Source organism: Bradyrhizobium sp. WBOS08 (genome assembly GCF_024585125.1).
In the GTDB taxonomy this organism is placed as follows: domain Bacteria; phylum Pseudomonadota; class Alphaproteobacteria; order Rhizobiales; family Xanthobacteraceae; genus Bradyrhizobium; species Bradyrhizobium japonicum_B.
On the sequence record NZ_CP028988.1, the window covers coordinates 2205739 to 2263108 of the forward strand.

50 protein-coding genes and 1 tRNA gene (2 of these 51 running past the window's edge) are annotated in these 57370 nt (G+C 65.2%); 21 read left to right on the forward strand and 30 right to left on the reverse strand.

The window, feature by feature from the left end; genetic code table 11:
• Positions 1 to 1099, forward strand: the 3' portion of a protein-coding gene (locus tag DCM80_RS10645; protein ID WP_257196913.1) for a branched-chain amino acid ABC transporter ATP-binding protein/permease. 749 nt of this gene lie to the left of the window's left edge; 1099 of the gene's 1848 nt are visible here — the last part of the coding sequence; its start codon lies beyond the left edge, outside the window; its stop codon occupies positions 1097 to 1099.
• Complete coding sequence (locus tag DCM80_RS10650) at positions 1096 to 1794, forward strand: ABC transporter ATP-binding protein (RefSeq protein WP_257178747.1); 699 nt, start codon at positions 1096 to 1098, stop codon at positions 1792 to 1794. The genes DCM80_RS10645 and DCM80_RS10650 overlap by 4 nt, the downstream gene beginning before the upstream one ends.
• A 29-nt stretch (positions 1795 to 1823) precedes the next feature.
• On the opposite strand, the gene DCM80_RS10655 is transcribed toward DCM80_RS10650, so the two are convergent.
• Positions 1824 to 2249, reverse strand: a complete 426-nt coding sequence (locus tag DCM80_RS10655; RefSeq protein ID WP_257178748.1) for an HIT family protein — start codon at positions 2247 to 2249, stop codon at positions 1824 to 1826.
• A gap of 91 nt (positions 2250 to 2340) precedes the next feature.
• Between DCM80_RS10655 and prmC the strand changes: the two genes are divergently transcribed.
• Both prmC and DCM80_RS10665 read left to right on the forward strand, forming a co-directional pair.
• On the forward strand, positions 2341 to 3237 hold the full coding sequence (gene prmC, locus DCM80_RS10660) for a peptide chain release factor N(5)-glutamine methyltransferase (RefSeq protein WP_257197923.1): 897 nt from the start codon (positions 2341 to 2343) through the stop codon (positions 3235 to 3237).
• A gap of 463 nt (positions 3238 to 3700) precedes the next feature.
• Entirely contained in the window at positions 3701 to 4483 is a 783-nt protein-coding gene (locus DCM80_RS10665; protein ID WP_028139059.1) for a DUF4167 domain-containing protein, read from the forward strand.
• 54 nt (positions 4484 to 4537) lie between these two features.
• Here DCM80_RS10665 and DCM80_RS10670 read toward each other — a convergent pair whose 3' ends face one another.
• Positions 4538 to 5281 carry a class I SAM-dependent methyltransferase gene (locus DCM80_RS10670; RefSeq protein WP_257178750.1) on the reverse strand — a complete coding sequence of 248 codons (744 nt, stop codon included), beginning with the start codon at positions 5279 to 5281 and terminating at the stop codon, positions 4538 to 4540.
• A gap of 108 nt (positions 5282 to 5389) precedes the next feature.
• On the opposite strand from DCM80_RS10670, the gene gloB reads away from it, so the two are divergent.
• Positions 5390 to 6157 (forward strand): hydroxyacylglutathione hydrolase, encoded by a 768-nt coding sequence (gloB, locus tag DCM80_RS10675; protein ID WP_257196914.1) that lies wholly within the window; start codon positions 5390 to 5392, stop codon positions 6155 to 6157.
• A gap of 37 nt (positions 6158 to 6194) precedes the next feature.
• Complete coding sequence (locus DCM80_RS10680) at positions 6195 to 6617, forward strand: cupin domain-containing protein (RefSeq protein WP_257196915.1); 423 nt, start codon at positions 6195 to 6197, stop codon at positions 6615 to 6617.
• Between the two features lie 52 nt (positions 6618 to 6669).
• On the opposite strand, the gene DCM80_RS10685 is transcribed toward DCM80_RS10680, so the two are convergent.
• The 3 genes from DCM80_RS10685 to DCM80_RS10695 form a co-directional block, all read right to left on the reverse strand.
• Positions 6670 to 7539 (reverse strand): DMT family transporter, encoded by an 870-nt coding sequence (locus DCM80_RS10685; RefSeq protein ID WP_257196916.1) that lies wholly within the window; start codon positions 7537 to 7539, stop codon positions 6670 to 6672.
• Between the two features lie 136 nt (positions 7540 to 7675).
• Positions 7676 to 8401 (reverse strand): acetoacetyl-CoA reductase, encoded by a 726-nt coding sequence (gene phbB, locus DCM80_RS10690; protein ID WP_028139064.1) that lies wholly within the window; start codon positions 8399 to 8401, stop codon positions 7676 to 7678.
• Between the two features lie 264 nt (positions 8402 to 8665).
• Positions 8666 to 9844 carry an acetyl-CoA C-acetyltransferase gene (locus tag DCM80_RS10695; RefSeq protein ID WP_257196917.1) on the reverse strand — a complete coding sequence of 393 codons (1179 nt, stop codon included), beginning with the start codon at positions 9842 to 9844 and terminating at the stop codon, positions 8666 to 8668.
• Between the two features lie 316 nt (positions 9845 to 10160).
• Here DCM80_RS10695 and phaR point away from each other — a divergent pair, with 316 nt between their 5' ends.
• Together phaR and DCM80_RS10705 are read left to right on the forward strand one after the other, a co-directional pair.
• On the forward strand, positions 10161 to 10751 hold the full coding sequence (gene phaR, locus DCM80_RS10700) for a polyhydroxyalkanoate synthesis repressor PhaR (RefSeq protein WP_028139066.1): 591 nt from the start codon (positions 10161 to 10163) through the stop codon (positions 10749 to 10751).
• Between the two features lie 43 nt (positions 10752 to 10794).
• A complete protein-coding gene (locus DCM80_RS10705) occupies positions 10795 to 11412 on the forward strand; it encodes a trans-aconitate 2-methyltransferase (RefSeq protein ID WP_257196918.1) in 618 nt (205 codons plus the stop codon).
• Between the two features lie 107 nt (positions 11413 to 11519).
• Here DCM80_RS10705 and DCM80_RS10710 read toward each other — a convergent pair whose 3' ends face one another.
• On the reverse strand, positions 11520 to 12407 hold the full coding sequence (locus DCM80_RS10710) for a branched-chain amino acid aminotransferase (protein WP_257196919.1): 888 nt from the start codon (positions 12405 to 12407) through the stop codon (positions 11520 to 11522).
• A 134-nt stretch (positions 12408 to 12541) separates the two neighbouring features.
• Here DCM80_RS10710 and DCM80_RS10715 point away from each other — a divergent pair, with 134 nt between their 5' ends.
• On the forward strand, positions 12542 to 13477 hold the full coding sequence (locus tag DCM80_RS10715) for an alpha/beta hydrolase (protein ID WP_257196920.1): 936 nt from the start codon (positions 12542 to 12544) through the stop codon (positions 13475 to 13477).
• 1 nt (position 13478) lies between these two features.
• Here DCM80_RS10715 and DCM80_RS10720 read toward each other — a convergent pair whose 3' ends face one another.
• Positions 13479 to 13724, reverse strand: coding sequence for a hypothetical protein (locus tag DCM80_RS10720; protein ID WP_257196921.1), 246 nt, complete (start codon positions 13722 to 13724; stop codon positions 13479 to 13481).
• 204 nt (positions 13725 to 13928) lie between these two features.
• Here DCM80_RS10720 and DCM80_RS10725 point away from each other — a divergent pair, with 204 nt between their 5' ends.
• Together DCM80_RS10725 and DCM80_RS10730 are read left to right on the forward strand one after the other, a co-directional pair.
• A complete protein-coding gene (locus DCM80_RS10725; protein ID WP_257196922.1) occupies positions 13929 to 14801 on the forward strand; it encodes a hypothetical protein in 873 nt (290 codons plus the stop codon).
• A 231-nt stretch (positions 14802 to 15032) separates the two neighbouring features.
• Positions 15033 to 16616, forward strand: a complete 1584-nt coding sequence (locus tag DCM80_RS10730) for a sensor domain-containing diguanylate cyclase (protein ID WP_257196923.1) — start codon at positions 15033 to 15035, stop codon at positions 16614 to 16616.
• Positions 16617 to 16629: 13 nt separating this feature from the next.
• Here the strand turns inward: DCM80_RS10730 and DCM80_RS10735 are convergent, their stop codons facing one another.
• Positions 16630 to 17790: a PLP-dependent cysteine synthase family protein gene (locus DCM80_RS10735; RefSeq protein ID WP_257197924.1), complete on the reverse strand. Its 1161-nt coding sequence runs from the start codon at positions 17788 to 17790 to the stop codon at positions 16630 to 16632.
• A gap of 68 nt (positions 17791 to 17858) precedes the next feature.
• The gene (locus tag DCM80_RS10740; protein WP_257178761.1) at positions 17859 to 18323 is read right to left on the reverse strand and encodes an Lrp/AsnC family transcriptional regulator; all 465 of its coding nucleotides are present in this window, start codon (positions 18321 to 18323) and stop codon (positions 17859 to 17861) included.
• A gap of 158 nt (positions 18324 to 18481) precedes the next feature.
• On the opposite strand from DCM80_RS10740, the gene DCM80_RS10745 reads away from it, so the two are divergent.
• The gene (locus tag DCM80_RS10745) at positions 18482 to 19498 is read left to right on the forward strand and encodes a 1-aminocyclopropane-1-carboxylate deaminase (RefSeq protein ID WP_257196924.1); all 1017 of its coding nucleotides are present in this window, start codon (positions 18482 to 18484) and stop codon (positions 19496 to 19498) included.
• A gap of 94 nt (positions 19499 to 19592) precedes the next feature.
• On the opposite strand, the gene recQ is transcribed toward DCM80_RS10745, so the two are convergent.
• From recQ to DCM80_RS10775, 6 genes are all read right to left on the reverse strand, one after another.
• Positions 19593 to 21458 (reverse strand): DNA helicase RecQ, encoded by a 1866-nt coding sequence (gene recQ / locus DCM80_RS10750; protein WP_257196925.1) that lies wholly within the window; start codon positions 21456 to 21458, stop codon positions 19593 to 19595.
• Positions 21459 to 22165: 707 nt separating this feature from the next.
• A complete protein-coding gene (locus DCM80_RS10755; RefSeq protein ID WP_306594645.1) occupies positions 22166 to 22912 on the reverse strand; it encodes a polysaccharide deacetylase family protein in 747 nt (248 codons plus the stop codon).
• Between the two features lie 106 nt (positions 22913 to 23018).
• Positions 23019 to 24017, reverse strand: a complete 999-nt coding sequence (locus DCM80_RS10760; protein WP_257196927.1) for a homoserine O-succinyltransferase — start codon at positions 24015 to 24017, stop codon at positions 23019 to 23021.
• Positions 24018 to 24029: 12 nt separating this feature from the next.
• A complete protein-coding gene (locus DCM80_RS10765) occupies positions 24030 to 25331 on the reverse strand; it encodes an O-acetylhomoserine aminocarboxypropyltransferase/cysteine synthase family protein (RefSeq protein ID WP_257196928.1) in 1302 nt (433 codons plus the stop codon).
• 707 nt (positions 25332 to 26038) lie between these two features.
• Positions 26039 to 27595: an amidase family protein gene (locus tag DCM80_RS10770; protein WP_257196929.1), complete on the reverse strand. Its 1557-nt coding sequence runs from the start codon at positions 27593 to 27595 to the stop codon at positions 26039 to 26041.
• Positions 27596 to 27767: 172 nt separating this feature from the next.
• A tRNA-Ser gene (locus DCM80_RS10775) sits at positions 27768 to 27857 on the reverse strand.
• A 194-nt stretch (positions 27858 to 28051) separates the two neighbouring features.
• Here DCM80_RS10775 and DCM80_RS10780 point away from each other — a divergent pair.
• Positions 28052 to 28393, forward strand: coding sequence for a hypothetical protein (locus DCM80_RS10780; protein ID WP_257196930.1), 342 nt, complete (start codon positions 28052 to 28054; stop codon positions 28391 to 28393).
• A 50-nt stretch (positions 28394 to 28443) separates the two neighbouring features.
• Here the strand turns inward: DCM80_RS10780 and DCM80_RS10785 are convergent, their stop codons facing one another.
• The 3 genes from DCM80_RS10785 to DCM80_RS10795 form a co-directional block, all read right to left on the reverse strand.
• Positions 28444 to 29907: a trehalose-6-phosphate synthase gene (locus DCM80_RS10785; RefSeq protein WP_257196931.1), complete on the reverse strand. Its 1464-nt coding sequence runs from the start codon at positions 29905 to 29907 to the stop codon at positions 28444 to 28446.
• A gap of 241 nt (positions 29908 to 30148) precedes the next feature.
• The gene (gene otsB / locus DCM80_RS10790; RefSeq protein WP_257196932.1) at positions 30149 to 30967 is read right to left on the reverse strand and encodes a trehalose-phosphatase; all 819 of its coding nucleotides are present in this window, start codon (positions 30965 to 30967) and stop codon (positions 30149 to 30151) included.
• A gap of 4 nt (positions 30968 to 30971) precedes the next feature.
• Entirely contained in the window at positions 30972 to 32456 is a 1485-nt protein-coding gene (locus DCM80_RS10795; protein WP_257197925.1) for an MFS transporter, read from the reverse strand.
• 178 nt (positions 32457 to 32634) lie between these two features.
• Here DCM80_RS10795 and DCM80_RS10800 point away from each other — a divergent pair, with 178 nt between their 5' ends.
• Positions 32635 to 33021, forward strand: coding sequence for a DUF3175 domain-containing protein (locus tag DCM80_RS10800; RefSeq protein ID WP_257196933.1), 387 nt, complete (start codon positions 32635 to 32637; stop codon positions 33019 to 33021).
• A 272-nt stretch (positions 33022 to 33293) separates the two neighbouring features.
• Here DCM80_RS10800 and DCM80_RS10805 read toward each other — a convergent pair whose 3' ends face one another.
• On the reverse strand, positions 33294 to 35327 hold the full coding sequence (locus DCM80_RS10805) for a methyl-accepting chemotaxis protein (RefSeq protein ID WP_257196934.1): 2034 nt from the start codon (positions 35325 to 35327) through the stop codon (positions 33294 to 33296).
• 383 nt (positions 35328 to 35710) lie between these two features.
• The gene (locus DCM80_RS10810; protein WP_257196935.1) at positions 35711 to 37750 is read right to left on the reverse strand and encodes a methyl-accepting chemotaxis protein; all 2040 of its coding nucleotides are present in this window, start codon (positions 37748 to 37750) and stop codon (positions 35711 to 35713) included.
• 244 nt (positions 37751 to 37994) lie between these two features.
• Between DCM80_RS10810 and DCM80_RS10815 the strand changes: the two genes are divergently transcribed.
• Positions 37995 to 39161 carry an FIST N-terminal domain-containing protein gene (locus DCM80_RS10815; protein WP_257196936.1) on the forward strand — a complete coding sequence of 389 codons (1167 nt, stop codon included), beginning with the start codon at positions 37995 to 37997 and terminating at the stop codon, positions 39159 to 39161.
• Complete coding sequence (locus tag DCM80_RS10820; RefSeq protein WP_257196937.1) at positions 39158 to 40516, forward strand: hybrid sensor histidine kinase/response regulator; 1359 nt, start codon at positions 39158 to 39160, stop codon at positions 40514 to 40516. The genes DCM80_RS10815 and DCM80_RS10820 overlap by 4 nt, the downstream gene beginning before the upstream one ends.
• A gap of 148 nt (positions 40517 to 40664) precedes the next feature.
• On the opposite strand, the gene DCM80_RS10825 is transcribed toward DCM80_RS10820, so the two are convergent.
• The 5 genes from DCM80_RS10825 to DCM80_RS10845 all read right to left on the reverse strand — a co-directional run bounded on the left by DCM80_RS10825 (position 40665) and on the right by DCM80_RS10845 (position 46052).
• A complete protein-coding gene (locus DCM80_RS10825; protein WP_257196938.1) occupies positions 40665 to 41360 on the reverse strand; it encodes a response regulator transcription factor in 696 nt (231 codons plus the stop codon).
• A gap of 112 nt (positions 41361 to 41472) precedes the next feature.
• A complete protein-coding gene (locus tag DCM80_RS10830; RefSeq protein WP_135167195.1) occupies positions 41473 to 42159 on the reverse strand; it encodes a response regulator transcription factor in 687 nt (228 codons plus the stop codon).
• A gap of 113 nt (positions 42160 to 42272) precedes the next feature.
• A complete protein-coding gene (locus DCM80_RS10835) occupies positions 42273 to 43463 on the reverse strand; it encodes a c-type cytochrome (protein ID WP_257196939.1) in 1191 nt (396 codons plus the stop codon).
• 140 nt (positions 43464 to 43603) lie between these two features.
• Entirely contained in the window at positions 43604 to 45319 is a 1716-nt protein-coding gene (locus tag DCM80_RS10840) for a PQQ-dependent methanol/ethanol family dehydrogenase (RefSeq protein WP_257196940.1), read from the reverse strand.
• Between the two features lie 283 nt (positions 45320 to 45602).
• Positions 45603 to 46052 carry a carbon monoxide dehydrogenase subunit G gene (locus DCM80_RS10845; protein WP_257196941.1) on the reverse strand — a complete coding sequence of 150 codons (450 nt, stop codon included), beginning with the start codon at positions 46050 to 46052 and terminating at the stop codon, positions 45603 to 45605.
• A 509-nt stretch (positions 46053 to 46561) separates the two neighbouring features.
• On the opposite strand from DCM80_RS10845, the gene DCM80_RS10850 reads away from it, so the two are divergent.
• The 5 genes from DCM80_RS10850 to DCM80_RS10870 all read left to right on the forward strand — a co-directional run bounded on the left by DCM80_RS10850 (position 46562) and on the right by DCM80_RS10870 (position 52002).
• Positions 46562 to 47047, forward strand: coding sequence for a (2Fe-2S)-binding protein (locus DCM80_RS10850; protein ID WP_257196942.1), 486 nt, complete (start codon positions 46562 to 46564; stop codon positions 47045 to 47047).
• Between the two features lie 85 nt (positions 47048 to 47132).
• Positions 47133 to 49475, forward strand: coding sequence for a xanthine dehydrogenase family protein molybdopterin-binding subunit (locus DCM80_RS10855; protein ID WP_257196943.1), 2343 nt, complete (start codon positions 47133 to 47135; stop codon positions 49473 to 49475).
• Between the two features lie 15 nt (positions 49476 to 49490).
• On the forward strand, positions 49491 to 50291 hold the full coding sequence (locus DCM80_RS10860) for a xanthine dehydrogenase family protein subunit M (protein WP_257196944.1): 801 nt from the start codon (positions 49491 to 49493) through the stop codon (positions 50289 to 50291).
• Between the two features lie 199 nt (positions 50292 to 50490).
• On the forward strand, positions 50491 to 51606 hold the full coding sequence (locus DCM80_RS10865; protein ID WP_257196945.1) for a CaiB/BaiF CoA-transferase family protein: 1116 nt from the start codon (positions 50491 to 50493) through the stop codon (positions 51604 to 51606).
• Between the two features lie 84 nt (positions 51607 to 51690).
• The gene (locus DCM80_RS10870) at positions 51691 to 52002 is read left to right on the forward strand and encodes a DUF1272 domain-containing protein (RefSeq protein ID WP_257196946.1); all 312 of its coding nucleotides are present in this window, start codon (positions 51691 to 51693) and stop codon (positions 52000 to 52002) included.
• Positions 52003 to 52110: 108 nt separating this feature from the next.
• On the opposite strand, the gene fahA is transcribed toward DCM80_RS10870, so the two are convergent.
• The 5 genes from fahA to DCM80_RS10895 form a co-directional block, all read right to left on the reverse strand.
• Complete coding sequence (gene fahA, locus DCM80_RS10875; protein WP_257196947.1) at positions 52111 to 53385, reverse strand: fumarylacetoacetase; 1275 nt, start codon at positions 53383 to 53385, stop codon at positions 52111 to 52113.
• A gap of 179 nt (positions 53386 to 53564) precedes the next feature.
• A complete protein-coding gene (gene hmgA, locus DCM80_RS10880) occupies positions 53565 to 54911 on the reverse strand; it encodes a homogentisate 1,2-dioxygenase (protein ID WP_257196948.1) in 1347 nt (448 codons plus the stop codon).
• Between the two features lie 2 nt (positions 54912 to 54913).
• On the reverse strand, positions 54914 to 55870 hold the full coding sequence (locus tag DCM80_RS10885) for an MBL fold metallo-hydrolase (RefSeq protein WP_257196949.1): 957 nt from the start codon (positions 55868 to 55870) through the stop codon (positions 54914 to 54916).
• 24 nt (positions 55871 to 55894) lie between these two features.
• Entirely contained in the window at positions 55895 to 56119 is a 225-nt protein-coding gene (locus tag DCM80_RS10890; RefSeq protein WP_257196950.1) for a DUF2783 domain-containing protein, read from the reverse strand.
• A 21-nt stretch (positions 56120 to 56140) separates the two neighbouring features.
• A protein-coding gene (locus DCM80_RS10895) for an FAD-dependent oxidoreductase (RefSeq protein WP_257196951.1) crosses the window boundary here: on the reverse strand, positions 56141 to 57370 show its 3' portion. 387 nt of this gene lie beyond the right edge of the window; the window shows 1230 of its 1617 coding nt (coding positions 388-1617); its start codon lies off the right edge, out of view — the gene reads right to left on this strand; it ends in the stop codon at positions 56141 to 56143.

A 57370-nucleotide genomic window follows, 5' to 3' on the forward strand; every position in this document is an offset into this window, starting at 1 on the left:
CCAGCTGGTGATGCAGACTGCCATTGGCGGCAGAGGCACGCTGTTCGGGCCGCTGGTCGGCGCAACAGTCTGGCTGTTCCTTCAGGACTTCCTTCAATCCGCGCTCGGCTTAGGCGCCGCCTGGAAGCTGGTGCTCGGTGTCGTGTTCGTGCTGCTAGTCTGCTTCCTGCGCGGCGGCATCATCGGTGGGATTGCCGATCTCTACCGCCTCGCATCCGGCAGGCGCAAGCGAGCGGAAGCTGAGGGTGAAGCAGTCGCGGCAGAGGCCGAGGCGAGACAGCAACCTCCGCCATCGCCGATGCTGGCCAAGGAGGTCGAGCACCCCGCCTATTCCGGACCGATACTAAAAGCTACCGGCCTCACCAAGCGCTATGGCGGCCTCGTCGCCAACAGCGACATCGATTTCAGCGTCAATCAGGGCGAGCTGCGCGGCATCATCGGCCCCAACGGCGCCGGCAAGTCGACCTTCTTCAAGATGCTGACCTGCGAGATCGCGCCGACGTCGGGCCAGATCGTGTTCGAAGGCCGCGACATCACCGGGCTGAAGGTCACCGAGGTATGCCAACTCGGGCTCACCAAGAGCTATCAGGTCAACCAGCTCTTCACCGGGCTCACCGTCCGCCAGAACCTGACGATCGCCGCGCTCGCCGATCTGCGCGGAAAATTCCGCCTCGATCTGTTCCGCAAGCTCTCGAGCGTCAAAGGCCTGGACGAGCAGGTGGAGCACACGCTGGCGCTGGTCAATCTGACCCGCCGCGCCGACACGCCCGTGTCCGAGCTCGCCTATGGCGAGAAGCGCAGGCTGGAGATCGGGCTTGCGCTCGCGACCTCGCCGCGCCTGCTGCTGCTCGACGAACCGCTCGCCGGCATGAGCCCGCGCGAGCGGGTCGAAACCGTCAAGCTGCTCAAGTCGATCGCTCGCGGCCGCACCATGATCATCATCGACCACGACATGGATTCCCTGTTCGAGCTGGTGGAGCGCGTCACCGTGCTCCAGGAAGGCCGCGTGCTGGTCTCCGGGAGCCCTGAGGAAATCAAGACCAACGCCGCGGTGCAGGAAGCCTATCTCGGCGGCGTTCACGGAGAGATCGCCGCATGAGCCTGATCGAGGTCAACGGCCTGAACAGCTATTACGGGGATTCCCATATCCTGTTCGACGTCGCCATGCGGGTCGAGCGTCACGAGGTGGTGGCGCTGCTCGGCCGCAACGGCGCCGGCAAGAGCACCACGCTGAAAAGCCTGATGGGCGTCGTGACGCCGCGCCGCGGCAGCGTCAAGTTCGACGGCATCGACATCGCCGGACGCAGGAGCCACAAAATCGCGCGGGCGGGCATGCAGCTCGTGCACGAAGAGCGCCGCATCTTTGGCAGCCTGTCGGTGGAGGAGAACATCGCCCTTGCGGGGATCACGGCGCCGAAGCGATGGCCGCTCGGGCGCATTTACGAGATGTTTCCCCGGCTGAAGGAGCGTCGCAACAACCGCGGCACCGAGCTGTCCGGCGGTGAGCAGCAGATGCTGGCGATCGCGCGGGCGCTGGTGCGCGATCCCAAGATCGTATTGCTGGACGAGCCGTTCGAGGGCCTCGCGCCCGTCATCGTCCACGATCTCGTCAAGGCCTGCCGCGAGCTGGCGGCCGCCGGCCAGACCATAGTGCTGGTGGAGCAGAACCTGGCGGCGACGCTGGCGCTGGCGAACCGGATCTACATCATCAACAACGGCCACATCGTGCACGAGGGGCCGGCGCTGGAGCTGAAGGCCCAGCCGGAACTGCTGCAGCGCTATCTCGGCGTTTAGGACTGCCGCGCGCTTTGCCGGATCACGCCCTAGCCGGCAAGCGCCGCAATCATCCGTCTGGCATGATCGGCGAGCACGGCCATGTCCTCTTTCCGCGTCTGCGCCGGCAACAGCTCGACACCGGACCGGACCGGCATGACGTGGATGTGCAGGTGAAGGACCACCTGCCCGCTGGCGGGTTCGCTGAACTGCTGCAGGATGATGCCCTCAGCGTCGAAGGCCTTCATCGCCGCAATCGAGATCCGCTTGGCAGTTCTCGCGACCGCGGCGAGGTCGTCATCGGCGATGTCGAGGATGCCGCGCGCCGGCGCGCGGGGAATGACCAGCGTATGCCCCGGCGAGCGCGGCATAATGTCGAGGAACGCGAAGCTGCGATCGTCCCTGAAAACCTCGAAGCAGGGAATCTCGCCGCGCAGGATTTTCGCGAAGACATTCTGATCGTCATAGGCCGTCATGGGTCTCCTCCACGCTTGCGAGGCGCGATCAAACGCGCTCCTTTCAATTGACGCAAGCAAGCCCGCCGATCTATCCACGATGCCGGGCAGGATGGTTCCATTGGCGACAGGCTTCGATCCCGTACACAGCATAGAGAGTGCGCGTCGCGCCCTCACCGCGCGGCTGCGATCGGCCGGCATCGAGGAGCCTGCCCTCGATGCGCGCCTGCTGGTCGGGGCGGCTCTGCAGCTTGATCTGACCGGCCTGGTGACGCAGGCAGCGCGAAGGCTGACGTCCGAGGAGACCCTGCGACTGGAGCAATATGCGTTGCGCCGGCTGGCGCATGAGCCGGTTGCCCGCATTGTCGGCACGCGGGAGTTCTGGGGTATGCCGTTCCGGCTGTCCGAGGCAACGCTGGTGCCCCGGCCGGACACCGAGACTGTGGTCGAGCTGGCGCTCGAGATTTTTCGGGAGCTTACAGTATCGGGACGACCGCCGCGCATCGCCGACATCGGCACCGGATCGGGCGCGATCCTGCTCGCGCTGTTGCACGAAATTCCCGATGCGTTGGGCATCGGCACCGATATCAGCCTGACCGCGCTCAGCACGGCGCGCGACAATGCCGTCGCTCTCGGCCTCGGCGGCCGCGCCGCTTTCGTCGCCTGCTCCTATGCGGCAGCGCTCCGCGGCCCGTTCGACCTCATCGTGTCGAACCCGCCCTATATCCCCTCGGCCGAAATTCCGACCTTGAGCGTCGAGGTGCGCGAGCACGATCCGCATCTGGCGCTCGACGGCGGCAACGACGGATACGACGCCTACCGCGCCCTGATCCCGCAGGCGAGCGAGCGCCTCGCCCCCGGCGGGGTGCTGATCGTCGAGGCCGGCCGGGGCCAAGCGGGAAATATTGAAACCCTGATGGCGGCAGCGGGGTTAACAATGGACAGGTCACCCAAGGCCGACCTGGCGGGCATTCCGCGGGCCGTTTCGGCCCGAAAAATGCCCCCATAAAAGCCGGATTGGCTTGCAAAAAGCTCTTGGAATATCCCTTGGGAACGACTACGTTCCGATCAACACATCGGTGCCGGCCCCGTAGACTTGCGGGTGAAAGCCGGGCTCTCGGGCGAGAGCTTTACTGATTATAGGTTCCAAGCCGCAGGTCCTGTGAAGCGCGATAGCCAGTGGAGCTGCGCTGCTCTCCGACCGCAACGTGAACGAAAGCCTGATATTGCGCTTGAAGACTTACGCAACACCGCTGGGCTTGTTTCGGCAGGCAAAATGAATGGATTCGCTGGCGATCAATGCTGGCGGGTGGGGAACGCGTCCTTGTTGAACGCGACGGTCGACGAACATCGGCAGGGTTGGATCCGCTCTTGCGCGCGGTGCGCGCGTGCGACGTGAAACCGCTGTCATCAGGTCACTCCTAGCAATCAGTAATGCGTGCAACCTTTAGGGCTGGAATTAAAGGCAGGACATGAGAAACGGTCAGAACAAGCAGCGGATGCGCAACCGCAACAACAATAACAACAACAATCGGCGCAGCCAGAACCCGATGACCCGGGTCTACGAGTCCAACGGACCCGACATCAAGATCCGCGGCACGGCCTCGCACATCGCCGAAAAGTATCTCCAGCTTGCGCGCGACGCCCGCTCCTCTGGCGACCCCGTTGCGGCGGAGAACTACTACCAGCATGCCGAGCATTATTTTCGCCTGATCGCGGCGGCGCAGGAGCAATTCCGCCAGAACCAGCAGCCGCGCGGTGACGAGCCCATCAGCAGCCCCAGCGGCGACGACGAAGACGACGGCGAGAATTTCTCGAATTTCGGCCAGGAGCCGGGCTTCGTTCCGCAGCCGCCGCAGCAGCCTTTCGCACGCGACCGCGACGGTCAGCGCGAACATCACCAGCGTGATCATCAGCCACGCGACAACCAGCAGCAGCCCTATCAGCGCGACCACCAGCCGCGCGAGCACCGCGAGCGCGATCATCGCCCGCAGCCGCAATATCAGCCGCAGCCGCTGCCGGCGAACCAGCCGCAGCCCGTCATCGCCGATGCCGGCGGTGTCGATCGCCTGCCGTCCTTCATCACTGGCCCCCAGCCGCAGGTGAATGTCGGCGCAAACGGTGGCCAGCCCGGCTTCGAGGGTGGCGGCGGTGGCGAACGGTTTCCACGCCGACGGCGCCGGCCCCATGGCCCGCGCCCCGAGCGCGAGGCAGCGCCAGCCGCCTCGAGCGATGATCTCGCGCCCGGCGAGTAAGCTCTTCTGCTGTTCTGATCCGAACTCGTCCCGGCCTTGCCGGGACGATTTTTTTCAGCTGCGCGTCACGGTCGAGGACGGCACCAGCACCGGCTTGGCGAGCGAGGGAATCAGCCGCGCCCGCTCGCGCTTGGCGGGGATCGCACGGTAGACCTGCTTGGTGGCCTCGACGATGTGCACGCCGGCAAAAGGCAGCGACAGCGCCGCACCGGCGCGCTCCCACATCTGTGCCGATCTCAGCACCCAGCCGCCGGCATAGGGCGGCATGAACAGCGCCTCGCCCCACGCGGTCGGCGTGAACCAGGTCTGGCGCAACAGATCGGTGATCTGCGAGCGCGAATAGGGCCGGCCGTGACCGAACGGCGTGCTGTCGGTGCGGGTCCACACCCCGCGCCGGTTCGGGATCACCGCGATCACGCGGCCCGAGGGCGACAGCACGCGCCACACCTCGCGCAGCAGCGCGGCCGGATCGTCCGACATCTCCAGCGCGTGAACCAGCAGGATGCGGTCGACCGCGGCGTCGGCAAGCGGCAGCGAGAATTCGTCGACCAGCGAGGCCAGCGCCGGCCGTCCCGTCGGCCATTTCAGGACGCCCTGGGCCGCCGGCATGAAGGCGATGCAGCGCTCGGCGTCCTCACGGAACAGCCCCAGGTAGGGCGTGGGATAGCCGAGGCCGAGCACGCGCTGGCCCTCGGCGCCCGGCCAGCGCTCCCTGATGCCGCGATTGATCATTTGTCGCGCCACGATCCCGAGGCGGCGCGAATAGAACTCGCGGAGGTCGACGACGTCGATGGTCATGACCGCAATGTAACATGCGCAGGGCTGCGCCTGCGCGCGGAATATTGCATTGCCTGCGCAACGTTAACGCCATATTTGTCTGGCGGGGCTGAGCCCGATGGAGATGACATGGCTGCCGAAATTCGTATTTTCACCTGCTTAAACGACAATTTCGGTTATCTGATCCACGATGTGGAGACCAAGGCGACGGCGTCGATCGACGCGCCCGAGGCCGGCCCCATCCTGAAGGCACTGGACCGCGAGGGTTGGCAGCTCACCGACATCCTGATCACCCATCATCACGGCGATCATGTCGGCGGCGTCGCCGAGCTCAAGGCCAAATACAATTGCCGCGTCGTCGCGCCGCACGACAAGGGGACTGAGATCGCGAACGTCGACCTGCGTGTCGCCAACGCCGACGTGATCAAGATCGGCAATCTGCTGGCACGCGTCCTGGAGACGCCCGGCCACACGCTCGACCACGTCTCCTACGTGTTCGACACCGAGAAGACGGTGTTCGCCGCCGACACGCTGTTCTCGATCGGTTGCGGCCGCGTGTTCGAGGGCACCTATCCGATGATGTGGGATTCGCTTCTGAAGCTGCGCGCCCTGCCCGACGACTTCAAGCTCTATTGCGGCCACGAATATACGGCTTCCAACGTCAGGTTCGCGCTGACCGTCGAGCCCGACAATGCGGCGCTGCAGGCTCGCGCGGCGGAGGTGGCGAAGCTGCGGGCCGAGAACAAGCCGACCATTCCGACGCTGCTGGGCGAGGAGAAACGCGCCAACGTCTTCCTGCGTGCCGACGAGCCACAGGTCGCCGCCAAGCTGCACATGAAGGGCGCGGATGCCGCCGCGGTGTTCGGCGAGCTGCGCGAGCGCAAGAATAAATCCTGACGCACAAGTCCTGACCAACAAAGCCTGACGGGATTCGATGCCGACCGCAGCCGAGATCATCGCGCGCCTTGAACTGCGGCCGCATCCCGAGGGCGGCCATTATCGCGAGACGTTTCGCGACAAGGCCACCGACGCCAACGGCCGTTCGCGCTCGACCCTGATCTATTTCCTGCTCGCCCGCGGCGAGCGCTCGCACTGGCACCGCGTCGATGCGGTCGAGACCTGGCATTATTACGCCGGCAGCCCCTTGATGCTGCGCATCGCCCATGACGGCTGCTCGCAGCACGAGGTGCGGCTCGGCACCGACCTCGCCGGCGGCGAGCGGCCGCAGGCGATCGCGCCGGCGCACGCCTGGCAGATGGCGGAAACATCGGGCGAATGGACCCTGGTCGGCTGCACCGTCGCGCCCGCGTTCGAGTTCGCAGGCTTCGAGCTCGCACCAAGGGGCTGGGAGCCGTAGCTGCATCCCGTCATCCCGGGGCGCCGCGCATGCGGCGAGTCCGGAATGACAGTCAACGTTTTCGCAGCACCATGTCCTTGGCCGCGATCAGGCCGCCGCCGGCAATCAGGATCGCGGCAATGGCGATGTTGGCGCTGGCCTTGGCGAAGCCGGCGGCGATGAGGAAGCCGGTCGAGAGCAGCGGCGTGGCATAGGAGGCGGCGCCGAGCACGCGGATGTCGCCGCGTTTCATGCCGATGTCCCAGGCATAGAACGCCGCGCCGACGGGGCCGATGCCGAGCGCGATCACCGAGAGCCATTGCAAGCCCGTCTCCGGCCACACCGTGGTCTCAAGCAGGCCGTGCATCAGCGCGGCCAGCAAGGCTGTGGCCAGGCAGAAGCCCGCGACCGCATCGGTCGGCACGGCTTTCAATCGGCGCGACAGCACCGAATAGGCTGCCCAGACGAACGCAGCAATGAAGGCCGCGATCAATCCCGGCACCGCTCCCGGCGCAAGCCCGCTCGTGTTGCCGGCGAACAGCAGCACAGTGCCGACGAGGCCGAGCACGGCGCCGACGATGTGATGCAAAGCGAGCCGCTCACCCGGCAGAAGCGACGAGAACAGCACGATCAGAAGCGGCCACATGTAGTTCAGGAGGCCGGCCTCGGCCGGCGGCGCGAAGCGCAGCGCGAGGAAATACAGCGCGTGATAGCCGAACAGGCCGCCGACGCCGACGACCCAGACCACCAGCGGCTGACGCAGGCTCTTCGCCGCATCGCCGCGCCCGATCCAGGTGAGCAGACCGACCAGGCCGCCGATCGCGAAGGTCATCGCGGCGAGCTGGAACGCTGGGATCTTTCCGGTCGCCACGGTCATCACCGAGAGCAGCGACCACATCAGGATCGCGGTCAATCCAATCAGCGTGGCGGTGCGGGGAGTCATCGGCCCAATGTTTCCGTCATGGCCGGGCTTGTCCCGGCCATCCACGTTCTTCGACGGCTGTTGTAAGGCCGTGGATGCCCGGGACAAGCCCGGGCATGACGGAGTTACCGATATGATCGCATGTGATGCCGACGCATCACACCATGTACTGGCCGCCGTTGACCGTCAGCGTCGATCCCGTGATGAAACCGGACTCGTCGGCGGCGAGGAACACGACCGCGCGCGCGATCTCCTCGGGCTCGCCGAGCCTGTTGGTCGGGATCTGCGGGATCACGTTCTTCTCCAGAACGTCCTTCGGCACCGCCTGCACCATTTCGGTGTTGATGTAGCCGGGGCAGATCGCATTCACGGTGATGCCGCCCTTGGCGTTCTCCAGCGCCAAGGCCTTGGTGAAGCCGATGTCGCCGGCCTTGGCCGCGGAATAGTTGACCTGGCCGAACTGCCCCTTCTGGCCGTTGATCGACGAGATCGAGATGATGCGGCCGAACTTGCGCGCGCGCATGCCCTCGATGACCTGGCGCGTCATGTTGAACAGCGAGCCGAGATTGGTGTTGATGACGGCGTTCCACTGCTCGAGCGTCATCTTGTGGAAGGCGGTGTCGCGGGTGATGCCGGCATTGTTGACGAGCACCTCGACCGGGCCGAGATCGGCCTCGACTTTCTTCACGCCTTCGGCGCAGGCCTCGAAGCTGCTGACGTCCCATTTGTAGACGGCAATGCCGGTCTCGGCCTTGAACTTCTCCGCCGCCGCGTCGTTGCCGGCATAGCTCGCCGCGACCTTGTAGCCGGCCGCCTTCAGCGCCTTGCTGATCGCAGCACCGATGCCCCGCGTACCCCCCGTGACCAATGCAACACGTGCCATGTCGTATTCCTTCCCTTGGACTCTTCCTTGGACTCTCGGACGTTTCTGACGTGATCGTTTTTTAACGTTGGATTATGCGGTTGGTTTGACGGACATCAAGAACAAAACGCCCGGCGTCGAGCCGGGCGTTTGTATTTAGTCGAGGCCTGCGCGATTGCGAAGAATATTTGATTTGCAGCCGCTGCCTTTTTAGTCGCGTGCAACGCACTCACTGAGGTGTGCAGCGCACCCGCAAACTGCGCGCAAGCTGCACGTCAGCCAGCGTCAGTCGCGCGCGATGCACATCGCGATACCCATGCCGCCGCCGATGCACAGCGTGGCGAGACCCTTCTTCGAATCGCGCTTCTGCATTTCATGCAGCAGCGTCACCAGCACGCGCGCACCGGACGCGCCGACCGGATGGCCGATCGCGATCGCGCCGCCATTGACGTTGACCTTGGAGGTGTCCCAGCCGAGGTCCTTGTTGACGGCACAGGCCTGAGCCGCGAAGGCCTCGTTGGCCTCGATCAGATCGAGATCGCCGACATTCCAGCCCGCCTTCTTCAGCGCGGCGCGCGAAGCCGGGATCGGGCCCGAGCCCATGATCTTGGGATCGACGCCGGCCTGCGCCCAGGAGACGATTCGCGCCAGCGGCTTCTTGCCTTCCTTGGCCGCCTGCTTGGCGGTCATCAGCACCACGGCGGCCGCGCCGTCATTGATGCCGGATGCAGAGCCCGCGGTGACCGTGCCGTCCTTCTCGAAGGCGGGACGGAGCTTGGCCATGGCGTCGAGCGTTGCGCCATGACGCGGATATTCGTCGGCGCTGACGACGACGTCGCCCTTGCGGGTCTTGATGGTGACGGGGACGATCTCGTCGTTGAACTTGCCGGCCTTCTGCGCCGCCTCGGCCTTCTGTTGCGAGGCCACCGCGAACTCGTCCTGCTGGGCGCGGGTGATCTGCCATTGCCGCGCGACGTTCTCGGCGGTGTTGCCCATGTGGTAGCCATTGAAGGCATCCCACAGACCGTCCTTGATCATGGTGTCGACGAACTCGACAGGGCCCATCTTGACGCCGCCGCGCAGATACTGGGCGTGCGGGGCCATGCTCATGGATTCCTGGCCGCCGGCAACCACGATCTCTGAATCGCCGTTGAGCAGCGCCTGGTAGCCGAGCGCAACCGTGCGCAGGCCCGAGCCGCAAAGCTGGTTGACGCCCCAGGCCGGGCTCTCCACCGGGATGCCAGCGCCGATCGAGGCCTGACGGGCCGGGTTCTGGCCCTGGGCTGCGGTCAGGATCTGCCCCATGATGACCTCCGAGACCCGGCCAGGCTCGATGCCACCGCGCTCCAATGCCGCCTTGATGGCGATGGCGCCGAGATCGTGGGCGGGGAGGGTCGCGAACGCTCCGTTGAAGCTACCGACCGGGGTGCGGGCGGCGCTGACGATGACGACATCGTCTGACATGGGCATCTCCTGAGGCTTGTGGTTCTTTGAATGGGGGCAGGCGGGGCTCTACGAAACCGCTCGCCAGTGTCGTGAGCCATCCTGTTAACGTCGTTGAGGCATGTCAATCGGCCGGCGACCGAATTCATGCCGCAGCGCATTCAAAATAGCGTTCTTGGCGCTTTCGCAAGCAAGATTTTGCTCTGCGATTAACCGTGCCGCACAAAACGGTAGCGTGACCCCTTTGAAAATGCTTATTTTGTTGCGTTGCGTACTCTTCCCGCCCTGCGGCATCGCCCGCCGGGTTCCCGTTCTCCGCGCTTGCAAGTGAGAGCCCATGGCGAAATCAGACCAACCCACCACCATCAAGAAATACGCGAACCGCCGGCTCTACAACACCGGAACGAGCACCTATGTGACGCTGGAAGATCTCGCCGCGATGGTCAAGGAAGGCGAGGATTTCCTGGTCTATGACGCCAAGACCGGCGACGACATCACCCGCTCGGTGCTCGCCCAGATCATCTTCGAGCAGGAGAACAAGGCCGGCCAGAACCTGCTCCCGACCACCTTCCTGCGCCAGCTCATCCGCTTCTACGGCGACAGCATGCAGATGGTGGTGCCGAAATATCTGGAGCAGTCGATCGCGACCCTGACCCAGGAGCAAGAGAAGTTCCGCAAGCAGATCGCCAACACGCTGTCCGGCACTCCTTTTGCTCCCTTGGAAGAACAAGTCCGTCGCAACATGGAGCTGTTCCAGCAGACCTTCTCGATGTTCAAGCCCTTCGTCCCGCCGCGCCCGGCGACCGCCGCCGAGGCGGAGTCCGAAGCGAATGCCGAAGCGCCGAAGGACAGCAACATCGACGATTTGCGCCAGCAGATGAAGGAAATGCAGGAGCGCCTGGAGCGGATGTCGAAGAAGGAGGAGTAGCCCTTCCTTCGTCCCGGCACCCGCTTGAGCCGGAGAATACAGGATGTCCGACCGAAGCTCCCATTGGGACAGCGTCTACGCCACCAAGGGCGAGGACGAGGTCAGCTGGTTTCAGGATAGCCCGTCGACCTCGCTCGCGATGATCCGGGCGAGCAATCCCGATCGCGGATCAGCCATCATCGATATCGGCGGCGGCGCTTCGCGTCTGGTCGATGCGCTGTTGGCTGACGGATATCGCGACGTTGCTGTGCTGGATCTGTCCGCCCATGCGCTTGACGCGGCGAAGAAGCGCATCGGCGCTGCCGCTTCGATGGTCGACTGGATCGTTGCCGATGCCACCAACTGGCAGCCGGCGAAGACCTACGACGTCTGGCACGACCGCGCCGCGTTCCACTTCCTGACCGACCCCGGCGACAGGGCGGCGTATGTCCAGCGCCTGCGGGCTGCGGTTGCGCCGGGCGGCCACGTCATCATCGCGACCTTTGCGCACGATGGTCCGGAGAAATGCAGCGGCCTGCCGGTGCAGCGCCATGACAGCGCCAGCCTCGCAGCCGAGCTCGGGCCGGGGTTCGAGCTGATCGAGACCCGCAGCGAGATGCACCAGACGCCGTGGGATTCGACGCAGGCGTTTCAGTTCAGCCGGTTTCGGAAGCGCAGATAGCTCCCGTCATGGCCGGGCTTGTCCCGGCCATCCACGCACCACGACGTCCTCAGAAGAACGTGGATGCCCGGGACAAGCCCCGGGCATGACGAGGGGAAATTGCGGGTTCAAGCCGCCAGCTTCATCGCATGCGCAAAGTCCCAATAGAGCTTTCGCGCCCTGGTGTAGAGCGGGCCCGGCTTCAGCTCGCGCTCGTCGATGCGGATCACCGGGGCGACCTTGGCGAAATTGCCGGTGGAGAAGATTTCGTCGGCAGCAAGGAAATCGGCATAGCGCAACGTCTTCTCGACCACATTGACGCCGTCGCCGCGAAGCAGGGCGATGACGCGCTGGCGCGTGATGCCGTTGAGGAACGTGCCGTTGGGAGCCGGCGTATAGACCACGCCGTCCTTGGCCATGAACACGTTGGAATTGCCGAACTCGGCGACGTTGCCGAGCATGTCCAGCATCAGCGCGTTCTGAAAGCCGCGCGAGGCGGCCTCCGCCAGCGCCCGCGAATTGTTCGGATAGAGGCAGGCCGCCTTCGCCTCGACCGGCGCGCATTCAGCGGTCGGGCGGCGGAACGGCGACAGGGTGATGGCGTTGCCGACCGGCTTTGGCATCGGCGCCTCGTAGATGCACAGGCACCAATTGGTGGTCTCGGGGTCGAACAGCACGCCGCCGCCCGAGCCGTTCTGCGCCCAATACATCGGACGGACGTAGAGCTCGGCATTGGCCGCAAAGCGCGCAATGCCCTCGCGCGCGAGCCCGAGCCAGGTGGCGGTATCGACCACCGGCTTCAGGCCGAAATTGATCGCGGATTGATTGGCGCGCGCGAGGTGACGGTCGAGATCGGGCGCGACGCCCTCGAACGCGCGCGCACCGTCGAATACCACAGAGCCGAGCCAGGCCGCGTGCGTGCGCGGGCCCATGATCGGCACGTTGCCGTCGTGCCATTTGCCCTCGAAGAAGGTCCAGCTCGGCGAATATTCGATCGGCTTCTTGATCTCGGCCATGACGGCCTCCCCTTGGAAATATAAGAGCACTATTGTCCCAATTCCTAAATGATTTGCTTTCGGACCAGCACCCTCTCCCGGCGGATAAAACGCGCCAAACAGGCTATAATGCGGGCAATGATACGGAGATTGCCATGCCGCTCGATCCGCTCGCAAAGCGCTTGTTGACCATGATGACCGCGGCCGCACCGCAGGCAAAGAGCCGGCCGAGCGTGGAGGCGCGGCGGCAATCGCTGGCCAAGCTGATGCAGTTCGCGCGTGCGGATGCGCCCGATGTGACGACGCGCGACGGCGTGCTGCCCGGCCGTGACGGCGACCTGCTCTATCGCCTCTACACGCCCGCAAATGCCGACGAGGTTGCACCGGGCTTCGTGTTCTTTCACGGCGGTGGCCTCGTCGCCGGCGGTATCGCCACGCATGACCGCATCGCGGCGGCGCTGGCGCATGCCACCGGCTGCCGCCTCATTTCCGTCGATTACCGGCTCGCGCCGGAGCACAGGTTTCCTGCCGCCATCGACGATGCCATCGCCGCCACCGAATGGGTCGCGCGCGAGGCCGCATCGCTCGGCATCGATGCGGACCGCCTGGTGGTCGGCGGCGATTCCGCCGGTGCAACGCTTGCCGCGATCGTGTGCCAGGAGGCGGCGCAGACCGCGGGCCTTGCCATCGCCGCGCAATGCCTGATCTGCCCGGTGCTGGATTTCGAGGAAACCTCGCCGTCGCGCGAGGCCTTTGCCGAGGGCCATCTGATCGACCGCGTCACGATCGAGGCCGATCTTTCCGACTATCTGCCTGAGGGCATCGACCCGGCCGATCCCCGCGTGTCTCCGCTGCGCGCCACGCGGCTCACAGGCCTGCCGACCGCGATCATCCACACCGCCGAGTACGACCCGATGCGCGATGAGGGCAATGCCTATGCCCGCAAGCTGCTCGCCGCGGGCGTCGCCGTCGAGCATGTCTGCCACGACGGCATGGTTCACAATTTCCACGCCATGGGCGCGATCCTGCCGCAGGCGCAGCTCGTGCTGTCACAGATCGGCGAGCAGGTGCGGCGAGCGGTGGAGAGGTAGATCACACCCGCGCGCCGAGCACGGCCCTCGCCGCCATGACATAGTCAGGCCAATGCGCGTCCGCATAGCGCTCCGCCTGGCGGGCGCAATTGACGTCGGGCGCATGCGCTGCGGCAATCATGCGCGCAAAGCGTTCTTCGGCAACCGTCGTGTCATCGCGCGCCGGCGCGGGTACCGCGGCCACGGCGGCCGGAGCGACGGCGAGTCCTGCCATTCCGGCGAGCAAGATGCGGCGTGTCGTGGTCATGGCTGGCGTCCTCCATTGTTCCGGCCTGCTCCGGCGGGCGAGCGGGCCGGTGCAGTCACGACAAGGTAGCCGCGCCCATCGATGCAGTCCATGGCTTGCGGATGGCGCTTGACCACGGCAGCGATCACGTTCCATCTAGCACGCGATTTCGCCCGCGCGTCGGATTGTCTCGTGTCTCCTCACCGCCCATCGCATCGTCCGAGCTTGCGCGCTGTCGCGATGGGACTGGCCGGCCTGACGATTTCGGCAGGCGCCGCCTTCTCGGCGGACGATGAGGAGGATGCAGCAGCGCAACCCGCGGTCCCGAACCTCTATCTCGATCTGCGCACGAGCTATGCGTCGGTTCCCGCGGGGACGTTCGGGCTCGGTTTCGGCACAACGTCGCTATCGGCCGCGCTGCAAGCCCTGGCGGTGCGTAGAGGCGCAACGTTGCCAAACGGCCTGCCGGCCGCGAAATCGATTGCCCTCGACCTGCCGCTCACCGTCGACGTCAACGACCGCGTCTCGCTGTATGGCGGCGTGTCGGGCTCGACGACCGACATTGGCGACGGCTGGTCGAGGTTCGACATCACGAGCTGGAACATCGGCGTGCAGGCCGACCTCTACCGGCAGGATGGCGGCGCGATCCCGACCATCACGTTGCAATCGACCTTGACGCAATCGGTGCCGAACGATCACGGCATGACGAATTCGCTCAACAACATCCTGGAATTCGACTACGCGCTCGACGAGGACGAGACGCGGGGCTGGCTGACCGGCGTGCAGCATACCTACACCACCATCGCCAGCCCGTTCGCCAGCATCCGGCCGAACACGATCCTCTATGCCGGCGGCTATTACCAATGGCCGAGCAACTGGAAATTCACCGGCCGCCTCGGCATGCAATCGTTCGGCGGCGCGCAGCTGGCGGGCCGGACGCTTGCGGAATCCTTCACGCAGCCGATCCTGCGGCTCGACCTCGATCGCATGGACGACAACGACAACCGCCTGTTCGGCATCACCGCACAGTTCGCCTGGACGCCGAAGCCGTCTTACCAGCTGACCCTGCGAACGCCGCTCTACGCGATCCGCAACTGACTTGGAGCATGGTGGACAGCTGGTAAAGCGGATCTCCCGCTTTCCGGACATCGCAAGGCGGTCGCAACAGCTGGGCATTGAAGATGAAGGACTTTCGCATCCGCTGCGGGCCCCCAGCGGCTCCTTCTGAGCGTTGGCGTGTCGGCTAGTTCCCTCGCCTAGAGCCCCATCCAGTTACCTCTCGGCAATATGCTTGCGACAGACTGTGCCGAAGCACACGGGAGGCTGCGAATGTCCCATCTGGTTCCGGAACGGACGCTACTTGCTGGGAAGATCTTCTTCAATTTCGGCCAGTCGTCGATCGATTGCGTCGTGCGCCGGCTGACCGAAGAGGCGGCGACGCTCGAGATGGAGAGCGGCCTCGGCGTGCCCGAGCGCTTCCAGCTCAGGCTGGCAGGGCGCGAGGTCCTGACCTGCCGGGTGGTCTGGCGATCGGACCGCCAGGTCGGCGTCGCCTTCGAACGGCCGGACAGCGTTGAGCGCCTGGCTGGCGAGGAGCGGGAGCGCTCGTCCGACGCGCTGATGCGCGGCCAGATGCTCGCGCTTCGCGCAGCGCTTGATTTCGTCCCGCTCGGCATCGTGCTGCTGGATGCAAAGCTCCGCGCAAAGCTGATCAATCGCGCGTTCCGCCAGATGTGGCGGTTGCCGGATGAAGTCGCCGAGAGCTGTCCGTCGTTCGTGACGCTGATGCATCACGGCCGCGATACTCTCGCTTACGAGGTTCCACAGACCGAACTCGATGCCTACGTCGCCGAGCGGGTCCGTCACGTTCAGGCGGGCGACGCCTCGCCGCTTGATCTGCGCCGCTCCAGTGGAGACGTCGTTCGGATGCAATGCACGCCGCTGCCCGACGGCGGGCGAATGCTGACCTATACGCCCGTCACCGACATCGTGCGCTATTCCGACGAGCTGAAGTTGCTGCGCGACGCGCTGGAAAATGTCGAGGACGGCGTGCTGCTGCTCGATCGCGATCTCAACGCCAGCTTCATGAACCGACGGATGCGACGGTTCTGGGACGTGAGCGAACAGGAGGCGGAGCGCCGACCGACCTATGCATCACTGGTGAGCCGGGTCCATCGCGCCAGCGCACCGGATCTTCCGGCAAATGAGCTGACGAAATTTCCAGCCAGGCGGGTCGCAGAGGTCAAGGCCGGCGACCATGTGCGCGACCTGCAGACGCCGGACGGAAGGCGCATCAGGGCTCATTGCACCACGATGTGGAACGGCGGCCGCATGCTGACCTATGTCGACATCACCGACCTGATGCAAAAGGCCGCGATGCTGGAGACGCTCGCCACCACCGATCCGCTCACCGGCCTCTACAACCGCCGCCACTTTCTCGACAGCCTCGAGGCCGAATGGAGCCGGTTCCAGCGCTATTATCGCTCCGTCTCGGTGCTGATGCTGGACATCGACCACTTCAAATCAGTCAACGACCGCTACGGCCATGCGGTGGGCGACGCCGCGATCAGGGCGGTTGGGGCCGCGTGCCTCGACGGCAAGCGCAAATCGGACATCGTCGGCCGCCTCGGCGGCGAGGAGTTCGCCGTGCTGCTGCCTGAGACCAGCCTGTCACGTGCGAGGACTGTCGCCGATCGCATCCGCAAGCGCGTGATGGGCGCGCAGATCGTCGCCGGCGAGATCCGGTTCGGCGTCACCGTGAGCATCGGCATCGCAGAGGCCACCGTCAGCATGTCCGGCATCGACGCGCTGATGGGCGCGGCCGATCATGCGCTCTATCAGGCCAAGGCGGAGGGCCGCAATCGCTGCGTTGCCTTCGTGGCCCCGGCGCCGGCAAGCAAGGCGGCGGAGTGATCGAACGACGCCGCTATCGTGGCGGCGGAACGTCGAACACGCTTTGGGGATTTGCAACGTCGTCGACGACAAGCGTCAACGGCTCGCCCGTCGCGAGAAACGACGACAGCGCCGCCTCGAACGGAGCCGGATCGAGCCCGCGCGCCTTCAGCCATTCGGGCTCGTAATAGGTTTGCCGGTAGCGCTCGCCGGAATCGCAGATCAACGTCACCAGCGACCCCACGATGTTCGCCTGGCGCATCTCCGAGGCCAGCCGGCACAGCGCCAGGAAATTGGTGCCGGTGGAGCCGCCCACCGGACGGCGCAGCCGGCGCGACAACACGTTCATCGCCGCGATCGTTGCCGCGTCCGGAATCTTCATCATGCGGTCGACCACTTCGGGCACGAAGGAGGGCTCGCAACGGGGACGGCCGACGCCCTCGATCAGCGACGGACGATCGCAGACGTGAGAGCGGTCCTGCGAGCGGAAGCAGTCGAAGAAAGCGGAATGCTCGACGTCGGCGACGCACAGACGTGTCGGATATTGCCGATAGCGCAAATAGCGTCCGATCGTGGCCGAGGTGCCACCGGTGCCCGCGCCCATCACGATCCAGTCGGGCAGCGGGCGCGGCTCGCCCTGCAATTGCGTGAAGATCGATTCGGCGATGTTGTTGTTGCCGCGCCAATCGGTGGCACGCTCGGCGAAGGTGAACTGGTCCATGTAGTGACCGCTCAGACGCGAGGCGAGCGCGGCGGCTTCCGCATACAGCGCCCGGCCGTCGTCGATTAGATGGCAATTGCCGCCATAATGCTCGATGGCGGCGATCTTCTCCGCCGAGGTCGTGCGCGGCATCACGGCGTAGAAGGGCACGCCGATCATCTCTGCGAAATAGGCCTCCGACACCGCAGTCGATCCCGACGAGGCCTCGACCACGGGCGTGCCTTCGCGGATGTGGCCGTTGCAGAGCGCGTAGAGGAACAGCGAGCGCGCCAGGCGATGCTTCAGGCTGCCGGTCGGATGGGTGGACTCGTCCTTCAGATAGATGTCGATGCCTGACAGCGCCGGCACGATCAGCCGGATCAGGTGCGTATCGGCGGTGCGGCACTGGTCGGCCTCGATCGCGGCCACGGCCTCATCGACCCAGCCGCGCCGATAGGCAGGCCCGGCCGGGTGGCGGAAGGGAGGCGGCTCCATCGGCATGACCAGGCGATTCCTCGAAAAACTGATGTCCATCTAGCACGCGGGCGGCTTGCGTACCGCGCTCAAAATTCCAGCGGCGCGTTGTCGACGACTTCCTTCATCACGAAGAAGGTGCGGGTCTGGCGCACGCCGGGCAGCGCGATCAACTGCTCGCCGTGGATGCGGTTGAAATCCTCCATGTCGCCGACGCGGATCTTCAGGAAATAGTCGAAGTCGCCGGCGACGAGGTGGCAGTCGAGCACGAATTTCAGCCTGGCGATCGCCTGCTCGAAGCTGGCAAAGCTTTCCGGCGTGGAGCGGTCGAGTACGACCCCGACCATCACCAGCGTGCCCTTGGCCACCTTCTTGGGGGCAACCATGGCGCGGACGGCCGCGATGAACCCGTCCTCGAACAGGCGCTGGGTCCGGCGATGGCATGTGGCGGGGCTGATCGCGACCGTCTCGGCCAGCTCGGCGTTACTGAGCCGCCCATTATTTTGCAATAATCTCAGGATCTTGAGGTCGATACGATCCAGACGAGCCGACATGAAAGAAGCTTCCATTACTTGGCGGTATATCGGAAGAACTATTAGCCAGTAGCGCCATTAGCGTAAGACATACCGCAACATCAGCGCAACATTCGGGAGCACATTTCGCTCGTGCGATGCTAGGCAGCTGCCGCCATCAACGCCATTCGGGATGATCCATGAAGCTCGACAAATTTCCGCGCTATCCCCTGACCTTCGGCCCGACCCCCATCGAGAAGCTGGAGCGGCTGTCCAAACATCTCGGCGGCAATGTCGAGATCTATGCCAAGCGCGAGGACTGCAATTCCGGGCTCGCCTATGGCGGCAACAAGCTGCGCAAGCTCGAATACATCATCCCCGATGCGATCGCCTCCAACGCCGACACCCTGGTCTCGATCGGCGGCGTGCAATCGAACCACACCCGCATGATCGCGGCGGTCGCGGCCAAGATCGGCATGAAGTGCCGCCTGGTGCAGGAAGCCTGGGTGCCGCACGAGGACGCCGTCTATGACCGCGTCGGCAACATCATGCTGTCGCGCATCATGGGCGCCGACGTGCGCCTGGTCGACGACGGCTTCGACATCGGCATCCGCAAGAGCTGGGAGCAGGCGATCGAGGAGGTGAAGGCCGCGGGCGGCAAGCCTTACGCCATTCCCGCCGGCGCCTCCGTGCACAAATTCGGCGGGCTCGGCTATGTCGGCTTCGCCGAGGAAGTGCGCAAGCAGGAAGCCGAGCTCGGCTTCAAGTTCGATTACATCATCGTCTGCACGGTGACCGGCTCCACCCATGCCGGCATGCTGGTCGGCTTCGCCGCCGATGGCCGCGCTCGCAAGGTGATCGGTATCGACGCCTCGTTCACGCCTGATCAGACCAAGGCGCAGGTGCTCGAGATCGCGCAGAACACCGCTGGGCTCGTCGAGCTCGGCCAGGAGCTCGTCGCTGAGGACGTCGTGCTGATCGAAGACTACGCCTATCCCGCCTATGGCGTGCCCTCGGAAGAGACCAAGGAGGCCATCCGCCTGACCGCGCGTCTCGAAGGCATGATCACCGACCCTGTCTACGAGGGCAAGTCGATGCAGGGCCTGATCGATCTGGCGAAGAAGGGCTATTTCGAGAAGGGCGCGAAGATCCTCTACGCCCATCTCGGCGGCGCCCCCGCGCTGAACGGCTACGCGTATGCGTTCAGGAACGGGTGAGTGAGGGCGCAGCTTTCTCCTCACACATCGCTGTCGTCCCGGACAAGCGCGCTTGTCCGGGATGACGTGTTGAGGGAGTTGAGCGCACCAACACCTACCGCGTCCTGACGATCTGCAGCAGCTCGTCGCCGTAATGCTCGAGCTTCTTGTCGCCGATGCCGGGGATATTGCGGAGCTCGTCGAGAGTTGTCGGCCAGGCCCGGACGATGCCGTCGATGGTGGCATCGTGCAGCACCACATAGGCCGGCACGCCGCGCTCGCGCGCGACCTCCGAACGCCACGAGCGCAGCCGCGCGCGCAGCTCGGGATCGACATCGCCTGGCGCGGCGTCGGCGGCGGGCGCGAGGTCGCCGCGGCGTGACTTGCCGCGGCTCGCGCGAATGCGCGTGCCGGGCGCCTCCTCGCGCAGCCACACTTCGGTCTCGCCGCGCAGCACGCCGCGCGCGGTCTCGGTCAGCTTCAGCGCACCGAACGCCTCGCTGTCACTGCGCAAATGGCCCATCGCCACCAGCTGCCGCAGCACGGTGCGCCACTGCTTCTCGTTGAGCTCGCGCCCGATGCCGAACACCGACAATTTGTCGTGGCCGAACTGCGTCACCTTCTCGGTCAGGCGCCCGACCAGCACGTCGATCAGGTGCATCGCGCCAAAACGCTGGCCGGTGCGATAGACGCAGGACAGCAGCTTCTGCGCCAGCACCTTGCCGTCGCGCATCTTCGGCGGCGTCAGGCAATTGTCGCAATTGCCGCAATGCTCGCTCATCACGATCTCGCCGAAATAGGCGAGCAGCCGCCGGCGCCGGCAGTGCGGCGTTTCGGCCAGGCCGACCAGCGCATCGAGCTTGCCGATCGAGACACGCTTGAATTCGTCGGAGGCGCTGGACTCGTCGATCATGCGGCGCTGCTGCACGATGTCCGACAGCCCATAGGCCATCCAGGCCGCCGACGGCTTGCCGTCGCGGCCGGCGCGGCCCGTCTCCTGATAATAGGCCTCGATGCTCTTGGGCAGGTCGAGATGGGCGACGAAGCGGACGTCCGGCTTGTCGATGCCCATGCCGAAGGCGACGGTCGCAACGATGACGATGCCGTCCTCATTGAGAAAGCGGTCCTGGTTGCGCGAGCGCAACGCCCCGTCGAGCCCGGCATGATAGGGCAGCGCCGCGATGCCGGCGTCCTGAAGCGCGGCGGCGACCTCCTCGACGCGGTTGCGCGACAGGCAATAGACCACGCCGGCGTCGCCCGCATGCCGCTCCCGGATGAACTCCTTCAGCTGCGACACCGCGTTGCGCTTGTCGACGATCTCGTAGCGGATGTTCGGCCGGTCGAAGCTCGAGACGAATTGCGGCGCATCCGCGAGCTGAAGCCGCGCGACGATCTCCTTGCGCGTCAGCTCGTCGGCGGTCGCCGTCAGCGCGATGCGCGGCACGTCCGGAAAGCGCTCGGCGATGATCGAGAGGCCGACATATTCGGGGCGGAAGTCATGGCCCCATTGCGAGACGCAATGCGCCTCGTCGATCGCAAACAGCGCCACCTTCGCTTGCGCCAGCAGCGACAGGCAGCGCGGCGTGACCAGGCGTTCCGGGGCGACATAGAGCAGATCGAGATCGCCCGCGAGCAGGCGGCGCTCGATATCGGAGGCTTCCTGCGGCGTCAGCGACGAGTTCAGCGCGGCAGCGTTGACGCCGGCCTCGATCAGCCCGGCGACCTGATCGCGCATCAACGCGATCAACGGCGACACCACGATGCCGCAGCCTTCGCGCAGCAGCGAGGGAAGCTGATAGCACAGCGACTTGCCGCCGCCGGTCGGCATCAGCACAAGGCAATTGCCGCCTTCAGTGACATGCCGGATGATCTCGCCCTGGGCGCCGCGAAACCCCGGCAGACCGAACACCGAATGCAGCACCGACAGCGCGTCGCGGCCGTTGGCCGGCGCAGGGAGCGGAGCGGTGGAGGGAGCGGACATGCGGAACAGATCAGGCCGTGAGATTCGTCACAACGCCAGTCGCATGCTGGCGCGGACGTGGCAAGAGCGTTTGCGGAACTTGCACCGCTGCGTCCTCTGCCTCTCCCCGTTCTTACGGGGAGAGGGTTGGGGTGAGGGGCATCTATCCGCGCATGAGATCGCCGATGATCCTGTACCCCCTCACCCGGATCGCATCTAACGATGCGATCCGACCTCTCCCCGCAAGCGGCAGGGCAGTCGCATATGGGAGCGATCTCGCCTGTGGCCATCCTTCGAGACGCCCGCCGTTGGCGGGCCCTCAGGATGAGGACCAGGTGCGCGGCACCAGTTTCAACGTGCACCAATGCTGCTTAGCCTCATCCTGAGCCGCCAGCGCCAAAACCGGCACTGCACACGGACCATGAACACGGTATCGTTGGCTGCGGAGCGCCGCCGGGAGACAGTGTGGCTGCTTGATCCTCTGGTGCGCCTGGTTGCCCGGCGTGGCTCAATACGAGGAGAAAGTATTGGAAACCAAACACCGCATTCTGCGCCGGCTGGCTCGTCAGCTCGGTCAGCAAATCATTCCCTATCCAGCCACCGGCGCCTAATCGGTGTTCATGGAGAGGAGACCGCGAAAGCGGTCGTCTCGAAGGACGAGGCGCGCGCTCAGGTCTCGCAAAGCGCCATATGCGATCACCCTGACGCAAGCGAGGAGAGATGAAGAGCTACGCCCCGATTCGCCGCAGCGCCTCTGCGACCGTCACGATCGGCATGTTGCGCCTTCCGGCGGCCTCAAGCGCGTGACGCAGCAGGTCCGGCGTGCAGCCATAGGGGCTCGGCGCGCTCGCAACGTCGTGACCATAGAAGATCAGCCATCCGCCGCGCGCGACCGCTTCGTCGAAATAGCGATCGATGCCCGCTCGATCGGTCTCGCAATCGACCAGGGGCGAGGCGCGCAGGAACTGCAGGTCGATGACGCCGCTGTTGACGCCGGGAAGGATGCCACGGGCCGAGCGGAAGGTCCTGGCGAGCTGCGGCTTGCGCCAGACCGAGGCAAGTCCGTAGGGATAGGCGAAATTCTCCAGCGTGATCGAGGAATCGATCGCGCGAAAATACGCCCGGTTCCGCTCGATCTCGCGCGCCATGGCGGCCTCGTCGAGATCGGCCGAGCTCTTGTGCGAGAAGGTATGGCAGGCAATCTCGTGACCGGCGCGATGAAGCCGGACGATCGCGTCGTTCGACATGCCGTGCCAGTGGTCCGACGGCTGACCGATCAGGCTGCCGGCAAGATAAAACGTGCCCCGGCCGCCGTGCTTCTCGAGAAGCGCGGCGCCCTCGCCAGCGGCGCTGTCGGGAGCATCGTCGAAGGTGAAGCTCACGATCGGCGTATGGGACGCAGGCAGCCGGTGCGGCGCGGCACGGAAATGCCGGGCCAGCCGATTGCTCACGCGTCCCTGGAGTGCCGACCACACGACTGCGTTTCCCGTGATGTGTTTATTTCCGCACTGAAACATTCGCGCGCCGGCTGAGGCAAGCCTAACGCTCGGGTAATCCTAACGCAGGACCAATATCCATTGGCTAGCGCGCGGCGACCGGCCCGCCGGCTTCCACGCTGAGATACCGCAACCAATTGCGGAAAAGCACTGCCGCCGCGCTGCCGGCCCCGATATCGGCGCGCAAATGCAGTCCCGGCAGCTCGTTGGTGAGCGCCGGATGGCGCTGGTGCGCCGCCTTCTTCTGGAAGCGGGCCAGCTTCTCCTCCGTCGCTGCGTCAAAATAGCTCACGGGCAGGCGCGGATAGGTCTCGCGCTCCCGCGCCAGGTAGCGGCCGATGTCGCGCAGATATTCGCGCTGGAGCGATAGCGCGTCGTATTCCGGATGTCCCTGGAAGAACACGAAGCGGCTGGCATATTGGCGCGTGAAGACGTCGACGCCGGCCTGGGCCGAACGTGTCAGCACCTGATAACCGGCCTGCACCAGGTCGCTTTCCACGATCTCGTTCAGCCGCGAATGCGAGACCTTCAGCGGCGCCGGCGCGGTGCGCGTCAACGGATCGCGCCTCACCAATTCGCAATCGAAGATGCCGTGGCATTTCGCCGGCAGCCGCCGCCGCGCGATGCCGTCGAGGTGCAGCACCGCCGCGTGCGCGGCGAGGCACGACCATATCGTCGAGCGCGTGTTGGCCTTGGCCCAGTCGATCAGCTCGGTGAGGTCGCGCCAGTACGGCTCCTGGTCGAGCTCGGGCGCGACGGGCTCCGCGCCGGTCACGATCAAGCCGTCGAATTTCTGGCGCTTGAGGTCCGAAAGGTCGGAATACTCGCTCTCGACGTGCCACCTCGCTTCCGGCGACCGCTTCACGCTCGGAAGCGAGAAGCAGTGGAAGCGGATGCGGTGCGGGCCGGCGGCGGCCTGGAGCAGCTTCATGAACTGCCGCTCGGTCGCCTTCAGCGCCGGATCCGGCATGTTGTTGACGAGCCCGATCGTGAGCTCGGCGCCGCGATCGTGCGCGAGATCGGACTCGGTCGGCACCAATGCCGGCCCCAAGATGACTTGATCCCTGTCGATCAGGATCGTCATGGGCGCGTCCGCCTACTCCGCGGCCTCGAGGCGCGCCGACCGGCAGGCCTTGTCCAGCGCCTGGTCGATGTCCTCGATGATATCAGAGACGTGCTCGATGCCGATCGAGAGCCGGATGGTCTCCGGCAGCACGCCGGCAAGGCGCTGCTGCTCCGCCGACATCTGGCGGTGGGTGGTCGAGGCCGGATGGCAGGCCAGCGACTTGGCATCGCCGATATTGACGAGCCGCGTGATCAGCTTCAGCGCATCATAGAAGGTCTTGCCGGCCTCCATGCCGCCCTTGATGCCGAAGGTGAACAGCGAGGAGGCGTTGCCGTCGAGATATTTCTGCACCAGCGGATAATAGGGGCTGTCGGGAAAGCCGCTGTAGTTGACCCAGGCGACGCGCGAATCCTTGCGGAGGAATTCGGCGACCTTGCGGGCGTTCTCGACATGACGCTCCATGCGCAGCGCCACGGTCTCGATGCCCTGGAGCAGCAGGAAGGCGTTGAACGGCGACAGCACCGAGCCCATGGTGCGCTGATAGACGCTGCGCGCCCGCTCGATGTAGGCGGTGCGTCCGAAACGCTCGGCATAGACCAGGCCGTGATAGGAGGCATCGGGCTTGTTGTAGGCCGGGAAACGTTCGGCATGCTTCGCCCACGGGAAGTTGCCGGAATCGACGATGGCGCCGCCGAGCGTGGTGCCGTGACCGCCCAGGAACTTGGTCAGCGAGTGCACGGCGATGTCGGCGCCGTAGTCGAACGGCTTGAGCAGGATCGGCGTGGCCACGGTGTTGTCGACGATCAGCGGCACGCCATGCGCGTGCGCGACCTTGGCCAGCGCCTCGATATCGCAGACATTGCCGGCGGGATTGCCGATGGTCTCGGCGAACACGGCACGGGTGTTCTCGTCGATCAGCTTCTCGATCGCCTCCGGCCTGTCGCTCTCGGCGAAGCGGCCGGTGATGCCCTGCCTTGGCAGAATGTGCGAGAGCAAAGTATGCGTCGTGCCGTAAAGCTGCGGCACGGAAACGATGTTGCCGCCGTGGTCGGCGACGTTGACGAAGGCGAAATGCAGCGCCGCCTGGCCGGTGGCGACCGCGAGCGCGCCGACGCCACCTTCGAGCTGAGCGATGCGCTTCTCCAGCACCGCGCTGGTCGGATTGGCGATGCGGCTGTAGCGAAAGCCCTCGGTCTCGAGGTTGAAGAGCGCCGCGCCGTGGTCGGCGCTGTCGAAAGCATAGGCCGCGGTCTGGTAGATCGGCACGGCGACCGCATGCGTGGTCGCTTCGGGCTCGTAACCGGCGTGAATAGCGATCGTCTCGTTGCGCATCGTGCCACCTCCGCGTGGAGCGGTCCGCACTTATTGGCCTAGAATGAGGCATGTGCGTTGTCCGCCGTTCCTCTGTTAGAGGCGGGTGGTAAAGCGGACAATAATTCGCATAGAGATCGAGGAAGTAACCCTAATGCTTGTCGGCGAATTGGCTGGAATTCGGGTTAAAGCGGATTAACGAATGCGCGCCCCTCGCTCAAAAGGGTAAGGAAATCGCATACGACATTTGCGCGACCGGAGCGCGCGCCTCGTCCTTCGAGACGACCGCTTCGCGGTCTCCTCTCCATGAACACCGATTAGGCGCCGGTGGCTGGATAGGGAATGATTTGCTGACCGAGCTGACGAGCCAGCCGGCGCAGAATGCGGTGTTTGGTTTCCAATACTTTCTCCTCGTATTGAGCCACGCCGGGCAACCAGGCGCACCAGAGGATCAAGCAGCCACACTGTCTCCCGGCGGCGCTCCGCAGCCAACGATACCGTGTTCATGGTCCGTGTGCAGTGCCGGTTTTGGCGCTGGCGGCTCAGGATGAGGCGAAGCAACGTCCGTCCTCGTTGAACCTGCAGCCACGCACTCAACCCTCATCCTGAGGGCCCGCCGTCGGCGGGCGTCTCGAAGGATGGCCACAGGCGAAATCGCTTCCATTCGCGATTGCCTTTCCCACAAGGGGCAAAGGTGCACCGCGACCGCTGCGATCACTCGCGGGCCCCTACCCCATCCGCTCCCACAACCGATGAGCGAGCACGCCGGCGCGCTTCTCGATCGCGGCCGCGGCATCGAGCGCAAGATCCTCGCGATAGCGACCGGCAATGAGCTGCACGCCGATCGGCTTGCCGTCGTGGAGGGCCACCGGCACCACGGCGCCGGGCAGGCCCAGCACGTTGATCGCGGAGATGAAGCGGATCTCGCCCCAGAAGATCTCGCGCACGCGCTCGGCACTGACCGCGTCCTCGCGCGGGCCCGGTGTCGGCTTCACCGTGGTCGGCGCCAGCACGACCGGATAGTCCTCGAAGAACAATTGCCAGGCGCGGATGTGGCCGTTGCGCGCGGCGGTCGCCTGCATCCAGCCCTTGAGATCGAGCACATTGGCCTTGGCCTTCATGCCGCCCCAGGCCTTGTGAAAGTCCTCCGAGGTCACCTTCAGCATGCCGGCTTCCTGCATCACCACGGTCTCGTTGGTGATGATGTCGCACCAGGTCTGCCAGACGCCGTCGATGTCGGGCACCTCGACCTCGCTGACGCGGTAGCCGGACCGTTCGAGATGGTCCGCGGCCTGGCGCAGCGCCGCGGCGACGGACGGATCGACATCCATGTCGTCAGGTATCTTGGCCAGCGCGACCTTGATCGGCCGCTTCGGCGTCTCGCCGACCAGCGGCGCCGGCACCCACCAGGGATCGCGCGGATCGCGCTGGCTCATCGCCTCCAGCGCGAGACGGACGTCGGCGACGTGGCGGGCGAGCGGCCCCTGCGCCGACATCAGATGCGCCAGCATCGGCCGCTCGGCCGTGGCGCTCGCATTGAACGCGGGGATGCGCCCTTGCGTCGGCTTGATGGTGGCAACGCCGTTGCAATGGGCAGGCCAGCGCAGCGAGCCGCCGATGTCGTTGCCATGGGCGATGGTGCCGATGCCGGCGGCGACCGCCGAACCCGCGCCGCCCGAGGAGCCTCCGCAGGTGATATCAGGATCCCAGGGATTGAGCGTCAGCCCGTGCAGGGGATTGTCGGTGAAGCCGCGAAAGGAGAATTCCGGCGTGTTGGTGAGCCCGATGACGATCGCGCCCGCCTTCTTCAAGTTGCGCACCACGGGCGCATCCGACGGCGCGATCAGGCCCTTGTTGGCGGGCACGCCGTTGAAGTTCGGTCGTCCCTCGTAATCGACGTTTTCCTTGATCGTGATGGGCACCCCGTGCAGCAGGCCGAGCGCAGCACCCTTGGCGCGCTGCTTGTCGGCAGCATGCGCAGCCTTCAGCGCCTCCTCGGAGAGATCGACGACGACGGCATTCAGCTTCGGATTGACCGCGCGCATCCGTTCGAGATGCGCCTCGACGGTCTCGACCGCCGAGATCGCGCCGGAGCGGATCGCGGCGGCAGTCGCCACCGCCGACCATTGCCAGATCGGCCCCGACGGGCGCCGCGGCCTGGCCGATTTGCCGGCGGCGGCCTTTCCGGCCGGCTTCGCGGCAGCTCCCTTGCGGGCCCCGGTCTTCGTCGCGGTTCGCGCCTTCTTCCCCGCAGTCTTGCTCTTGCTCGCCGTCTTCTTCGCCACGCCGCATCTCCCAAAAATTGCGCGGCGGAGGTTAGGGACGGCTTCGATCCCTGTACAGGTGCGATTCTGCATCGCTCACCTCGGGATCAACATCGACATGGGATACGGCGGGCTCGCGCTCGTGCTGCAAGCCGGACGGGACTGGCAAGGGGACGCGGTGGCGTATAGCCAATGGCGGAGAGAGTGGGATTCGAACCCACGGTACGGTTTCCCGCACACACGCTTTCCAAGCGTGCGCCTTAAGCCACTCGGCCATCTCTCCGGAGCGCCCTCTCTTGAAGGGGCGCCGACGATTTTGCAAGGGATCGCGAGGAAAACCGACGAATTTTCCGCAAACCGTTGTATTCACATGGTAAAATTCGGCGCCGCGGATGCTCTGATCGGCCTGCAGGCTGAACCCGTGACGGGTTTGCCGCGACGATTCAGGTGAGGATGCCGAGCACGACTGGGGGAGCCATGACCATCCGCAAGACCATTGTCGCTCTTGGCCTGATTTCGGCCCTCGGCTCCGCCCTCGCGGCGTCCGCCGCGGCCCAGGTCTGCACACGTCAGGGCGTCGACGTCAGCTGCGACGACGGCCGGCGCGGGATGCTGTCGGGCAATGCCATCCTCTGGCCGGACGGGACGCGCTCGAGCTCGGCGCCGCACCCGACGGTGATCATCGGCAACAAGAGCTCGGTGCATGTCGGCACCGGCGTGTTCGTCGGCCAGGGCAAGGGCATGGTGCCGATGGACGATCCCAACGCGCCGAACAAGCGCCAGTGCGCGATCCTGGAGGGGGTCTCGTATTGCCATTGAGGCATCCTACAATCCTGCCCGGGCGCGTCTCCGGGCACGACGCCGGATCCCTAAATCAGCCTTACGCCTGAGATCGCCGATTTCAGCCAGCGCAGCGCTTGCGGCGGTTGCGTGGCGAGCGGGGCGACGGCGGCCTTTTCGGTCCGGCACTTCTCGAGCTCGGCGACGAAGTCCGCCGACCATTGCTGGATGGTGTGGCCGCGCAGCTTCTTCATCATGGCGTCCCAGCGCATCTTGCGCTCGGTCAGCGGCATTGCGGCCGCAACCGCGATCGCGCGTGCCATGCCGTCGATGTCGTGCGGATTGACCAGCAAGGCGGTCTCGAGCTCGTTGGCGGCGCCGGCGAACTTCGACAGCACCAGCACGCCGGGATCGGCCGGGTTCTGCGCCGCGACATATTCCTTGGCGACGAGGTTCATGCCGTCATGCAGCGGCGTCACCACGCCGACCTGCGCTGTCCGGTAGAGACCCGCGAGCACGGCCTGGCTGAAGCCCTTGTTCAGATAGCGGATCGGCGTCCAGTCGACCTCGCCGTGGCGGCCGTTGACGTCGGTGACGAGGCGCGCGACCTCGTTCTGGAGATTGCCATAGGCCTCGATCGCACCGCGCGAGGGATTGGCGATCTGCAGCAGCGAGATGCTGCGCGCGAATTGCGGCTGCTCGGTCCAGAGCCGGTCGAACGCGCTGATGCGGTTGACGAGGCCCTTCGAATAGTCGAGGCGGTCGACGCCGATCGCGAGCCGCTCGCCGTTGAGGCTGCGCCGCAGCCGCGACACGTCCGGATGCGAGGCCGACTTGGCGGCATAGGCCGCGAACTTCTCCGCGTCGATGCCGATCGGAAACACCTCACAGCGCGTGCGGCCATGCTGCGAGATCGCAACGCCGTCCTCGATGGCAAGGCCGAGCTCGCCGCCGACATAGCCAAGGAAATTCTGGCGATCCTCCTCGGTCTGGAAGCCGAGCAGATCGTAGGCCAGCATCGCCGTGATCAGTTCGCGATGGTTGGGCACGCCTTGCATCACCGCGGCGACAGGCCAGGGCGTATGCAGGAAGAAGCCGATCGGATCGTCGATGCCGAGGTCGCGCAGCTCGGCGCCGAGCGCGAGGAAATGATAGTCCTGCACCCAGAACGCGGTTCTAGTCTTTCGGAAGCGCATCAGCGCGCGCGCCATGAAGGCGTTGACCTCGCGATAGCTGACATAATCTTCGCGCGAGACGCGAATGAGGTCGCTGCGCGAATGCAGCGCCGGCCACAGCGCCGAATTGGCAAATCCCTCGTAATAGCCGCCGTAATGCGCTGCCGGCAGATCCAGTGTCGCGATGGCCCCTGCGCCGAGCGCCTCGATCTCAGCGAACGGTTCCTTCTGATGGCCGTCCCGTACCCGGCCCGACGACCCCACCCAGATCGCACCCGAATGTTCCACAACCGGCAGCAGCGCCGCCGCGAGGCCGCCCGTCATGGGCTCATTAGGCTTGCCGCGGGCGACGCGATTTGAAACGACGACTAAGTTCACAGGTCGTCCCCTCCTGTTTCATTCCACCCCGTTTAACTGCCGTTCATCAATATGGTTCCTGATCATCGTTTCAACCAATTGAAACCAAAATCGGGCGCGCGCGTTGGAACTGGTTTCGCTTACGGAACCCGGAAATTTTCGCTGCAAAATCAGTTGGTGCCAATGTCGCGCAACAAGGTATTGCGGCGCGCAACGGCGCCGTTCCGATCGACAATATGTCTGCGAAAGGGCGCTGCCTTGGTTATTTTGGATCGAGCAGGCGTGCCAGAAACGCACGCACATCCGCCGGCGCGTCGAAATGGCCGTTCACGCCCATGGCGCGGCGCCCGACCGAGAAGGCGAGCCCGTTCATGTCGGGCATGATCGCAAATACGGTTTCATCGGTGACGTCGTCGCCGATGAAGATCGGACGCCGTCCTTTGAACGGCTCCCGCTGCATCAGTTCACGCACGCCGGTCGCCTTGGTGAATCCGGCATGCTTGATCTCGCAGACGAACTTGCCGGGCAGCACCTCGATCGGCGCGTTAGGCAGATCGGCGCGGATCACCGAGACGGCTTCGTAGATCGCCTTCTCCGCATGCGGCGCGAGGCGGTAATGCAGAGCGAGCGAATAGCCCTTGTCCTCGAGCAGAATGCCCGGGCTGAGCTTGGCAACGGCCGCGAGCCGCCGCTTCAGCTCCTTGTCCAGCGGCGGCGCATGCACGGCATCGACCTCATTGTCCACCGACAGCCGCATCTCGGCGCCGTGGCCGGCGACGGCGCGAAACACCTCGGGCGCGAAGATCAGGTCGATGTCGTTGAGCGAGCGGCCGCTGACCAGCGCCAGCGCGCCGGACGTGCGCTCGGTCAACCGGTTCAGCGTCTCCGACAGGCCCGGCGGTACCCATACCTCGCGCGGCGTCGGCATCAGATCGAGCAGGGTCCCGTCGATGTCGAGCAGAATTGCGGTCTCGTCGAGATGCGGCACCAGCGCATGCGGCACCGGCACCGTTTCGGGCGCCTCGTCGTCGAATACAGTGGGCTGCTGGTCCATCGCCATTTCTGCAAGTTCCGATTTCATCAGTCTACTCCATAAAGGCGAGCGGCCGCGCGATTTGTTCGAGCGATTTGCGCTCCGCCGAGACGGCATAGCGCCACGCCACGATCGCGGCCGCGAGCATCAGGACTGCCCCCAGCAAATAGCCGGCGAACACGCTGGTGCGTGATCCCGTGTCGATCAGCGCGCCGAACAGCGCCGGCCCGATCACGCCGCCGATGCCGGTGCCGACGGCGTAGAACACCGCGATCGCCAGCGCGCGCACCTCGAGCGGAAAGGTCTCGCTGACGGTGAGATAGGCGGCGCTGGCGGCCGGTGAGGCAAAGAAGAAGATCACCATCCAGGCGACGGTCTGTCCCTGCGCACTGAGCACGCCGATGGAGAACAGATAGCCCGACAGCGCCAGCAGCAGGCCCGACATGCCATAGGTGAACATGATCATGGTGCGTCGTCCCAGCGTATCGAACAGCCGGCCGAGCAGCAGGGGCCCGAGGAAATTGCCGGCGGCAAAGGGCAGCAGGTACCAGCCGACGTGATCGGCCCTGATGCCGTAGAAATCGGTCAGCACCAGCGCGAAGGTGAAGAAGATGGCATTGTAGAAGAACGCCTGCGCGCTCATCAGCACGAGGCCCACCACCGCGCGCTGGCGATACGCCGAGAACAGCGTGTGCACGACCTCGCGGATCGGCGTGTGATCGCGCATCTTCAGCCGGATCTTGGGGAAGCGCGCCTCGCTGATATCCTGATCATGCCCGATCACCGAGCGTTCGATCTCGTCGACGATCGCATGAGCCTGGTCGGGACGGCCATGGATCATCAGCCAGCGCGGACTTTCCGGAATCCACATGCGCATCAGCAGCACGACGAGACCGAGGCCGGCGCCGATCAGATAAGCGAACCGCCAGCCGAGATCGGGCGCGATCACGGCGGGGTCGAGCAGCACGATGGCCGCGACCGCGCCCATCGCGGCGCCGATCCAGAAACTGCCGTTGATGACGAGATCGGTCCAGCCGCGATAGCGCGCCGGCACCAGCTCCTGGATGGTCGAGTTGATCGCGGTATATTCGCCGCCGATGCCGGCACCGGTGAGGAACCGGAACAATGCGTAGCTCGCGACATCCCATGACAGAGCGGTCGCGGCCGTGGCCGAAAGGTAGAGCGCCAGCGTGATGAAGAACAGCTTCTTGCGGCCGATGCGGTCGGTGAGCCAGCCGAAGCCGAGCGCGCCGAGCACGGCGCCGGCGAGATAGGCGGAATTGGCGATGCCGAGGTCGAGGTTGGAGAATTGCAGCGACGGACTCTGTTTCAGTGCGCCGGAGAGCGCGCCGGCCAATGTCACCTCGAGCCCGTCAAGGATCCAGGTGATGCCGAGCGCGAGCACGACGCGGGTGTGAAAGCCGCTCCACGGCAGCGCGTCGAGCCGTGCCGGAACACTGGTCTCGACGATGCGGTCAGTGACGGCCGCCGACACCGTCGGTGCGTAGTTCAGCGCTGGGCTTTGCTGCAATTCCATCAGGCTGTTGCGCTCGATCAATGGCTGCGGCCCCGGTCAGGATGTGAACGGGGTTGGTCCGATCGTCGGGGTGCGGCATTCCGCCTGCCCCTGCGACAACGCCTGCGGCGAGGTCGGGTTCCTGCAGGAACGGCTCCCGGGCCGGCTCGTTTCCGAAGCAGCCGCAGGGAGTTGACGCATGGCTCAGGTCAGAAAGAGAACACATTCTCGAAACAGCGGTCCACGCAAGTCCGTCCGCCGGAAGACGAGCGCGCGGCGCGGCACGATTGCGCGCAAGAGCACCAAACGCGCAGCGCCGAAGCGCTGGTCGCAACGGGTGACGAAAGAGAGCGACGCGCTCGATCTCAAGCAGGGCGTGTTCAAGCTGACCAGCCCGAGGAAGATCGCGACCTCGTTGAAGCAATCGGCCGAGCACAGCTCACGACGCAAGACCGGCGCCTATCGTTCGGCGCTGTCGATGCTGACCTTCTACATCAACCGCGCCGGCAAGACCTTGCCGAAGACACAGCGCGCGCGTCTGGAGAAGGCGAAGGTCGAGCTGAAGCGAGCGTTCGGGCGGGAGTGAGGCAGGAAGGGCGCAAATGGCGATCCTTGCTACGCTGTCGTCCCGGACAAGCGCAGCGAAGCGGAGCGCCGATCCGGGAACTCCGCGCGAGCGCTTTGCGCTGGTCGCGATAGCCACAGGATAGGGTTGGACGAAGACTCGGAGTGACCACCGTCCGACCCAACCTCTCCCTGGGAGTATGGGTCCCGGATCGGCGCGCCTTAAGGGCGCGCTTGTCCGGGACGACAGTGGAGTGTGAGGCGGCTGCGCGAACTTCAGAGGCAGCGGTGGCCTTACGCCGCCCTGATATTCCCCATGAAGCGATCGAGCTCGGCGCGCAGGCGGGTGCTTTCGGACGACAGCGTCTTGGCCGAGTGCAGCACCTCCTCCGAGGCCGAGCCGGTCTCGGCGGCGCCGCGGTTGACCTGGCCGATATCGGTGGCCGCGGTTTGGGTGCCCTGCGCCACGGTCTGGACGCTGCGCGCGATCTCCTGCGTCGCCGCGCCCTGCTGCTCGACTGCGCTGGCGATCGACGTCGAGATCGACGAGATCTGGCCGATGGTTGCTCCGATCTCCTTGATCGCGGCAACCGATTCGGCGGTGGCGCCCTGCATGCCCGCGATGTGCGAGGAAATCTCGTCCGTTGCCTTCGCGGTCTGGCTGGCCAGCGACTTCACCTCGCTGGCGACCACGGCAAAGCCGCGGCCGGCATCGCCGGCGCGCGCCGCCTCGATGGTGGCGTTGAGCGCCAGAAGATTGGTCTGCTCGGCGATCGCCGTGATCAGCTTGACCACTTCGCCGATCTGCTGGGCCGCGTGCGAAAGCTTTCCGATGCGCCCGTCGGTTTCCTTGGCCTGGACCACGGCGGCCTCGGCGATGCGGCTGGAATCGCGGACCTGGCGGCCGATCTCCTCGACCGAGGCGGACAGCTCCTCGGTCGCGGTGGCGACCGACTGCATGTTGGAGGAGGCCTGCTCGGAGACGCCGGCGACCTGGCTCGACAGGCTCTGGGTGGTCTCGGCGGTGCGGGTCAGGGTGGAGGCCGCCGATTCCAGCTGCACGGCCGAGGCCGAGACGTTGGAGACGATGGCGCCGACCGCGCTCTCGAAATCGTCGGCGAAGCGGATCAGCTCGGCGCGGCGGCTTGCGGCCTGCTCCCGGTTCTGGACCTCGCTGGCGGCGGCATCGCGCTCGGCTTTTGCGACAGCCTGAACCTTGAACTCCTCGACCGCCCCGGCCATCTCGCCGATCTCGTCCTTGCGCCCCAAGCCCGGCAGCACGACGTCGAAATTGCCCGAGGCGAGCTCCCGCATCGCCTTGCACATCGCGATCATCGGACGCGAGATGCCGTTGCCGAGCATCAGGGCGAGCACGGCTCCGATGGCGAGGCCGCCGAGCGCCAACATCATCATCAGCCGCTCGGTATCCACGATCGTCGCATTGGCGCTCGCTTCGATGCGCTGCTGATCCGCGGTCAGCTCCGACCGCAGCTCGTCCGAGAGCTTGAGGATGGTCGCCGCGGTCTTGGTCATCTCGCCATTCAGCTTGACGATGACCTTCACGTTCTCCGACAGCTTGGTGAAGGAGCTGCGGTACTGCTTCAGCAGATTGCCGATCTCGGTCACGCGGTCGGTGATCTTCTGGTCGTTGGCATAGATCGAGACCAGCAGCGTCTCCAGGAATTTGACGCGGGCGATCACGCCATCGGCGGTCTTGGGCTCCGGCTTGGCGACGAAGGCGCTGACCGAGGTGGAGACCGCCAGATATTGCGAGGTGATGTCCTTGGCCGTGGTCTGGACCGAGGCCAGCCCCGCCAGCGCGGCCGTATCGGCGAGATCGTCGAACTTGAACCGGATCTTGTTGCCGACGCTGTTGAGCTCGTCGGCCGCGATCTTGTTGTTGTCACGCGTCAACGTGATGATCTCTCCGAACACCTTGGTGAAGCGCTGGAATTCGGCCTCGAGCTTGCCGACCTGCTCGCGGCGCGCGGCGCCGGTCGTAGCGGCGACCGACTTGGCGATGGCGCCCTTCAGATTTCCTTCGGCGGCCTTGGCTGCGGTCTCGTCGTCCGCCGCCCCGGTCAGGGTGTAGGCCCGGGCCAATCCTTGATAGGCGACCAGTTCGCGATCAACCGTCCGCGCGAGGTCGGCTTCCGAGACGCTGGTGCGATAGGAGGCCACGGCACCGGCAATACGCTCGAAGCCGAAATAAGCGAAGGCCATGCTGACGGCGAGGATGGCCAGCACCGCCACGAAGCCGAGGATGATTTTTGCGCGAAACCGCAGAGTTGGCAGCTTCGATTGGTTCGACTTCGACTTGACCGACATTCCCCCACCCCATTCCATTCGCGGAAAACCAGGCGCAGCCCGAGAGCAGCCCGCTCCCTGACTCGCACGCACGGTAATCGGCAAAGGATAAGCTGTGGTAAATTTATGGCGCCGCAACTGGCAGTTAGGTGAGGCAGGGAATTTGTTAAGGCGGGCTTTCTCGCGCCGCTACAATTGAAGGCCGGCGTGCAAACCCTCCGCCGTCGTCCCGGACGAGCGAAGCGAAGATCCAGGATCCATAACCACAGGGAGTGGTTTGGCGAAGACTCGGAATTATCTGCTCGCTCCACAAGCACGTTCTTGGAGTACGGGTCCCGGATCTACGCGCGCCTTAAGGGCGCGCTTGTCCGGGACGACGGCGGCGCGTGACGCACCAGCGCGTCTTACGCCGCCCTGATATTCCCCATGAAGCGATCGAGCTCGGCGCGCAGGCGGGTGCTTTCGGACGACAGCGTCTTGGCCGAGTGCAGCACCTCCTCCGAGGCCGAGCCGGTCTCGGCGGCGCCGCGGTTGACCTGGCCGATATCGGTGGCCGCGGTTTGGGTGCCCTGCGCCACGGTCTGGACGCTGCGCGCGATCTCCTGCGTCGCCGCGCCCTGCTGCTCGACCGCGCTGGCGATCGACGTCGAGATCGACGAGATCTGGCCGATGGTTGCTCCGATCTCCTTGATCGCGGCAACCGATTCGGCGGTGGCGCCCTGCATGCCCGCGATGTGCGAGGAGATCTCGTCCGTTGCCTTCGCGGTCTGGCTGGCCAGCGACTTCACCTCGCTGGCGACCACGGCAAAGCCGCGGCCGGCATCGCCGGCGCGCGCCGCCTCGATGGTGGCGTTGAGCGCCAGAAGATTGGTCTGCTCGGCGATCGCCGTGATCAGCTTGACCACTTCGCCGATCTGCTGGGCCGCGTGCGAAAGCTTTCCGATGCGCCCGTCGGTTTCCTTGGCCTGAACCACGGCGGCCTCGGCAATGCGGCTGGAATCGCGGACCTGGCGGCCGATCTCCTCGACCGAGGCGGACAGCTCCTCGGTCGCGGTGGCGACCGACTGCATGTTGGAGGAGGCCTGCTCGGAGACGCCGGCGACCTGGCTCGACAGGCTCTGGGTGGTCTCGGCGGTGCGGGTCAGGGTGGAGGCCGCCGATTCCAGCTGCACGGCCGAGGCCGAGACGTTGGAGACGATGGCGCCGACCGCGCTCTCGAAATCGTCGGCGAAGCGGATCAGCTCGGCGCGGCGGCTTGCGGCCTGCTCCCGGTTCTGGACCTCGCTGGCGGCGGCATCGCGCTCGGCTTTTGCGACAGCCTGAACCTTGAACTCCTCGACCGCCCCGGCCATCTCGCCGATCTCGTCCTTGCGACCGAGGCCCGGCAGCACGACGTCGAAATTGCCCGAGGCGAGCTCCCGCATCGCCTTGCACATCGCGATCATCGGACGCGAGATGCCGGTACCGAGCACGAAGGCGAGAAACGCGCCGAGCAGCGTGCCGCCGACGGCGAGGATCAGAACCAGCCGCTCGGTCCGCCCGATGGTCGCTTCCGACTCCGTGTCGAGCCGTTGCTGTTCGGCGACGAGGTCCGCCTTCATGGCGGTGGCGCCTTGCAGGATCGCACCGGCCGAGCCGCTCATCTCGGTGACGAGGTCGTCGACCAGCTTGGTTTTCGCGATCAGCTTTTCCAGCGCGTCGCGATAGGCGGCGAGAAGCGCCTTGGCCTCCTTCAGGCCGGCGACGACCTTTTCGTCCATGGAATAGACCGCGCCGAGCGAGTTCTCGACGAACTTCAGCCGCGCCATCGCGCTTGCGCCGACGGCCTGGTCCGAATTGAGGATGAAGTTGCTCGCGGCTGCACTGGCGGTCTGGAATTGGGCGTTGACCTGCTTGGTGCCGAACTCGATCGCCTGCGCCTCGGAGTCGGAGGCGTTGTTGCCGATGTCGTCGAGCTTGTATTTCAGCAGGTTGGCGTTGCGCTGAAGCTGATTCTGGACCAGGAGCGCGCTGTCGCGCTTGGCCTGCAGGATCTTGGCGAAGGTCGCCGAGAAGTTGGAGAATTCCTTCGCGAGCTTGTTGAGGCTCTCCAGCCGCGCCGGGTTCTTGGCATTCTTGATGGCCTGATCGATCGCATTCTTCAGGCTGGCCTCGGCCTCCAGCGCCGCCTTGGCGTCGTCCTCCTTGCCGGTCACCACGAAATAACGCGCGGCCGAACGATAGCCGAGCAGCTCGCGATCGATATTGCGGGCGAGATCGGCCTCCGAGACGCTGCTGCGGTAGGATCCTACGCCTTCGGAAACGCGCTCGAAGCCGAAATAGGCGAAGCCGAGGCTGACCGCGGAGATGGCGAGCACGACCGCAAAGCCCAGGATGATCTTGGCGCGGAACCTGAGCGTGGGAAATAGCGTGCGCTTTGACGGCGAATTGATACGCCCGGACATTCCCACCCCCAGATCGGTTCTTGCAAAGTGCAGCACGGCCGGGAGCAGCCCCGCCCGACCCGGGATGAAAATTAGGGCAGATTCGTCAAGGGGCGGTAAATTCCTGCCTGAACGCCACAGGTCGCGAAACACACGTTCCGCGGATTCGGTCGCAATGTTGCGACCAGACGAAAAAGGCCATACTCTTTGGGCACTTGTCAGGCACTCGGCATCAGTCCGGGCAGGTCCTTGAGGGAGAAACGGAGTGGGGCAAACCGACTTTCGGTTTGGCGGTGCGTCCGGCGTTGCCGTCGCGAAGTCGAAGGCCGCGGGCGTCGCGCAAGCCGTTGCCGACCTCGCCGCTCAGCTCCCATCCGAGGAGCTGGCGCTCATCCTGCTCTTCGTCTCCCCATGCTACGATCCGCACCAATTCATCGCGGAGATCAGCCGGCAATTCGACGGGACCCAGGTCTGCGGTTGTACCACGGCCGGCGAGCTCGCGCCTGACGGCTGGGACGAGAACAGCGTCGTTGCCCTCGCCTTCAGCCGCGCCGACTTCTCGGCCGTGGTGCGGCCGATTCTCAATCTCGACGGTTTTCGCGTCGAGGACGGCCGCAGGATCGGCACCGAGCTGCGGCAGGAATTGCTGCGGGAGTCGTCCCAGGGCGAACGCGGAAATCCGTTCGGCCTGGTTCTGATCGACGGCCTGTGTCGCCGGGAAGAAGCCGTGATGTCCGCGATCTATGCCTCGCTCGACGACATTCCCATCGTCGGGGGATCTGCGGGCGACGGCATGCGGTTCGAACGCACCTGGGTGTTTTTCGACGGCAAGGCCTACACCAATGCCGCCCTGCTCATCCTGTTGAGCACGTCGCTGCCGTTCCGGGTCTTCAAGTGTGACAATTTCGAACCGCGGCCCCAGAAGATGGTGGTCACCGAGGCCGACACCGAGAATCGAACCGTCAGGGAGCTGAACGCCGAGCCCGCGGCCGAGGAATATTCCCGCGTCGTCGGGATCATGGACGAAAAGCTCGACCCGTTCTCGTTCGCCTCGCATCCCGTTCTGGTCCGGGTCGGCGGCTCCTACTACGCCCGGTCGATCCAGCGCGTCGAACCGGACGGATCGCTGCACTTCTTCTGCGCCATCGACGAAGGCATGGTGTTGACGGCGGCGACGTCGCGCAGCCTGGTCGGCACGACGCGCGAGGCCTTCGCGGAGACGCGCGACCAGATCGGCGAGGTCTCGCTCTATATCGGTTTCGAATGCCTGCTGCGCCGGCTCGACGCCGAGCAGCACCAGCTCGCCCGCGACATGTCCGAACTCTACCGCCAGAATCGCGTCGTCGGCTTTCATACCTACGGCGAGCAGTTCGGCTCGATGCACGTGAACCAGACCTTCACCGGCGTCGCCATCGGCAGGCGTCCCGCGTGACCGGGCCGTGGCAGGACCCCGATGCGGTCGAGCAGCTGCAGCGGGAAGCCGCGAAGCTGAAGAAGATCAATGCCGCGCTGATGTCCCGCGTCGAGCGCTCGATGGACCAGCAGCTCAACGCCTTCTCGCTGTTCGAGACCGCCATCGCGCTCGACCGCCAGGTCCGGGACCGGACCTACCAATTGCGCGAGGCGCTGCATTCGATCGAGCGCGCCAATGAGGGCCTGTATCGCGCCAAGCAGCAGGCCGAGGCCGCCAGCTCGCTCAAATCGTCCGTCCTGATCTCGGTCACCCACGATCTGCTGCAGCCGCTGAACGCGGCGCGCCTGACGCTGTCGGCGCTGGCCGAGATGATGGAGGCGCAGGAGGCGGGCCTGCTGATCGACCAGGTCGACCGCTCGCTGGTCACGCTGGAGGATCTGCTCCGCTCGTTGCTGGAGATCGCCAAGCTCGACGCCGGCGCGCTCAGACCCGACGTGCGTCCGCTGGCGCTGGCGCCGCTGTTCGAGCAGCTTCGCAACGAATTCGCGCCGCTCGCTGCGCGGCAAGGCCTGTCCTTGCGCATCCGCAGCGCGCCGGTCGCGGTGTCGTCGGACGCGATGATGCTCCGGCGCGTGCTGCAAAATCTGCTCGCCAATGCCATCCGCTACACCCGCAGCGGCGGCGTCGTAATGGGGTGCAGGCGCCGGGGCGACCGCATCTGCGTCCAGGTCTCCGACACCGGGCCGGGAATCGCGCAGACGCAACAGGAGGCCATCTTTCGCGAATTCCAGCGCGGCGAAGCCAGCGCGACCGACCAGGCCGGGTTCGGGCTCGGCCTCTCCATCGTTCGCCGCTTCGCAACCGTGCTCGGACACGAGGTGCGGCTGTCGTCGCAAGTCGGCAAGGGATCGACGTTCGTCCTCGAGCTCGAGCCGGCCGATCTCGCCGAGGTCAGCGACGAGGTGCACGAGCCCAAGCTCAGCGAACGTCAATATGGCGGGCTCGAAGGCGCCAAGATTTTGCTGGTCGAGAACGATCCATCCGGCTCCGAGGCCATGGCCGCCCTGCTGGAAGGGTGGGGCTGCGACGTCGCGACCACGCCGTCGGCTGCGGACGCGCTGCTGCGCCTCAGCGAGCTGGGCGGAGCGCCCGACGCGGTCATCGCCGATCTTCATCTCGATCACGGCGAGAGCGGATTGTCGGCGATCGCCGACATCCGGGCGCAGCTGAAGCTCGACGTGCCCGCGATGATCATCACCGCCGACTATTCCGAGAAGGCCGCCAAGCAAGCGAGCCTCTCCGGCCTCGAAGTCTTGAAGAAGCCCGTCAAGCCCGCCGAGATGCGCGCGCTGTTGTCGTTCCTGCTGAGCTAGCGCCGCACCGACGCGCTCACCCAAATATCGCAAAACAACCCCATGCACAGTAGCGGTAATGGATTACATGCCGCCAATGGCATGACTTGTTTGTCGATTCACCGAGGCAGCGGCACCGATCTGCGACACGGGACCGGTGAAGTCCGCCTCACTGCTGATCCGACTGTGCGCGATCGTGCTTGGCCCGGCTGCCGTCGCTCGCCAGCGTCGCGAAATCGATTCGGGACATCTCGACGATCGCCTTGGTGCGGCTGACGACGTTCAGCTTGCGCAGGATGTCCGAGACATGGACCTTCACGGTGGTCTCGGAAATCTTCAGCTCATAGGCGATCTGCTTGTTCTGAAGACCGCGCTTGAGCATTTCCAGGACCCGCAATTGCTGCGGCGTCAGATCATGCAGCCGCTTCAGCAGATCATGGGCGGGACTTGGCGCCCGCTGCGGTCGCCTTGCACGATAGGCATCCGGAAGACAGACGAGACCCTGCAGCGCCTCGCCGATCGACTGGGCCAGTTCCTGCTTGGAGCAGGATTTGAAGATGTAACCGGCGACGCCCAGCGACAGCGCGCCGGAGATGATTCTGGGATCCTGATGTCCCGACACGATGACGACGGGGACCTTCGGGAAGGCCTTGCGGATGCGAACGATGCCCGAGAGGCCGGTCGTGCCCGGCATCGAGAGATCGAGCAGCAGGAGATCGAGCTCGGCGCCCGCGGACAGCTGCTCCAGCGCGCCGTCGACCGAAGTCGCCTGCAGGATCTCGGCTCCGGGCGCCACCATTTGCAGCGCGCCTTCGAGCGCCTCGCGGAACAACGGATGGTCTTCGACAATCAGAAATCGCGTCACGCGTCGGCCATCCCCAAAACGTTGCCAGGTGTCGGGCTTGGCCCGAGACTGTACCGGCCGGCGCGCGCCGGCTTGATCGAGGTCAACAACGGCAAGACCGATCCAAGATCGATCATTGCGGCCTGCCGCGGTCGGCCCGCGCATAGGGCCGGTTCCTGGGGTCGGGCAGGTCCATCTTGCCGATCTCGATGATCGCCTTGTTGCGGCTGAACAGGCCGAGCTTGCGCAGGATCTCGGTGATGTGCGCCTTGACTGTGGATTCGGCGAGCTGCAGCTCCTGCGCAATCTGCCGGTTCGGGTAGCCGCGGCGCAGCAGGTCCAGAACCCGAATCTGCTGCGGCGTGAGCTCGCGGAGCTTGACCTCGAGGGCCTTGCTGGTCTCGGCCTTGCGCCGCTGCGGCGTCGCCACGAAATCCCGCGGCACCGACACCGATCCTGAGAGCACGCCCTCGATCGAGGCGGCCAGCTCCCGCTTCGACGTCGACTTCGGCAGGTAGCCGGCCGCGCCGAGCGCCAGCGCTTCACGGACCACGTGCTGGTCCTCCTCGCTCGATACGATGGCGACCGGCAGGCGCGGATAGGTCTCGCGCAAGCGGAGGAAACCGGAGAAGCCGGTCGCATCCGGCAGCGACAGATCGAGCAGCGCAAGGTCGATCCCCTGCTCGGCCGACAGGATGTCCAGCGCGTCCTCGATCGACATCGCCTCCAGGATGCGGGCCTCCGGCAAGGCCAGCCGCACGGCGTTGCCCAGCGCTTCGCGAAACAGCGGATGATCGTCGATGATCAGGAAGCTGGCCATGGCGCCTTCCAAAGGATCCGCCGCACCCGGCGGCGGCAGCGCACCCACCCGTGCCGGTCCGGCGCCGAAATGATGCAGCATGGATGCTACCACATCTTGCCCGTCCCGTCCGTTCAGTCGTTCGATTCGACCTGCACTGTCAGCAGGAAGGAATAGATGCTGTCGAACTGGTTGTCGGTGAAGACCTCCTTCCACGCCGGCATGCCCTTGGCCGGTCGCCCGTCATGCACGGTCTTCAGGAAGGTGTCGCGCATGTCGTCGCCGTAGCGGTGACGCAACAGCCGCAGGTCGATCTTCCGCTCGCTCTGGATGGCGTCGGGGCCGTGGCAATGCGCGCAGGTTCCGTTGAAGATCTCCTTGCCTGCACGCGCAGTCTCCGCACTCGGCGCCGCTGCATCACCCTTGGTCTCGGTCGCCACCACATTTGCGACCTGTCCTACGGCCGCGCCGGGCCCCGCTCCGGTCGTGGTTCCCGCCGCCACGGCCTTGGCCGAGCCGAAGCGGATGGACTGTCCGGCCGGCAAACCATATTTCACCGCAAGACCGGCGATCGTCGTCCGAAGTGTCGGCAGGATCGCATCGACGCGATCGCGGAGCTCGGTCGATCCCTTCGCGAAGCCGATGGCGGCATCCCACGACAGGCCTTCGCCTTCGGTGAGCCGGATCTGATAGCGATCGTTGTAGGCGGTCATGTTCAGCCAGCCGGCGACGGGCCCCCAGATGAAGGCGACGTCCGCCCGGCCCTGGTCGAGCGCCTGCATGGCTTCCTCGGGTGACAGCACGGTCACCTTCCGGATGTCGTCACGCGTCGCGAGCAGGTTTTGCGGCGTGCTGGCGTATTGGACGGCGACGCGTTTGCCTCTGAGGTCGTCCACGCCGCCGATCGCCTGGCCTTTCGCGGCGACCAGCGCATAGCCTTCCTTCGCGATGGTGTCGGAGAAGATGACGGCCGGCCCCATGAAATCCTCGGAGCGCGGCAAGCCGATCATGGCGTCGCATTGCTTGCCCAGCAGCGTGACCCGCACGGTCCGCTTGCCGAAATAGGATTTGTACCAATCGTACGTGATCGGTTGGCCGAGCGCCTGCGCCAGCGCCTGGCCGATTTCGACATAGAAGCCCGGCTGCGACGGATTATCGCTCGAGAACGGCAGATTGGTCGGATCGGCGCACAGGCGAAACGGCTTCGTCTCGTCGGCATGAACGGCCGGGGCCGGTACGATCGTCGCGGAGATTGCGGCCCATGTGAGCCATCCCGCGATGCTGTGATGTCGGCGCTGGCCGTTCCCTGGATTGATCGGACGCATCCTCGTCTCCGGCAGTTGGGAATGGGTGGATCAGGCGTCGCGGCACGGGGTCTGAGCCAAGGTCAGGCCGATGCCGTCGCCGCGCGATGTCGAGAAAGCGCGCGCGTATCCCGTCTCCTTCGGGATACGCGCGCGAGTCGTCACTGGACGGAGAACACGAAGAGCGAACCACCCTCGGGGGCTGCGGCCGTCATCTTCTTTCCAATATCGCCCAGGAACGCAGGTATCGAGGCCGTGCGACCGACGACGATGGCGACGTATTGCTTGCCGCCGACCTCATAGGTTACCGGCCCGGCGCCGATGCCGGAGCCGAGATTTCTGCTCCAGAGCACCTTGCCGCTCTTCGCATCGATGGCGCGGAAGTCGCCGTGAAGGTTGCCGGCGAACACCAGGCCGCCGCCGGTGGTCAGCGTGCCGCCGTTGAACGGCAGGTCTTCCTTGATCGACCAGACCTTCTTCTGCGCCACCGGGTCCCAGGCCACGAGCTCGCCGAGGAAGCCGCCGGGGCCCTCTTTGGTGGGGAATTCGGCGCCGAGATAGAACACGCCGCGCTTGTAGGAGACGTCGGAGACCGACCAGTCCATGCAAACGTTGTTCGAGGGAATGTAGACGAGCCCAGTCTGCGGATTGAAGGACATCGGCTGCCAGTTCTTGCCGCCGATCAGGTTCGGGCAGATGTCCTTGGCGGGATGGCCCGGTCCCGGACGCTTGTCCGGGTCTTCCACCGCGCGCATGGTGTTGACGTCCCACTTCGTCGCCCAGTTGGAGAAGACGTATTTCTCCGCCGAGAGCACCTTGCCGGTCTCGCGGTTGGCGACGAAGAAGTAGCCGTTGCGATCGGCCTTCATCAGCGCCGGAACGGTGTTGCCGCCGATCTTCAGGTCCGCGAGCACGGCCTCGTTGACGCCGTCATAGTCCCAGGCGTCGGCCGGCGTGGTCTGGATGTGCCACTTGATCTTGCCGGTGTTGGGATCGAGCGCGAGCGTCGAGGCGGTGTAGAGGTTGGTCAGCTTGCCGAAATTGCCGTCGCCGGTCGAACGGACGCCGGTGTTCCACGGACCGGGATTGCTGGTGCCCCAATAGACGGTGTCGGTCTTGGGATCGTAGGAGCCGACCAGCCAGGCCGCGCCGCCGCCATGCTGGGCGGAATCGCCCTTCCAGGTGTCGCCGCCCGGCTCGTCCGGACTCGGGACCGTGAAGGTCTGCCACAATTGCTTGCCGGTGTTGATGTCGAAGGCCTGCAGCGAGCCGCGCACGCCGTATTCGCCGCCGCCGAACCCGGTGATGACCTTGTCGCGCACGACCAGCGGAGGCGAGGTGATGACCGAGCCCTGCTTGTAATCGACGACCTTGGTGGTCCACAGCGACTTGCCGGTGGCGGCATCGAGCGCCGTCAGCTTGCCGTCGAGACGGCCGACGAAGATCTTGCCGTCCGCATAGGAGACGCCGCGATTGTTCACGTCGCAGCAGGCATATTGCAGCACGTCCTCGGGAATCTCGGGCTCCCAGGTCCATTTGCGCTGCCCGGTCGCGGCATCGAGCGCATAGACGTATTTCGGGCCCCAGGAGCTCGACACGTACAGCGTGTTGCCGATGACGATCGGCGAGGATTCGTTCGAGCGCAGCGACGCCAGCGAGAACGAATAAGCGAGCGTCAGCTTGCCGGCGTTCTCGGTGTTGATCTGCTTGAGCGGGCTGTAGCGCGTATTGCCGTAGTCGTGGCCGGCAACGGCCCACTGGTTTGACTCGGATTGCGCCTTGATCACCGAGTCGTTGGCGCGAACGCCTGAGTTCACGGCGGCCAGCACCGCAATCATCGAGATGCCAGCCAAGAATCCCTTCGTTCCAAAGGTCATGTATTCCCTCCACGATGTTGTTGTGCACGCCACGTTGGACGCCGGAGCGCATTGCGCTCGCGATGCGCAGTTAGTCTGCGAACCATCGTTGAAAATTACAGCATCGGCTTCTCGCGCTTAGTATAGGCGGAAGGTAGTAGTGCAAATCAGTGGCGGCTTTCGCCGCTCATCTCGTTGTCGCGCCTCGCGTCTTGCCCTTGTTTTACAGCTCGAAACGCATCATCGGATCGAGGCGGCATTGCGCCGCGAGCCATAGCGCTCACTGTCTCCGCCCGCGCATCGGTCACGATGACGGCGCTACCAATGCGGCGAAGTTGTCGAAGAAGCTCGCGGCAAGTTTTCGCGACGTCGACTCGATCAACCGCGCGCCGAGCTGCGCGAGCTTGCCGCCGATCTGCGCGTCGGCTTCGTAATGCAGGATCGTGACGTCCGGCGTCTCTTCGGCGAGCCTGACCTTCGCGCCGCCCTTGGCAAAGCCGGCGACGCCGCCGGCGCCCTCGCCGACGATGCGGTAGCCGTGGGGCGCATCGATGTCGGTCAGCGTGACCTTGCCGCTGAACGTCGCCTTCACCGGGCCGACCTTCAGCACCACAATGGCCGTCATCTCCGTGGGCGATGCCATCTCGAGCGATTGGCAGCCGGGAATGCAGCGTCTCAGAATCTCGGGATCGTTGAGCGCGGCCCAGACCTTCGCTTTCGACGCCGGGATGCGCTGGCTGTCGTTCATCTGCATCGTTCCACCCTCCGTTGTGCTTGGCCAGCGCGGATAGGGCGGCACAAGCCGCCGAACAATCGCCAGGAAGGAGGAGGCGAGCGGACGCTGTGCGAGCGGCGGGGCCGCAATGTCCGTCACCTGAAAATATCAACAGCAAAATCAATTACTTAGATTTCAGCCGCATACTACCAAGATCGCGATTACAAAGCCGCGGGCACGTGCTCCTATTCACGCCAAGGAACAAGACAGCGAGGGGAGAACGACGTGCGACAGGGCTGAACCCGCGCGCAAGCGGCGGCGATACGCGGCATCGACGCTGCGATATTGCCCTGAGGAGGCGATGCCAAACTTTTCAGACCTGCCTCGCGGCTGCGCCACGTGTTGGCGACGGCTTGAAGCGTCATGACCGAATCGCGCGCCGCGACGATGACCTCTCCGTGACGCCAGATGATCAAAATGCCAGTTGCAAAGTTCCGTTGCGCTGTTTCTAATTAGAACCAATCAAAATCACTTTGGGAGGACTTCAAGTGTCTACAGTCAAACTGACGGTGAACGGCAAGGCCGTTGCCATCGATGTCGAGGACCGCACGCTGCTGGTCCAGCTTCTGCGCGATCACCTCAACCTCACCGGGACCCATGTCGGCTGCGACACCAGCCAGTGCGGAGCCTGCGTGGTCCATATGGATGGCAAGGCGGTGAAATCCTGCACCATGCTGGCGGGCCAGGCCGACGGCGCCACCATCACCACCATCGAGGGCATCGCCAAGGGCGACGAGCTGCACCCGATGCAGGCCGCCTTCCGCGACAATCATGGTCTGCAATGCGGCTATTGCACGCCGGGCATGATCATGTCCGCGATCGACATCGTGCATCGCCATGGTGGTCAGCTCGACGAAGCCACCGTCCGCAGCGAGCTGGAAGGCAACATCTGCCGCTGTACCGGCTACCACAACATCGTCAAGGCCGTGCTGGATGCAGCCGGGCGCATGAAGGTCTCGCAGGCGGCCGAGTAAAGCGGCGCGCCTCGAAAGAAGAATCACTGCCTGCGGCTTTCGAAGCAAAGCGCAGCCATAAAAATTCCGGTCGGGAGGACCAGACATGGGTGTTGAAGGTATCGGCGCGCGCGTCGTGCGCAAGGAAGACAAGCGTTTCATCACCGGCAAAGGCCGCTACGTCGACGACATCAAGCTGACGGGCATGACCCATGCCCATTTCATCCGCAGCCCGCACGCCCACGCCAAGGTGAAGAAGATCGACTCGTCCGCCGCGCTGAAGATGCCGGGCGTGGTCGCGGTGCTCACGGGCCGAGAGATCGTCGACGACAAGGTCGGCAATTTGATCTGCGGCTGGGCCATCACCTCCAAGGACGGCAGCCCGATGAAGATGGGTGCCTGGCCCGCAATGGCGCCGGAGACGGTGCGCTTCGTCGGACAGGCCGTCGCGGTCGTGATCGCCGAAAGCAAGAATCTGGCGCGCGATGCCGCGGAAGCGGTCGTCGTCGATTATGAAGAGCTTCCCGCGGTCGCCGACGTCCAGGCCGCGATCAAATCGGGCGCGCCGCAGCTTCATCCCGAAGCGCCCGGCAACCAGGTCTATGACTGGGTGATCGGCGACGAGGGCGCCACCGACGCGGCCTTCGCCAAGGCCGCCAATGTGGTCAAGCTCGACGTCACCAACAACCGCCTCGCCCCCAATGCCATGGAGCCGCGGGCGGCGATCGCCGATTACGACGCGGCGGAAGAGCATTTCACGCTCTACACGACCTCGCAGAACCCGCACGTCGCCCGCCTCGTGCTGTCGGCGTTCTACAATATCGCGCCCGAGCACAAGCTGCGCGTGATCGCCCCCGATGTCGGCGGCGGCTTCGGCTCCAAGATCTTCATCTATCCCGAGGAGATGGTGGCGCTGTGGGCCTCGAAGAAGGTCGGCCGTCCCGTGAAATGGACCGGTGACCGCACCGAAGCCTTCCTCACCGACGCGCATGGCCGCGACCATGTCACCCATGCCGAGATGGCGTTCGACGCCCAGAATAAGATTCTGGGCTTCAAGGTGAAGACCTACGCCAATTTCGGCGCCTACATGTCGCTGTTCTCGTCCTCGGTGCCGACCTATCTCTACGCGACGCTGCTGTCGGGCCAGTACAACATCCCGGCGATCCACGCCGAGGTGATCGGGGTCTACACCAATACCACGCCGGTCGACGCCTATCGTGGCGCAGGCCGTCCCGAGGCGAGCTATCTGATCGAACGGTTGATGGAGACGGCGGCGCGGCAGCTCAAGGTCGATCCGGCCGAGCTGCGGCGGACCAACTTCATCACCCAATTCCCGCACCAGACGCCCGTGATCATGGCGTACGACACCGGCAACTTCAACGCCTCGCTCGATGCCGCGATGAAGGCGATCGATTATGCCGGCTTCCCCGCCCGCAAGGCCAAGGCGAAAGCCGACGGCAAGCTGCGCGGCATCGGCGTGTCCTGCTACATCGAGGCCTGCGGCATCGCGCCGTCGAAGGCGGTCGGCAGCCTGGGCGCCGGCGTCGGCCTGTGGGAATCGGCCGAGGTGCGCGTCAATCCGGTCGGCACCATCGAGATCCTGACGGGATCGCACAGTCACGGCCAGGGTCACGAGACCACGTTCTGCCAGCTCGTGGCGGAGCGGCTCGGCGTTCCCATCAGCCAGGTCTCGATCGTCCACGGCGACACCGACAAGGTGCAGTTCGGCATGGGCACCTACGGCTCGCGCTCGGCGGCCGTCGGCCTCACCGCGATCCTGAAGGCGATGGAGAAGATGGAATCGAAGGCCAAGAAGATTGCAGCCCATGCGCTGGAAGCTTCCGAGGCCGACATCGTCATCGAGAACGGCGAGTTCAAGGTAACAGGCACCGACAAGGCGATCGCGCTGCCGATGGTCGCGCTCGCGGCCTACACCGCGCACAATCTGCCTGACGGGATGGAGCCGGGCCTGAAGGAGAGCGCCTTCTACGACCCGACCAACTTCACCTTCCCGGCCGGCAGCTATATCTGCGAGCTCGAGGTCGACCCCGGCACCGGCAAGACCTCCTTCGTCAACTTCGTCGCGGCCGACGATTTCGGCCGGCTAATCAACCCGATGATCGTGGAGGGCCAGGTCCATGGCGGCCTTGTTCAAGGCATCGGGCAAGCCCTGCTCGAGCATGCGGTCTACGATTCCAACGGCCAGCCGGTCACGGCCTCGTTCATGGACTACGCCATGCCGCGCGCCGACGACGTACCGTCGTTCAACCTCTCCCACACCACGACGCTGTGCCCCGGCAATCCCTTGGGCATCAAGGGTTGCGGCGAGGCCGGCGCAATCGGGGCGTCAGCGGCCGTGATCAACGCGATCACGGATGCGATCGGCAAGAACAACCTGGAAATGCCCGCGACCCCCGACCGGGTCTGGCGCACCATCCACGCGGCTTAAGAGAGAGGAACGAAGATGTACCAGACCACCTATCATCGCGCTTCCTCGGTCGACGAGGCCGTCAGCCTGTTCGGCAAGAGCAGCGAAGCGAAGTTCCTGGCCGGCGGCCAAACGCTGCTGCCCGTGATGAAGCAGCGCCTCGCAAGCCCCTCCGACGTCATCGACCTCGGCAAGATCAAGGAGCTGCAGGGCGTCGAATTGTCGGGCGACACGCTGACCATCAAGGCCGCCACGACCTATTACGACATCATGACGAATGCCGACGTGAAGAAGGCTATCCCTGCGATCGCCCATCTCACCTCGGTGCTGGGCGACCCTGCCGTGCGCTATCGCGGCACGATCGGCGGCTCGATTGCCAACAACGATCCCGCCGCGGACTTCCCGGCCGCGCTGCTCGCGCTCGGTGCCACCGTCAAGACCAACAAGCGGTCGATTGCGGCGGACGACTTCTTCAAGGGCCTGTTCACCACGGCTCTCGAGGACGGCGAGATCATCACCGCCGTGTCGTTCCCGGTGCCGGCGAAGGCAGGCTACGAGAAGATGCGCCATCCAGCCTCGCGCTTCGCGCTGACCGGGGTGTTCGTGGCCCAGACCAAGGCGGGCGAGGTTCGCGTCGCCGCGACCGGCGCCTCGCAGAGCGGCGTGATGCGGGTCCCCGCCATCGAAGCCGCGCTGAAGGCGAACTGGTCGCCGGCGGCGATCGATGGCGTCAGCATTTCGGCCAACGGATTGCTGGCTGACATCCACGGCACGGCGGAGTATCGCGCCAATCTGATCAAGGTGATGGCGCAACGCGCGGTGACCGCTGCGCGCTGATAGCGCCTCGACACAAATTTTCCGCGGCGCGCACTTCGGTGCGCGCCGTTTTATTTTGGCCATGCGGCATGAAAACCGCTTGCCTCGCTGGCGCGAAGGCGAGAAAAGTTAATCGGCCGATTAACTCGCTCAACAGAAGAAACGTCAGGGGCGATTGCCGCATCAGGCGCATGCGCCCGCGACCCGAGGAAACAACAACGTGCTCGACAAACCAGCCCCCACCTCGTCCGTCCGCAGCTCCGGCCCGCTCTCCGGCTTCCGCATCGTCGAATTCGCCGGCATCGGGCCCGGCCCGTTCGCCTGCATGATGCTGGCGGACATGGGCGCCGACGTCGTCACGCTCGACCGCGTCGGCGCCAAGAAGAACATGAAGTCGGTGGCGGGTCGCGGCCGCAAGGTGATCGAGCTCGACCTCAAGGACAAGGCGGCGATCGCGCAGGTGCTGGATCTGCTCGCAAGCGCCGATGCGCTGGTCGAGGGTTTTCGGCCCGGCGTGATGGAGCGGCTCGGCCTTGGGCCCGACATCGTGCTCGCGCGCAACCCCAAGCTGGTTTATGGCCGCATGACCGGCTGGGGCCAGGAAGGCCCGCTCGCCAACGCTGCCGGCCACGACATCAATTACATCTCGATCACCGGCGCACTCGCCGCCATCGGCACGAAGGAAGCGCCGGTGCCGCCGCTCAACCTGGTCGGCGATTTCGGCGGCGGCGCGCTCTATCTCGTCGTCGGCGTGCTCGCAGCACTGCTGGAAGCGCAGAGATCCGGCAAGGGCCAGGTCGTCGACGCCGCGATGTGCGACGGCGCGGCATCGCTGATGTCGTTCTTCTTCGACATGACCAATATGGGACGCTGGACCGAAGGGCGCGACCAAAACTTCCTCGACGGCGGCGCGCATTTCTACGGCGTCTATGAATGCGCCTGCGGTCATTTCATCTCGATCGGCTCGATCGAGCCGCAATTCTACGCGCTGCTACGCCAGCACGCCGGCCTGACCGATGCCGATTTCGACGCGCAGATGAATCCCAAGGCCTGGCCGGCGCTGAAGGAGAAGCTCAAGACGGTGTTCAAGAGCAAGACGCGCGAGGATTGGTGCAAGATCATGGAAGGCACCGACATCTGCTTCGCGCCGGTGCTGACCATGTCGGAAGCGACAAGGCATCCGCACATGGTCGCCCGCAACGTGTTCATCGAGCGCCACGGCGTGAAGCAGCCCGGTCCCGCGCCGCGCTTCTCGCGCACGCCCTCGGCGGTGCGCGAGCCGGAGCCGGCGGAGATCGCCACGGTGACGACGGCGTGGAAGACGGCACGCTCCTGAGGGCCCGGCGGAAATCGAGGGAACTACGGCATTCGCACCGCGCGCGCGATCTGCGATGATCCCGGTCGATCCGGGAGATTTGCCATGGCCCTCCAGCTTCGGCCGAACTGCGAATATTGCGACCGCGACCTGCCGCCAAACGCGACGGACGCGCGGATCTGCTCCTATGAATGCACGTTCTGCGCGGACTGCGTCGAGACGAAACTCTTCAACGTCTGCCCGAACTGCGGCGGCGGCTTTGCGCCGCGCCCGATCAGGCCGGCGCAGGAATGGCGGCCGGGCGTCTGCACCGCAAAGCAGGCGCCGTCCGACAAGCGGGTGCATCTGAAATACAGCGTCGAGGACGTCGCCGCGCATTGCGCGCGCATCAAGGACGTGCCGCCAGAGAAACGATAGGTCTCGTAGTCTCGTAGGGTGGGCAAAGCGAAGCGTGCCCACCATGTCCATCGCGTGGGCACGGCGCTATCGCGCCTTTGCCCACCCTACGAGACCGAGTATGTGACTCTACTCCGCCGGCAGAATCGTCCCCTCGACCTCGCCGAAGCCGATGCGGTAGCCGTTGCCCTGGCACCAGCCGCGCATGATGAGGCTGTCGCCGTCTTCCAGGAAAGAGCGCCTGGTGCCGCCGGGAAGCTCGACCGGCTCGGTGCCATTCCAGCTGATCTCGAGCAGGCTGCCGCGCTGGTTCTTCTCCGGGCCGGAGATGGTGCCGCTGCCTAAGAGGTCGCCGACATTCATGGCGCAGCCTGAGGAGGCGTGGTGCATCAGCTGCTGCACCGAGGACCAGTACATGTACTTGAAATTGGTGCGGCTGATGCTGGCGGGCGCGTTGGCGCCGGCGGCGCGCAAGCAAACGTCGAGCTCGACATCGTAGTTCTGCGGCTTGCTCTGCTTGAGATAATCGAGCGGCACCGGTTCCTGCTCCGGTCCCTTCAGCCGGAACGGCTCCAGCGCCTCGCGCGTCACCACCCAGGGGCTGATCGAGGTCGCGAACGCCTTGGCGAGAAACGGGCCGAGCGGCACATATTCCCATTGCTGGATGTCGCGCGCGCTCCAGTCGTTGAGCAGCACGAAGCCGAAGATCATCTCCTCCGCCTGTTGCTCGCCAAGCCTGCCGCCCATCGGCGAGGGCTGGCCGATCACGACCCCCATCTCCAGCTCGAAATCGAGCCGCTTGCACGGCGCAAAGCTCGGCACATCGACATTCGGCGGCTTCAACTGTCCGCGCGGGCGCTTCACCTTGGTGCCGGAGACCACGACCGTCGATGCGCGGCCGTTATAGGCGATCGGCATATGCAGCCAGTTCGGCTGCAGCGCATTGTCCTTGCCGCGGAACATCACGCCGACATTGGTGGCGTGCTCCCTAGAGGAATAGAAATCGGTGTAGCCGGAGACGGTGAACGGCAGATGCAGCCTGGCATCGCGCATCGGCACCAGCGCGCGGCTGCGCAGCTCCTCGTTGTCGCGCAGTTCCGGATGATCCGCGCGCAACAGCTCGCTGATCCGTGCCCGTGTCCTTGACCAGACCTTCGGCCCCAGCGCCATGAAGGGGTTGAGCGACGCTCCGGAGAACACGCCGAGCGGACCGACATCGAGCCGGGAATCCTGCTCGAGCACCCAGAGATCGAGCACGTAATCGCCGATCGCGACGCCGACGCGCGCGGTCGGATTGGCCACGGTCGAGAACACGCCGTAGGGCAGGTTCTGGATCGGGAAGTCGGACGAAGGATCGACCTCGATGAAGGAGCGCAGGCTGGGGTCGTTGGGGTGCGTTGTCACGTTTGTCCCGATTCTTTCTTCCTTCTCCCCCTGTGGGAGAAGGTGGCGCGAAGCGCCGGATGAGGGGTTCTATCCGCAGATCCGAATGTGAGAGGCTCACTCGCGGAGAGAGACCCCTCACCCGTCTCGTCGCTGCGCGACGAGCCACCCTCTCCCACAGGGGGAGAGGGGGAAAAAAGCTACGGCTTGCTCGGATCGAACTTCTTCTCCAGGCCCTTCCAGCAATCCGCATAATCATCCTGCAGCGTGGAGGCGTTGGCGGCGTGCGCGGTGACGCGCTGCGGATAGCGGGTCTCGAACATGAAGGCCATGGTGCCGGTCAGCTTCACCGGCTTCAATTCGCCATTGCTGGCGTGCTCGAAGGCGTCGCGGTCGGGGCCGTGCGGCAGCATGCAATTGTGCAGGCTCATGCCGCCGGGGACGAAGCCTTGCGGCTTGGCGTCGTAGACGCCGTAGATCAGGCCCATGAACTCGCTCATGATGTTCATGTGGTACCAGGGCGGGCGGAAGGTGTTGTCGGCCACCATCCAGCGCTCCGGGAAGATCACGAAATCGATATTCGCGGTGCCGGCGGTCTCCGACGGCGAGGTCAGCACCGTGAAGATCGAGGGATCGGGATGATCGAATCCGATCGCGCCGACCGGCGAGAAGGTGCGCAGATCATATTTGTAGGGCGCGTAATTGCCGTGCCAGGCGACGACGTCGATCGGCGAATGGCCGAGCTGCGTCCTGAACAGCGCGCCGCCCCATTTCACGTAGAGCTCGGTCGGCGTGTCCTTATCCTCGTAATGCGCCACCGGCGTGAGGAAATCGCGGGCATTGGCGAGGCAGTTGGCGCCGATCGGCCCGCGCTCCGGCAGCGTGAACGCGCCGCCGTAATTTTCGCAGAGGTAGCCGCGCGCCGGCCCGTTCGGAATCTCGACGCGGAACTTGACGCCGCGCGGGATCACCACGATCTCGCCGGGCTCGGCATCGATGCGGCCGAACTCGGTGACGAGCCGAAGATTGCCCTGCTGCAGCACGAACATCAGCTCGCCGTCGGCATTGTAGAAATGCTGGTCCACCATCGACTTGGTGATGAGGTAGACATGCGCGGCCATGCCGGCCTGCGTGTTGACATCGCCGGCGGTCGTCATGGTCTGCACGCCCTGGACGAAGGTGACGTCCTCCTTCGGCAGCGGTGTCGGATCCCAGCGCAGCTGCGCGATCGGCAGATCGTATTCGTGGCACGGCGCCGAGCGCCACAGGCCGGCATCAACCTTCTCGAACCGGCCCGAATGCTTCACCGAGGGGCGGATGCGGTAGAGCCAGGAGCGTTCGTTGCTGCCGCGCGGCGCAGTGAAGGGCGAGCCGGACAATTGCTCGGCATAGAGCCCGTAGGCGCACCGCTGCGGCGAGTTGCGCCCGATCGGCAGCGCGCCGGGCAGCGCCTCGGTCTCAAAGCTGTTGCCGAAGCCGGACATGTAGCCCGGCGTCACCTGCGCCGAGCTGCGGATGATCTGATCGGGCGAGGTGTTGATGTTCATGACTATCCTCCTCCTTGCAGGGCGGCCCACATCTCCTGGTCGCGCTTGTCGGTCCAGATCACGGGATCGTCGATCCCCGACGCCTCGTCATAGGCGCGCGACACGTTGAACGGCAGGCAGTGCTCGTAGATGGCGAAGCTGGAGAACTTCGGATCCATCACCTCGCGCGTCGCCGCCATCGATTCCTTCAAGCTGCGGCCCCTGGCGACGGAGATCTCGGCGGCGCCGTAGAGCGAGGTGACGAAATCGCGGGTCATCGCGATGGCCTCGCGCACCGTGGCGGTGCCCTTCAGCGCATCGCCGCGGCCCGGCGCGATCGCCTTGGGATTGAAGTTGCGTATCTCGTTCAGCGTCATCGGCCATTCGCGCAAATGCGCATCGCCGCAATAGCAGGCCGAGTGATATTCGATCAGATCGCCGGAGAACATGACCTCGGCATCGGGCACCCAGGCGACGATGTCGCCGGAGGTGTGGCCGGCGCCGAGCTGCATCAGCCGCACCTCGCGCTTGCCGAGAAAGATCGACATCTCGCCTTCGAAGGTCAGCGTCGGCCAGGTCAGGCCGGGGATGCTTTGCGCATCCTGGAACAGGCGCGGGAAGCGGCCGTATTCGGAATCCCAATCCTGCTTGCCGCGCTCGGCGATCAGCCGATAGGTCTCCTGCGAGGCGACGATGCCCTGCGCCTTGTAGGCGGAGGCGCCGAGCACACGCACGGCGTGATAATGCGACAGCACGACATATTGGATCGGCTTGTCGGTGACCGCGCGGACGCGCTCGATCACCTTGTTGGCCATCGCCGGCGTCGCCTGCGCGTCGAACACCAGGCAGCCGTCGTCGCCGACGATGACGGCGGTGTTCGGGTCGCCCTCGGCGGTGAAGGCATAGAGATCGGTGCCGATCTCGGAGAAGGTGATCTTCTTCTCGGCGAGGTCGCCGGTGGATGCGAAGTTCTTCGCCATCAATTCGTCCTTTGAGTCCTGAGGTTATTGCTGCTGTTGTTGCTGCTGCTGGCCGTCGATCATGCGGCGCTTGGCGAGCCCGATCGCCTCGCGCAGCACGTCGATGTCGCCGATATGATTGGCGAGGATCAGCACCAGCGCCGCGTCGAGATCGGCGCTCTGCTCCTCGGTGAGGCCGCGATGCGCTTCGACGACGGAGCGAAAGGCATCGTCAGGCCGCGCAAAATTGGAATCGGTGGAGAGCGGCATGTAAAACCTCGATTCAAGCCGTCAATTCAAACCTTGGGCGCGCGACAGCGCCGCAGCGACGGCTTCGCGCGTGGGATGGCGGAAGCGCGCCGTGACGTAGCCGTCGGGCCTGAGCAGATAGGCCGTGCCGGGTCCGGCATCATAGCGCTTGGCGACGAGGCCGGAGGGATCGGCAAGCCCGCCCTCGCCGCCGATCCGGATCGCCTTGACGCCGGCGGGCGGATCGATCGCGGCGCCATTGCTGAACGACAGCAGGGTGAAGTCCGTTCCGCCCTTGCGGAATGCATCCGTCAGGTAGGCCTGCTCGGCAATCGGCGCATCGAGCATGGAGCAGCCGGGAGACGGCCCGCCGTGCCAGGCATCGGCATCCGGCGACAACAACGGAGAGTCGTAGCTGCACGGCACCGACAGCCGGCCGCCATTGACCATGCGCTTGCCGAACTCGGTCTCCTTGGCGAGCGACAGCACCGCCTTGCGCAGCCGCGCTTCCTGATGCGAGTTCGGCGCCATGAAATCGGTGGAGCGGGTGGATTGGCGGATGTTCTCGTCGGCCGCCATGCTGCGCTCGGCATGATAGCTTTCGAGCAGGCTCGCAGGCGACGTGCCGCGCAGCACCCGGTCGAGCTTCCACGAGAGATTTTCCGCGTCCTCGAGCCCGGAATTGGCGCCACGCGCGCCGAACGGCGAGACCTGATGCGCGGAATCGCCGGCGAAAATCACCCGGCCGTGGATGAAGCGGTCCATCCGCCGGCACTGGAATTTGTAGAGCGAGATCCATTCGAACTCGAACTTGTCGTGGCCCAGCATGCGCGCGATCCGCGGCCGCACGTTCTCGGGCTTCTTTTCGACCACGGGATCGGCATAGCGATTGAGCTGAAGATCGATGCGCCAGACGTCGTCGGGCTGCCGGTGCAGCAGCGCGGAGCGGCCGGCATGGAACGGCGGATCGAACCAGAACCAGCGCTCGGTCGGGAATTCCGCGGTCATCTTGACGTCGGCGATCAGGAATTGGTCCTCGAACACCTGTCCCGCGAACTCGGCGCCGACCATCTGCCGCAGCGAGGACCGCGCGCCGTCGCAGGCAATGACATATTGCGCATGCAGGCGATAGGCGCCCTCCGGCGTCTCGATCGTCAGCGCCACGCCGTCGTTGCGCTGCTCCAGCGCCGTCACCTTGTTGCGCCAACGCAGGTCGATCTCGGAAAGCTCGCTGACGCGATCGACCAGATAGGCCTCGGCGTAATATTGCTG

Excerpts from the sequence above, each read along its gene's own strand:
- DCM80_RS10655 (WP_257178748.1), bottom strand. The coding sequence starts at position 2,249 with ATGACGGCCTATGACGATCAGAATGTCTTCGCGAAAATCCTGCGCGGC.
- DCM80_RS10835 (WP_257196939.1), bottom strand. The coding sequence starts at position 43,463 with ATGCGTCCGATCAATCCAGGGAACGGCCAGCGCCGACATCACAGCATC.
- DCM80_RS10665 (WP_028139059.1), top strand. The coding sequence starts at position 3,701 with ATGAGAAACGGTCAGAACAAGCAGCGGATGCGCAACCGCAACAACAAT.
- DCM80_RS10845 (WP_257196941.1), bottom strand. The coding sequence starts at position 46,052 with ATGCAGATGAACGACAGCCAGCGCATCCCGGCGTCGAAAGCGAAGGTC.
- DCM80_RS10695 (WP_257196917.1), bottom strand. The coding sequence starts at position 9,844 with ATGTCAGACGATGTCGTCATCGTCAGCGCCGCCCGCACCCCGGTCGGT.
- DCM80_RS10720 (WP_257196921.1), bottom strand. The coding sequence starts at position 13,724 with ATGACCACGACACGCCGCATCTTGCTCGCCGGAATGGCAGGACTCGCC.
- DCM80_RS10710 (WP_257196919.1), bottom strand. The coding sequence starts at position 12,407 with ATGGCCGAGATCAAGAAGCCGATCGAATATTCGCCGAGCTGGACCTTC.
- DCM80_RS10810 (WP_257196935.1), bottom strand. The coding sequence starts at position 37,750 with ATGTCCGGGCGTATCAATTCGCCGTCAAAGCGCACGCTATTTCCCACG.
- phbB (WP_028139064.1), bottom strand. The coding sequence starts at position 8,401 with ATGGCACGTGTTGCATTGGTCACGGGGGGTACGCGGGGCATCGGTGCT.
- DCM80_RS10745 (WP_257196924.1), top strand. The coding sequence starts at position 18,482 with ATGAAGCTCGACAAATTTCCGCGCTATCCCCTGACCTTCGGCCCGACC.
- DCM80_RS10670 (WP_257178750.1), bottom strand. The coding sequence starts at position 5,281 with ATGACCATCGACGTCGTCGACCTCCGCGAGTTCTATTCGCGCCGCCTC.
- DCM80_RS10795 (WP_257197925.1), bottom strand. The coding sequence starts at position 32,456 with ATGGAATTGCAGCAAAGCCCAGCGCTGAACTACGCACCGACGGTGTCG.
- DCM80_RS10705 (WP_257196918.1), top strand. The coding sequence starts at position 10,795 with ATGTCCGACCGAAGCTCCCATTGGGACAGCGTCTACGCCACCAAGGGC.
- DCM80_RS10650 (WP_257178747.1), top strand. The coding sequence starts at position 1,096 with ATGAGCCTGATCGAGGTCAACGGCCTGAACAGCTATTACGGGGATTCC.
- DCM80_RS10760 (WP_257196927.1), bottom strand. The coding sequence starts at position 24,017 with ATGACGATCCTGATCGACAGGGATCAAGTCATCTTGGGGCCGGCATTG.
- DCM80_RS10855 (WP_257196943.1), top strand. The coding sequence starts at position 47,133 with ATGGGTGTTGAAGGTATCGGCGCGCGCGTCGTGCGCAAGGAAGACAAG.
- DCM80_RS10860 (WP_257196944.1), top strand. The coding sequence starts at position 49,491 with ATGTACCAGACCACCTATCATCGCGCTTCCTCGGTCGACGAGGCCGTC.
- otsB (WP_257196932.1), bottom strand. The coding sequence starts at position 30,967 with ATGAAATCGGAACTTGCAGAAATGGCGATGGACCAGCAGCCCACTGTA.
- DCM80_RS10870 (WP_257196946.1), top strand. The coding sequence starts at position 51,691 with ATGGCCCTCCAGCTTCGGCCGAACTGCGAATATTGCGACCGCGACCTG.
- DCM80_RS10715 (WP_257196920.1), top strand. The coding sequence starts at position 12,542 with ATGCCGCTCGATCCGCTCGCAAAGCGCTTGTTGACCATGATGACCGCG.
- DCM80_RS10890 (WP_257196950.1), bottom strand. The coding sequence starts at position 56,119 with ATGCCGCTCTCCACCGATTCCAATTTTGCGCGGCCTGACGATGCCTTT.
- DCM80_RS10740 (WP_257178761.1), bottom strand. The coding sequence starts at position 18,323 with ATGTCGGCTCGTCTGGATCGTATCGACCTCAAGATCCTGAGATTATTG.
- DCM80_RS10765 (WP_257196928.1), bottom strand. The coding sequence starts at position 25,331 with ATGCGCAACGAGACGATCGCTATTCACGCCGGTTACGAGCCCGAAGCG.
- recQ (WP_257196925.1), bottom strand. The coding sequence starts at position 21,458 with ATGTCCGCTCCCTCCACCGCTCCGCTCCCTGCGCCGGCCAACGGCCGC.
- DCM80_RS10840 (WP_257196940.1), bottom strand. The coding sequence starts at position 45,319 with ATGACCTTTGGAACGAAGGGATTCTTGGCTGGCATCTCGATGATTGCG.
- DCM80_RS10885 (WP_257196949.1), bottom strand. The coding sequence starts at position 55,870 with ATGGCGAAGAACTTCGCATCCACCGGCGACCTCGCCGAGAAGAAGATC.
- gloB (WP_257196914.1), top strand. The coding sequence starts at position 5,390 with ATGGCTGCCGAAATTCGTATTTTCACCTGCTTAAACGACAATTTCGGT.
- DCM80_RS10680 (WP_257196915.1), top strand. The coding sequence starts at position 6,195 with ATGCCGACCGCAGCCGAGATCATCGCGCGCCTTGAACTGCGGCCGCAT.
- DCM80_RS10735 (WP_257197924.1), bottom strand. The coding sequence starts at position 17,790 with ATGGAGCCGCCTCCCTTCCGCCACCCGGCCGGGCCTGCCTATCGGCGC.
- hmgA (WP_257196948.1), bottom strand. The coding sequence starts at position 54,911 with ATGAACATCAACACCTCGCCCGATCAGATCATCCGCAGCTCGGCGCAG.
- DCM80_RS10780 (WP_257196930.1), top strand. The coding sequence starts at position 28,052 with ATGACCATCCGCAAGACCATTGTCGCTCTTGGCCTGATTTCGGCCCTC.
- DCM80_RS10800 (WP_257196933.1), top strand. The coding sequence starts at position 32,635 with ATGGCTCAGGTCAGAAAGAGAACACATTCTCGAAACAGCGGTCCACGC.
- phaR (WP_028139066.1), top strand. The coding sequence starts at position 10,161 with ATGGCGAAATCAGACCAACCCACCACCATCAAGAAATACGCGAACCGC.
- DCM80_RS10830 (WP_135167195.1), bottom strand. The coding sequence starts at position 42,159 with ATGGCCAGCTTCCTGATCATCGACGATCATCCGCTGTTTCGCGAAGCG.
- DCM80_RS10805 (WP_257196934.1), bottom strand. The coding sequence starts at position 35,327 with ATGTCGGTCAAGTCGAAGTCGAACCAATCGAAGCTGCCAACTCTGCGG.
- DCM80_RS10685 (WP_257196916.1), bottom strand. The coding sequence starts at position 7,539 with ATGACTCCCCGCACCGCCACGCTGATTGGATTGACCGCGATCCTGATG.
- DCM80_RS10730 (WP_257196923.1), top strand. The coding sequence starts at position 15,033 with ATGTCCCATCTGGTTCCGGAACGGACGCTACTTGCTGGGAAGATCTTC.
- prmC (WP_257197923.1), top strand. The coding sequence starts at position 2,341 with ATGGTTCCATTGGCGACAGGCTTCGATCCCGTACACAGCATAGAGAGT.